The sequence below is a fragment of the endosymbiont of Riftia pachyptila (vent Ph05) genome (genome assembly GCF_000224455.1).
Taxonomy (GTDB): domain Bacteria; phylum Pseudomonadota; class Gammaproteobacteria; order Chromatiales; family Chromatiaceae; genus Endoriftia; species Endoriftia persephonae.
Genome location: NZ_AFOC01000015.1, coordinates 1 through 46,404, shown reverse-complemented (window position 1 = coordinate 46,404; position 46,404 = coordinate 1). Strand labels below are relative to the sequence as shown.

Here is a 46,404-nt window from a genome sequence, read left to right as displayed (position 1 = left end):
GGTGACGTGGCTGGCGAAGTCGGGGCCGCTTCGGCAGGGGCGCTCTGCGGGGTTGGCTCAGCAACCTCAACAGTCGTCTCCTCTGCCGGCTCTTCAGCTTCCGGTAGCTGATAGCGGCTGGCGGTGAACAGGATGCCGAGCAGTGGGTGATCAAGATAGTGCAGCTCGCCGCTGCGCATGCGGCGGTTTGCCCGCATCCGGTAGCTGCGAAAGTCGCCGCCTGCAGTGTCGGTGGCTCCATTTAAAGGCCATTTGCGCAGCAGCAGATCAGCCTCCAGATGGAGGTAGCGTTTGACCCCCACCCTGAGAGTGCCCTCCAGCCAGGTTGGCGCAGCGTTCTGTGCCTCCTGAACGCTGCCATCTCTATTATCAAAGTGGATAAGCAGAGTCTGTGCCTCAGCAGGTTTGACCACCTGCTGGCGCCAGGCGCCATGCAGCAGTGGCCGGTAGTTACGGGAGCGTTGTAGCCGTGCCACCTCAGCAGAGAGTTGCAGCTCACTGGCAGGCAGTGGCTGATAGGCGACAGGGCTGGCTTCATCTTCCACAGACGGCTCAGGCTGGGGGCCAAGATCGATCGGCAGGGCGTTCAACACGGATGGTCGCTCGCCATCGTTGGGCCAGTACTCTGTTGAACCTGCGCCTGCAGCGGTGCGCTCGAAGATGATGATCTCAAACTGGTACCAGGGCGGCGCTTCGCTTTGCGGCAGCTCTTCGGCCCAGGCCAGGTTGGTGGCGAGGCAGAGCCACGCCAGCAGAGATCGAATAAATGGGGCGGTCTTCACGCTGGATAGTGCCTCTCTCTGAATCGGTTCTGTTCTAGTAGATAGGAGCGCCGCGAGCGTCGTTCCTGCGGTTGCCGGCATTGTCTAACCCATCAGGGTATCGATCAACCGTCCGATGCGCTCGACCCGGCTGGCCGGGTCGCTTAGATCATCGAAGAAGCGCAGTTTGTCCGCCCCATCCAGTTTATACATCGAGGGTCGACTCTGGATCAGGCGGATCAACTGGGCCGGATCGATCTTCGGCTCGCGGTCGAACAGGATTCGGGCGCCCTGAGGTCCGCCCTCGATCTTACGGATGCCGAGTGTATGCACGCGCAGCTTCAGGGCGGTGATCTCGAACAGGTTCTTGGCCGCCTCCGGCAGCAGGCCAAAGCGGTCGATCATCTCCACCTGCAGCTCGCGCAGCTCATCCTGGTTGGCAGCGCTGGCGATGCGTTTGTAGAGCACCAGACGGCTGTGCACGTCGGGCAGGTAGTCGTCGGGCAGCAGCGCCGGGATCTGCAGTTCGATCTCGGTGCCGTGGTCGAGGGGGCGGTCGAGCTCCGGTTGCCTGCCGGCCTTGAGTGCCTGCACCGCCCGTTCCAGCAACTCGGTGTAGAGGGTGAAGCCGATCTCCTGGATCTGTCCGCTCTGCCCCTCCCCCAGCAGCTCGCCGGCGCCGCGGATCTCCAGGTCGTGGGTGGCAAGGGTGAAGCCCGCTCCCAGATCCTCCAGTGACTCGATCGCCTCCAGCCGCTTCCTGGCATCGGCGGTGAGGGTGCGGGGTGGCGGTGTTAGCAGATAGGCGTAGGCGCGGTGGTGGGAGCGCCCGACCCGACCGCGGATCTGGTGCAGCTGGGCCAGCCCCAGTTTGTCGGCACGGTTGATGATCATGGTGTTGGCGGTTGGCACGTCGATGCCACTCTCAACGATGGTGGTGCAGACCAGCAGGTTGAAGCGCTGATGGTAGAAGTCACGCATGATGCCTTCCAGCTCGCGCTCGCGCATCTGGCCGTGGGCCACCTGCAGGCGCACTCCGGGCAGCAGCTCTTCGAGACGCTGCGCTATGTTCTCGATGGTGCTGACCTCGTTATGCAGAAAGTAGATCTGCCCGCCGCGCTTCAGCTCACGCTGGCAGGCTTCCTGGATCAGCGCGTCGTTCCACTGGCTGATGAAGGTCTTGACCGGATGGCGCAGCGCCGGTGGGGTGGCGATCACAGATAGGTCGCGCATCCCCGACATCGCCATGTTGAGGGTGCGTGGGATCGGGGTGGCGGTGAGGGTGAGTAGGTCGACCTCGCTGCGCAGCGCCTTGAACCGCTCCTTGTGGCGTACCCCGAAGCGGTGTTCCTCGTCGATGATAACCAAGCCCAGATCCTTGAAGCTGATGCTATCCGAGAGCAGTTTGTGGGTGCCTATCACGATGTCGATGGTGCCGTCGGCTAGGCCGTCGATCACCTTCTGCTGCTGCTTGCCAGTGCGGAAGCGCGACAGGCTTTCGACCCGCACCGGCCAGTCGGCGAAACGGTCGGCGAAGTTCTGATAGTGCTGCTGGGCGAGCAGGGTAGTGGGGACCAGTACCGCGACCTGCTTGTTGCCCTGGGTCGCCATGAAGGTGGCGCGCATTGCCACCTCGGTCTTGCCGAAGCCGACATCGCCGCACACCACCCGGTCCATCGGCTGAGGTGATGCCATATCGGCCAGCACCGATTCGATGGTCTGCTGCTGGTCCGGGGTCTCCTCGAACTCGAAGGAGGCAGCAAAGGCCTGATACTCGGCATCGGGCTCGGGGAAAGCGACACCCTGACGAGCGGCGCGGCGAGCGTAGATCTCCAGCAGTTCCGCCGCCACGTCGCGCACCTGCTTGGCGGCGCGCTTTTTGACCTTCTCCCACTGGTCGCTGCCGAGCCGGTGCAGCGGTGCGTTCTCCGGTGAGGCGCCGGCGTAGCGACTGATCAGGTGCAGTGAGGCGACCGGCACGTAGAGCTTGTCCCCCTTGGCATACTCCAGGGTGAGAAACTCGGTGGTCATGCCGCCGACCTCCAGGGTCTGCAGACCGAGGTAGCGGCCGACGCCATGCTCTTCGTGGACCACCGGCGCGCCGACGTGCAGCTCGGTGAGGTTGCGCACGATCTGGTCCGGGTCTTGGCTGACCTTGCGCCGGCGCCGCTCCTGACGCACCCGTTCACCGTAGAGTTGGGCCTCGGTGATCAGGGCGATATCGTCTAGCAGCAGCCCCTGTTCGAGAGGCGCGACGGTTAGGCCGATCGGGATGTCGCTGGCGAGGAAGCTGTGCCAATTCTCGACCAGCTGGGCGCTGATGCCAAAGTCTTTCAGGGTCGACAGCAGGATCTCACGGCGGCCGGCGCTCTCGGCGATAAACAACACCCGGTGGTTGTGGTCGGCGAGAAACGCCTGCAGCGCTGCGGCGGGGTGCTGCGCCCGGGCCTGGATTGCCAGCGGCGGCAACAGTTGGCTGTCGAAGTTGATGGGCGCGCTATAGCCTTTGCTACGTTGGGCGATCTCGTTCGACTGGTAGCGGATAGAGGCACCCTGTTTGAGTGCGGTGGAGAGTTCGTCCGGGCTGAGGTAGAGCTGCTGAGGTGGTAGCAGAGGACGCTCGATGTCGTGGCGGCGCTCTGCGAAGCGTTCCTCTACCTGTTGGAAAAAGGCTTCGGCCTGCTCCCGCACCCCTGCATCGATCATCAGCAGGCGATTTTCTGGCAGATAGTCGAAGAGTGTGGCGGTCTGTTCGAAAAACAGCGGCAGGTAGTACTCCAGCCCGCCGGGCAACCGGCCTTCGCTGACCTCCTGGTAGATCAGGCTGCGCTGCAGGTCGCCCTCGAACTGATTGCGGTAGTTGCGGCGGAACAGGGTGGTGCCAGCCTCGTCGAGGGGGAACTCGCGGGCCGGCAGCATGTGGATCTTGTCGATCTTCTCCAGCGAGCGCTGGCTCTCCGGATCGAAGGTGCGGATGGTCTCCACCTCGTCATCGAACAGGTCGATGCGGAAGGGCTGTTCACTGCCCATCGGGAACACATCCAGCAGCGAGCCGCGCACCGCGAACTCGCCATGTCCCAGCACTTGGGAGACGCACTGGTAGCCGCTGCGCTCCAGACGCCTGCGGGTCTGGTCCAGATTGAGTTGCTGACCGATGTCGACAATCAAGGCGTGGTGTTCGAGGAAGGATGGCGGCGGCAGACGCTGCATCAGGGTGCTGACCGGCAGCACCAGAATCGCCCGCTGGGTGCGCGGCAGTTGGTAGAGCGTCAGCAGACGTTGTGAGATCAACTCCGGCAACGGCGAGAAGACGTCGTAGGGGAGGGTCTCCCAGTCGGGTAGGGCGATCACCGGCAGGCCCTGCTCTTCGAGGAAGAACCCCAGCGCGCTTTCCAGCCGGTTGGCGCTCTGGACCTCATCGGTGACCACCAGCGTCAATCCCTCAAAGGCCTCTGCGCTGCGGGCGATTGCGAGCGCTATGCTGCTGCCACGCAACCCGCCCCACTGCAGACGCTCTGCGTCACCTTCAGGAAATGGGGGCTGGAAGGGGGAGTGAGGTCTGAGCTGTGCTGAGGTCATCAGAATTCCGTGCGATAAACAGGCGACGGAATTGTCGCATAAAGCGGTGTTTAAGGTTAGGAGGGGTCGGGGTCGTATTAAGGTAAACCCCTATAAGCATTCTTGATTACGATCAAGGTGACTCCACGAACAGGATGTGAGCATTCGCCTCGCGAAAGCTGAAGAATAAGAAGGAAATTCGCGCAGTTTGCGAAGCCATGCTGTCCCTGTCTAGTTGTATCTGTAGGGTTGGTGGGAGAAAACACTCCCAGCCTTTATCACTTTTTCCTGTCCGGGTTAATGATGTATTCCGAGTCGACTATCGCTTGTAGAAGTGTGTCGATACTGGAAGGTTCAATCATTTTTTCTGCTTCTGGTTGGTAACACGGATTGGATTGCAACGCTTTCGCTTTCCCTGATCAGGTTGTCGGTACCCTTACCGGCGTTCAACATTGCTGAGGAGATGAAAGCGATGAGAAAATGGTGGCTACTGGGGATTGGTGCCGCACTGCTGCTTACCCACGGGTTTGCAGTCGCGTCGGTCAAAGCCCCTCCGAAAGAGATGTCTACTGAAACCAAGGCGTGCGTTAAGTGCCATAAAAAGAATAACCCTGGCCTGATTCAGGCATGGGGTGCCAGCAAACACTATGGTGCCAATGTAGGTTGTTACGAGTGTCATGCGGCGGATGCCAAAGACCCGGATGCCTATATCCATGACGACAAGAAGGTGAAGAAACATATCTCGATTATCGTTTCACCTAAAGACTGTGCGAACTGTCATGAGGCTGAAGCGGCAGAGATGAAGAAATCTCACCATGCGGATGCCGGTAAGATTATGGGTTCTCTGGATAACCTGCTCGCAGAGGTTATTGAAGGCGATAGTGGCTTCATTACCGAAGGATTCCCTGAGGGTAACTCGGCAGCGGCAGTTAATGGTTGCTGGCAGTGCCACGGATCTCAGGTGAAGGTACTGAAGGATGGTCAACTGGATCCAGCGACTTGGCCGAACACCGGTATTGGTCGAATCAATCCGGATGGCTCCAAGGGTAGCTGCGCAGCTTGTCACTCTCGCCACCAGTTTTCTGCAGCACAGGCGCGTCAGCCTGAGAACTGCGGCAAGTGTCACATGGGGCCAGATCATCCTCAGATCGAGATCTACAACGAGTCCAAACACGGTATCGCCTATCGCGCAGACCGCGAGAAGATGAACATGGACAACGCCAAGTGGGTCGTGGGTGAGGACTACTACGTAGCACCAACCTGTGCTACCTGCCACATGAGTGCAACCAGAAAGCAGGGCATTACCCATGATGTGGGCGATCGTCTGAGCTGGAACAACCGTCCTCCTGTCTCCAAGAAGCAGGGTTGGGTTAAAGGTACCGTGGGATGGGAAGATCGTCGCGACAAGATGAAAGATGTCTGTAACGCTTGCCATGAAGAGAGTTGGACAGAGAACTGGTACACCCAGTATGACGGTCTGGTCGATCTCTACAACCGCAAGTATGGCGAGCCTGGGTTGAAGCTGATGAAGGCTGCCAAGCCGCTGATCAAAGGGCCAAAGTTCTCGAACAAGATCGACTTTATCTGGTTTGAGCTATGGCATCATGAGGGACGTCGTGCACGTATGGCGGCTTCCATGCAGGGGCCGGATATCACTCACTGGGAAGGTACTTACGATCTGGGTAAGAACTTCTACACCGAGCTGGTTCCTGAGCTGAAAGAGCTAATCGAGCATGGCAAGCACGGTAGTGCAGCCGACAAGAAGGCAGCAGAAAATCTGGCGAAGGTTCTGGATGAGGTGCTGAATATGGAAGAGCACAAGTGGTTCCTTGGCAAGATGGATCCGGCCAAGGCCAAGGCTCGTAAGGCACGTCAGGAAGAGTTTAAAAACCGTTACAAGGAACACTAAGTAACGTTTTAAAACGACTGTCTTTCTAGATGGAAAACCCTCCACCCCTTGCGGGGCGGAGGGTTTTTTTCTGGGTTGTGATTCTGTACGTGTGCGATGAAGTCATGCGCAATGCCTGATAATCAGTCCGGCACCTCCCACCCAAGAACCTTGCCTTCATCAAACCATACATAGCTGTGTAACTTGGAGCTTGGATGGTAGTACCAGCTGGTGAATATCTGTTGTTCAATTCGAGCCGGCTTGCCTAGCAGTTTCTGGATATCGTCGCTGCTCATCTCTCTCTTGATTCGTCGCCAGAGAATGGGGTCCTTCCAGCGATCTTTGGCGTTTGTCTCCTCCAATAATCGCTCAAGCGCAGTCACTCGATTTTCCAGATCAGTGATTCGCTGCTCCAGGCGCATCTCATCTGCAAGCGCTGAGTTGCAGATCAACACAGAGGCAACGAGTGGTGTAAGCAGTATTCTCAATGACTTTATGCGCCAATCTCTCTCCTTGTCAGGAAGAGATGCGTTGCATGAGATTCTTGAGAAGTTACGAAAGTTCTTCATGGCAACCTTTGGAATTTAGAGTCAGTTAGATTGGGAAGGGAGCTTTAGAACCCACTGAATGAGGCCCTATAATCAATCGGTTATGGGGTGCGGATCGGGTGTAATAGCAGTCTCTCTAGCAAACAACGGAACCCTGCTGCAGGCAGGGTTCAGAGGGAGCGAAACAGTTCTCGTGGGTGTTGGATCTGTCCGTTATCATTTGGGATCAACGGGGGAATGTGTAGTATCTGCTGGTTTTCCGTGATTTGCCCCCATCAGCTTCTTTCCCTTGTGGAGCTGATCCATGTTCAGGGCGTCGATTTTTTGCTGAATGACGATTTTGTATTCTTTAGCAATCTTCTGGTTGGGATCTAGCGCCAATGCTTGGTTCAGCATTGCTTTTGCGTATTCGAAGGCGCCTGAATGCTCATAGAGGAAGGCCAGGGTAATAAACAGTTTTGGGTCTTCAGGGGAGAGGGTGATTGCACTCTGCATGGTGCGGATTCCATTACTGTAATCCTGTTTCAATAGATAGACCCCCATCAACTTACGGTGTGCCTCCAGTGATTCTGGATTGTTCTCGATGACCTTTTGCAGAATTGATGCGGACTGATCCAGTAGCTCTGCTCTCTTCGGGGAGTCGATATCCAAAGGCAGCGCTTGGGAATAGAGCTTCATCGCTGCATGAATGCCAGTGTTTTCCTTGGTGATATCAGCGGAAGCCGCTGCTGTTTGAGAGAGTGTCAGGGTCAGTGCAAATACTGTGTGTGCAATGATTCCGTAGACCGTTTTCATTACTTTCCTCCTCAGTTGGAAATTGGTTTTTTTAACTTTGTTTTAATATCAGAGCCGGGTTTATTCTAATTGCATGAACAGTGTCCGTACAGAAATAGTAACGTATTGATTATTATTGATAAATATAGATTTTAATGGGTGCTGGAGGGAGTCTGTCTGCGTCAGCAGCAGACGCTACTCAAGCCGCTCTTACGGCAGATAACAAGTACTGGAGTGAGAACAAGCTTCAGCTGTCGGGGCGTTTCAAGAAGCGACTCGAACTGGTGCTGGAATTCGCCAAGTTATTTCTGCCTGACCAACTCTTTTTGCAGGTTGGTGGGCACCGCCTCATAGTGGCTGAACTCTATATTGTAGCTACCCTCGCCGCCGGTCAGTGCCTTGAGTTCAGTACTGTAGCTACCGAGTTCAGCCAGTGGCACTGAGCCACTGATGATGATCTCACCGTTGTTGCCGCTGTCGGTGCCGTTGATCTGGCCCCGTTTGGCTGCCAGATCACCCGCCAGATCGCCCATGCTTGAGTCAGGGGCGGTGATGGCGATATTTACGATTGGCTCGAGGATCACCGTTGCCGCCTTCTCCGCTGCCTCAAGGAACGCCTTCTTGCCGGCGGTGGAAAAAGCGATCTCTTTTGAGTCCACTGAGTGGTGTTTGCCGTCGAGCAGGGTGACACGGATATCCTGCATCGGGAAGCCAGCGATGGCACCTTCCTCGATAGCCTGACGCACACCTTTCTCCACTGCCGGGATGAATTGGCCGGGAATCGCACCGCCGATGACCTTGTTGGCAAACTCAAAGCCGCTGCCGCGCTCGAGCGGTTCGATACGCAGTGAGACCTCGCCGAACTGGCCGGCACCGCCGGTCTGTTTCTTGTGCCGGTAGTGCCCCTCAGCCGGTTTGGTAATGGTCTCGCGGTAGGCGATGCTTGGTGGGTGGGTCTCCACATCCACGTTGTAGTGGCGTTTCAGCCGTTCCAGCAGCACCTCCAGGTGCAGATTGCCGAGACCCCGCATCACGGTCTCGTTGAGGCTGCGATTGTGCTCGATGTGAAAGCAGGGGTCTTCATCCTGCAGTTTGTGCAGCGCATCGCTCAGTTTCTGCTCGTCACCGCGGCGGCTCGCTTCGATTGCCAGACCGAACAGGGGTAATGGGCATTCGATGGAGCGCAGATGGTGGTGGTCCTCATCGTGGGAGTCGTGCAGTACCGCGTCGAAATGGAGATCGTCGATGCGTGCGATGGCGCAGATGTCACCTGGCACCGCCTGTTCCACCTCGGTCTGCTGGTTGCCCTGCAGGCGATAGAGGTGGGTCGCCTTGATCGGCTTGCGGGCGTCGCCGATGAACAGCTGACTGTTGGGCTTGAGTTTGCCCTGGTGGACCCGGAAGATGCCGAGTTTGCCCCGGTAGGGGTCGTTGAAGATCTTGAAGACATGGCAGAGTGTGTGGAGATCGGGGTCGGGCCTGACCTGGATTGGTTGCATCTCTGCCCCTTCACCCTTCATGAAGGGGGGCGGATTGCCCTCGGTGGGATCTGGCATCAGACGACTGAAGAGGTGTAACAGCTCTTCGATACCGGCGCCGCTTTGCCCGGAGGCAAAACAGACCGGTACCAGATGGCCTTCCCGCAGTGCCTTTTCGAAAGGTCCGTGGAGCTGTTCCGGGGAGAGTTCCTCGCCCTGCTCTAGATAGACCTCCATCAGTGCCTCGTCGACCTCGACTACCTGATCGATAATGGCGCTGTGCGCCTCGGCCACCGAGGAGAAATCGGTGCTATCGCCGCCGGGCTGGAAGAAGCAGTCGATGACCCGCTGGCCGCCATTGGCGGGCAGGTTGATCGGCAGGCAGGCGTCACCAAAATTTTCCCGGATCGCACCGAGCAGCGACTGATAATCGACATCTTCGGCATTGATCTTGTTGATCACGATCATTCGGCAGAGGTTGCGACGCTTGGCGGCCTCCATCATGCGCTGGGTGATCGGCTCCACACCGGTTTGGGCGTTGATCACAACCGCTGCAGTTTCCACCGCTGGGAGGATGCTGATGCTGCGACCGATGAGGTCGGCATAGCCGGGGGTGTCGATCAGATTGATCAGTGTGCCGTCGCTGTGCAGGTGAGTGATGGCGATATCGAGGGAGTGCTGCAGCAGCTTCTCCTGATCGTCTGAGTCGCAGATGGTAGTGCCGCGCTCGATACTGCCTGGGCTGTCGATCATGCCTGCCTTGTGCAGCAGTGCCTCGATCAGGGTGGTCTTGCCTGCGTTGGCATGTCCGACCAGTGCGATATTGCGGATGTCGTGTGTGGAGTGGCTGGGCATCCTGCTACCTCCTTTGTGTCTCAGATGCTCATTATTTATAGCAACAGCTGAGATAGCAGACATTGAGCGGGGACAGCTCTGGGGTGAATTGTTGCGGAGAAAGTAGAGGGTAGGGGAAGCGCCCGGGTTAGCCCCGGGCGCTTGGGTGCTGTGTTCAGGGGTGGACCCTATCGATGATGATCTGCACGGTGGTTCCGCCAGTGGTAGTCACCGGGCTGATCTCGCCCTCAAAGTCGCCGAACTTGGCAGTGGGGCCGCCGGAGCGTGCAATCCGCGCTCCCACCTTTACCTGGGTAAAGTTTGACAGCTTCAGCTGCGGCATCATCGCCATGCTGTCATCGAGGGTTAGCTTCAGCGGCAGATCTTTCACCTGTTTGCGCGCGGCGGCCAGTGGCATTGGTGGCCCTTGCAGCGCCTTGGCATAGATGAAGACGGTATCTTCCGGACGTGCCTGTTTGAGCAGTTCCGGGTCGATGGAGACTTCAACGATAATGCCCGTGCCAGCCGCTGCCATTTCAGGGGCGTTGGCCGGAGTGTCGGTGGACTGTTTGATCGAGGGTAGTTTAGCCCGGCCACCGAGCTGTTCACGGGCATCGGCGATCGCGCTATCGATGCTGGCGAGATCATCACTCTCGGCGCCCAGGGCCTGCTTTGCCGCCTGCCACTGGCTAATCGCCTCTTGGTACTGGCCACGTTGATAGGCGACTATGCCCATCATCCAGCGTGCGCTGGGGTCTCCTGGGCTTAGGCTGACGGCCTTTTCGATGCGTGCTGCGGCAGCACCAGTGAAGTTATTGCCGGTCGATGCACCGACCGCTTCGGCGCTGGCGAGCAGTACGGAGACATTATCGGGAGCCAGTGCCACCGCCCGATCGAGGGCGGCGATAGCGTCGGGGTAGCGCTTCATCGAGAGATAGCTGCGCCCCAGCATCAGCCAGCCCTCCAGATTCTCTGGCTGCTCCTGCATCTTTTGTGCGAGCCGCGCCACCAACTCTTCCATGGGTGGTAGGTCTTTGGTGCTGGGGGAGGCGGGTGCGGCACCCGTTTGATTGGCCGCGAGTTGTGGGATGATCTGCGGGCTGCCGACGTTCAGATAGAGCGCGATGCCAACAAGTGGCACCAGCAGCGCCGAGGCGAGCGCCCAGCGCCCGCGGCTATCGGCCTGCGGCGAAGCCTCAGCCTTGCTATTCACATCCTGCAGCAGCCCCTTCTCCAGATCTTTGCGCGCGGCATCGTAGCGCACCTGGTCGAGCAAGCCGGCGTTGAGGTCGTCGTCCAGCTCCTGCAGTTGCTGTTTGAATACCTCCAGGTTGAGTTCATCAGAGGTGATGGTCTGGCTGATGTGGCTGCGCAGCAGTGGCAGCACGACAAAGCCCATGGCGAGCAGCGTGAGCCCCGCCGCGATGGTCCAAAAGAGAGTCATTTATCGCTGTTCCCGGGTTCAGACGATTGTTTGAGTAGGCTTTGCAGTCGTGCCTGCTCCTCCGCATCCAGCTCGGTTTCACTGGCCTGCTTCTTGCGCAGCAGGGTGCGTGCCAGTAGTACCGCGCCGATCAGCAGCAGGATCAGCGGGCCGAACCAGAGCGGATAGGTGGAGGGTTTGACCGGTGGGTCGTAGAGTACGAAATCGCCGTAACGGGCCACCATGAAGCTGAGGATCTGCTCCTTGCTCTGGCCCTGCTGCATCATTTCGTAGATCTCCTGGCGTAGATCCTGGGCCAGTTCGGCGTTGGAGCCGGCGATCGACTCATTCTGGCAGACCAGGCAGCGCAGCTTTTCTGTCAGCTCACGGAAAGCCTGGGTCTGTTGCGGATCGTCGAAGGTGAACTCAGCCAGGGTTCCGGCGCTGGCGCTGGCCGCAACCAGCAGCAGACACAGGGCGAAAATGGTGGAACGGATCATACTCCACCTCCCTGTTTTAGCTTTTTGACCAGTGGCAGGATCTGCTCGCGTATCAGTTCGATGGAGAGTGGACCGGCATACTTGTAGCGGATAATGCCATTGGCATCGACCACAAAGGTCTCGGGGGCGCCGTAGACCCCTAGGTCGATGGCGGTGCGACCCTTCTTGTCGAAGATATTGGCCATGTAGGGGTCTCCCAGCTGTTGCAGCCAGGTCAAGGCGCCAGCGCGATCATCCTTCCAGTTGAGGCCATAGATCTCCACCTGGTCCATGCGGCTGAGCTGTACCAGGGTCTTGTGCTCGGCGCGGCAGGAGACACACCAGGTGGCCCAGACGTTGAGCAGATAAACCTTACCACGCAGATCCTTGTCACTGATCATGACCGCGGGATCGCGCAGGCTCGGCAGGGAGAATTCCGGCACCTGCTTGCCGATCAGCGGCGAGGGGATCTCCCGCGGGTTCATGTCGAGCCCTTTGAAGAGGAAGGCGGCGATCACAGCGAAGATCGCCAGAGGGATGAGGAATCTGAGATAGCGGCCCATCAATTTGCCTCCACGATAGTCTTGGTACTTGCCGCCGGGACGCGCTGGGCGGCGCGCTTGCGGGCGGTGCGGTAGCGTCGATCGGTGATCGCTAGAATGCCGCCCAGTGCCATCAGCAGGGCGCCTAGCCAGATCCAGCGCACATAGGGTTTGTAGTAGAGACGCAGGCTCCAGTCGCCGTTGCCAAGGGGTTCACCCAGGGAGACGTAGAGGTCGCGGGTCAGGCCCCATTCGATGGCCGCCTCGGTCATTGGCCGGGTCTGCACGAAGTAGGTGCGCTTCTCCGGCTCCAGCACGGCGATCAGCTGACCCTCCTGGCTTACCTCGAAGCGTCCGCGATGAGCATTGTAGTTGGGTCCGGGGTAGTCGCTGACACCGCCAAACTTGAAGGTGTAACCGGCGATCTTGGCGCTATCGCCGGGTGACATGCGGACGTCGCTCTCGATGCCGTAGTTGGAGACTAGGGTGACGCCGACCACGAACATTGCGACGCCAAGATGGGCCAGCACCATGCCATAGTAGCTACGTCCACCAGCGGCCAGATCCTTGAGAAAACCTGCCATGCCCTGCTTGTGCTTGAGGCGGTCTTTGACGCTGACCACATGGCTGGTGGCGATCCACATCGCCAGCCCCATGCCCAGTGCCACCCGCCACTCACCGCCGCTGAAGAACGGCAGCAGGGTGATCGCGCCGAAGGCGAGGCTGATCAGGAAAGCGGTGCGCAGCTGGCGTACCAGCTGTGTCGGCTCGCTGTGTTTCCAGCGCGCATGCGGGCCAATGCCGACGAACAGTGCGAGGAACGGGGTGAGCAGCACGAACATCTTGTTGAACCAGGGGAAGCCCACCGAGATCTTGCCCCACTGCATCGCATCATAGATCAGCGGTGCCAGAGTACCGAGCAGAACCAGCCCGGCGAACACCGACAGCAGTAGGTTGTTGGCGAGCAGGAACGACTCCCGCGAGACCATATCAAAACGTCCGCCGCCGGTGATGTAAGGCGCGCGCCAGGCGTAGAGCATCAGCGAACCGCCGATCACCACCAGCAGGAAGATCAAGATAAACAGGCCGCGGGCCGGATCGGCGGCGAAGGAGTGAACCGAGGTGAGTACCCCGGAGCGGACCAGGAAGGTGCCGAGCAGGCTCAGGGAGAAAGCGAACAGCGCCAGTAGCACGGTCCAGCTCTTGAAGGCGCCTCGTTTCTCGGTCACTGCCAGCGAGTGGATCAGTGCGGTGCCCACCAGCCAGGGCATGAAAGATGCGTTCTCTACCGGGTCCCAGAACCACCAGCCGCCCCAGCCAAGCTCGTAGTAGGCCCACCAGGAGCCCAACGCGATGCCGAGTGTGAGAAACACCCAGGCCACCGTGGTCCAGGGGCGCGACCAGCGTGCCCAGGCGGCGTCCAGCTTGCCACCAAGCAGTGCGGCGATGGCAAACGCAAAGGCCACCGAGAAACCGACATAACCCATGTAGAGTAGCGGCGGGTGGATCGCCAGCCCCGGATCCTGCAGCATCGGGTTGAGTTCGCGCCCTTCAAAAGGCACCGGAAACATTCGGTCGAAGGGGTTGGAGGTGAGCAGCATGAACAGCAGAAAGCCGATGCTGATCATGCCCATCACTGACAGTACCCGCGCCACCATCGGTAGTGGCAGGTTGCGGCTGAAAGTGGCGATGGCAGCGCTCCAGGCGGAGAGCAGGAAGGCCCACAGCAGCAGCGAGCCCTCGTGGGCACCCCACACCGCCGAGACCTTGTAGATATCGGGCAGTTTGGTGTTGCCGTGCTGAGCGACATAGAGCACCGAGAAGTCGTTCTGCAGAAAGGCGTTGGCCAGCACCACCAGGGCGATGCTGAGAAACAGCAGCTGCCCCCAGGCCAGCGGCCTCGACAGCGCCATCTGTGCTGAGGAGTTGGTGTAGGAGCCGGTAAGGGGAATGATTGCCTGGATGATCGCCAGGCTGAGCGCCAAGATCAGCGCATAGTGGCCGATTTCTGGTATCACTGGATCTGTACCTGCTGCTGCATCTTGTTCACACCCTCTTCGTGGCTGGTCTTCAGGGCGGCGGCCACCTCAGGCGGCATGTAGTTTTCGTCGTGTTTGGCCAGTACTTCACTGGCGATGAAAGTGCCTTCCGGGTTGAGTTGCCCCATTGCGACTATGCCCTGGCCCTCGCGGAACAGATCGGGCAGGATGCCGGTATATTCGACTGTTACAGTGGCCTTGTTGTCGGTGACGGTGAAGGCGGTGGTGAGCCCGTCCGGTTTGCGTTTGACGCTGCCTGTTGTCACCAGTCCGCCGACCCGGAATGGGTGGCCGGTGGGGGCCTCGCCGGCAACTACCTCACTGGGGGAGAAGAAGAACATCAGGTTCTCATCGAAGGCGTTGAGCGCCAGCCAGGCGGCAACGCCGATACCGGCGACCATCATGCCGATCAGGGTGAGGCGTTTCTTGCGGATCGGATTCATTGCTGTTTTCTCCTGTCCCGACGGATCTTGCGGGCAATGTCATTCAGGGTGCGCTTGCGCTGCAATAGCGGCGCGATAAAGTGCACGAGCAGGATGACGAAGGTCAGCCCGTAGGAGGGCCAGACATACATGGCGTAGCCGCCCATGTTGAAAAATTCGCTCATTTTACCTCAGCCTCCACCAGCTCCCGCACCCAGCGGGTGTTGCGCTCACGCTCGAGGATTTCGGCACGCGCGCGCATTAGGACCACGGCGCCGTAATAAAGTTTAAAAGAGATCGACATAATCAGCAGCGGGATCAGCATGCTGGTGCTCATGGCAGACTTGCCGCTCATGGTCACTGAAGAGGTCTGATGCAGGGTGTTCCACCACTCCACGGAGAAGTGGATGATCGGGATATTGACCACCCCTACCAGGGCCAGGATCGAGATCGCCCGGGCTGCCACCCGCTTGTCTTCGATGGCACTGTAGAGGGCGATGATGCCGAGATAGAGGAACAGCAGCAGCAGCTCAGATGTGAGTCGTGCGTCCCAGACCCACCAGGCACCCCACATCGGCTTGCCCCACAGGGAGCCCGTGACCAGCGCCAGAAAGGTGAAAGAGGCGCCTATCCCGGCGCTGCTGATGATGATGATCTCAGTCATCTTGATCCGCCAGACCAGGCTGATCAGTCCGCCAACCGCCATCACTATATAGATGAACATTGACATCCAGGCTGCCGGCACATGGATATACATGATGCGATAGCTCTCACCCTGCTGATAATCAGCGGGGGCGACAAACAACCCGTAGTAGAGGCCGGCAAGCAGAGTCAGCAGGAATGAGACGGCAAACCAAGGGATCATCTTGCCGGCGACATTATAAAAGTAACGGGGCGAGCCCATTTGGTGAAAGAATCGAACGATCATATCAACTCAGACTGATTCTCAGAGAAGCGGCGGTGGCCAGCGGGGCCAATGCCAGGGAGCCAACCAGCATGGCAGCCAGGATGGAGATCTGTGCAGTGGTGGGGATGCCAACGATCGCGGTCTGCACCGCATCGGTGGCAAAGATCAGCACTGGCACATAGAGGGGCAGCACCAACAGCGACAGGATCACCCCGCCGCGTCGTAGTCCCACGGTCAGCGCCACCCCGAAAGAGCCGATCAGGCTCAGCACCGGGGTGCCCAGCACTAGGGTCAGCATCAGCGTGCCGATCGCCTCAGTTGGGATGTTCAGCATGATCGCCAGCAGTGGTGCGACGATGAACAGCGGCAGCCCGGTGATCAGCCAGTGGGCGAGGATCTTTGCCAGCACCAGGATCGAGACCGGGTGGGCGCTGAGCATGAACTGCTCCAGCGAGCCGTCTTCGAAATCGGAGCGAAACATGCTGTCGAGTGAGAGCAGAGCGGCCAGCAGGGCGGCCACCCAGACCACCCCCGGCCCCACTGCCTGGATCAGTTTCGGATCGTTGCCGATGCCGAGGGGGAACATGGCGCTCACTAGAACGAAGAACAGCAGCGGATTGATCATCTCTGATCGCCGCCGGTAGGCGAGGGTTAGGTCGCGCTTCAGCAGTAGGCCAAAGGCGCTGGTAAGAGAGAGTGTGCTCATCGTTCGGAGAGGTTGATCCTGACCAGGTCGACCTTCTGGAAGCCGATGCGGTGGTGGGTGGTCATGGCAGCCATGCCTCCGTTGCGCAGATGGTTCTCGAATAGCCGTTCCATATGCTCTATGCCTTTGCGGTCGAGGGAGGTGAAGGGCTCGTCGAGGATCCACAGTTTCGCCTCGGTGACCAACAGCCGGGCGATGGCGAGACGGCGCTGTGGCCCGCCGACATGTTGCGGGTCGGTACATCTTCGAAGCCGTAGAGGCCAACCTGGTCCAGAGCGTCCTCCAGGGAGATGCCCTCTTTTGCCTTGCCCAGGCCGCGGGCGATGCGCAGATTTTCCAGCGGGGTGAGATCGAGTTTGCTGCCGTCTTTGTGCCCCAGATAGGAGATATGCTCATGGAACTCGGGGCCAAGTTTGAATATGTCCTCGCCCTGCCACAGCAGTTGTCCCGATTCCGGCAGCCGGATACCGCAGAGGATACGCAGCAGCGAAGTCTTGCCGCTGCCGTTGCGGCCCTCCAAAACCAGTGCCTGACCGGGATTGATGCAGAAGCTGAGGTCTTCAAATAGCACTCGGTCGTCACGGATGCACTCCAGTGATCTGGCCTCGAAGACAGGTGTTGCTGTGGGGTTGGGGGCGCTCGATGTCACGTCTGTGTGCCGATGTCTAGGGAACCTCTGAACGAATCTGCTTCGTTTAGGGATCCCCTAGCTTGCATCCGCTTTATTCTGTTGTGCTAAATGGTTGGTCGAACAGGCCGAAATCCGCTAGGCCGCAACCATACCCGATCGCTCTGGGCCACTCAACCGTACAAAACACCATTTTATTGGCTGGGGGAGTGCGAGGCGTGCCTGTCAACCAGGCGGTAGTGTGCGCTGTCCCTGTCGCAAGCTGTTTCTTGGGAGCTACTAATTAATGGGTATGTTGTTGTATTCATGGGTGGGTATCTCGCTGAAGTAGAATATAGAAATATTCAGCCTGCCTAATATGCCATTGACAATTGTCAACGTAAAAAGCACCCGCTTGGTGAAACATGGAAACCGTCAGTTCTCCAGTTGACCAGGGGTCCGTTCTGATTGAGACTCGTGCTCCTGGCTTGGAGCCTAGTTATTCAGAAGGAGCCGAGGTTTATGGATATTAGGGTCACAGTCCATCCTCATCAGACCTTTATCTCTAAGTGTGATCCGTTCAACGGGTTGGCGCAGGAGATTCTGGAGTTCTTGGAGGCCGGAGCCAGTGTGTTGGCATTCAAGCGCGGCCAGCTGGTCTATGACAGTGGGTCGACTTCAGCCGGATTTTATCTGGTGATGTCGGGCCAGGTGAAACAGAGCATTTTTTCTGCGGATGGCGCTGAGCGGGTGATTCGTATCATCTCGCGGGGGGGGGCTTTCGGTGCGTCGACACTCTTTACGGAGCAGCCGGCACGTGTCACTACCTATGCCATGTTAGATGGTGAGGCGTTGGTGTTGCGGCGGGCGTTGATACGAGAGGCGGTGCAAACCTGGCCTGAGTTTGCCGACAGAATGCTGCGTCATATGAGCGTTAAGTTGTATGGATTGGTTGGGGATCTGGAGACCTGCTGCCTCAAGTCCGCCACGCAGCGGGTCGCGAGTTATCTCGCCGGGATAGCGGCCGACAAATCGCCTCACGAACTGGTCATCGAGGTGACCCTTCCTGCCCCCAAGTCGGTTGTCGCCTCGACACTCGATCTGACGCCGGAGACTTTTTCTCGTGAACTGCATCGGCTCTCCGCTAACGGACTGATCCAGGTCAGCCGTAATCGGGTTGCAATCCATGACCTGGATCGATTGCGCTGCCTCGATTGTCGAGGGTGACTATCTCATAGGCAGGGCCAGTGGCTGGCGTAGGTGTTATTCTGAGCTGGCGAAATTGAGTGAGGCCTGATCTTTGAAACGGTCGCTTTTGCTGCGTCTCGGGATTGCAATGGCAACCATCTTTGCCCTTGCAGTCATAGGTATGCTCAGCTCGGTGTTCATCGCTGACACCAGTGAGGGATTTGCCGCGGCGATCAATCAGGCTGGCACCCTGCGCATGCAGTCCTACCGCATTGCCAGCAGTATGGCGAACGGCATTCCTGGTGATATGCCAAGGAGTGGCGAGGTGACCCGCAAGCTGGTTGCAGAGTTCGAGCGCCGCCTATTCAGCCCGCGTATCCATACCGTATTGACTAAAGGTCCTAGTGAGTCTGTGACCCAGGCCTACAACAGGGTGGAGAAGCGGTGGCAGTGGGAGATCCACCCCAACCTCAAGGTCTATCTTGAGCTGACCTCTGCGCCATTTGACGAGCGGGGCATCGCGCAGCAGATTGCCCAGCAACGTCACTACTATCTCTCCCATGTCGATAGTTTTGTTGACAATATCCACCATTTTGTCGAGGCGCTTGAGCTTGATGCCGAGGCGCAGAATCGTCAGCTCAGGCTGATCCAGCTGGTCGCTCTGATGCTGACCCTATTTGTGGCGCTAGTCAGTATCTATCTCACCAAACGTACCGTGCTCAATCCGCTCAAAGATCTATTGGTCTGTGCCCGGGCGGCGCGACGTGGAGATTTCTCAGTGCGCAGTCATCATTCGAGTGAGGATGAGTTGGGGCAACTGGGAGATGCCTTCAATGTGATGGCGGCGGATCTCTCGAAGCTCTATGAAGGACTTGAGGCGCGGGTCAGGGAGAAGACCCTCAATCTGGAGCGAAGCAATCCGCTCGCTGGAGCTGCTCTATATCACCGCCAAGCGCTTCAGCGACTCCTCCCTGAGCGACGAGGTGCTGAAGGCTCTGATCCACGATATCGAACAGGCGATGGGGGTGCGCAGTGGAACCATCTGCCTGGGGCAGGTGGGGGACAGGCAGGCCTTCCGCCTCGCCTCCACCAGTCCGGTCGATATCGAGCGGCAGATATCGGGAGGAGGGGACTGTTCGCGCTGTCTCGGTAACGGCGAAACCCATACTTTTAAAGTAGATTGTGAGGGGGGCGAGTGCGTCAACGTCTTCTCCACGGCGATCCGCGATCAGCAGCAGCAGTATGGGGTGCTGCTGGTGGAGTTTAATGTTGAGCAAGAGCTGGAGGAGTGGCAGCAACGGCTGTTGGAGACGGTCGCCAGCCATATCGCGATGGCGATCAATTTGTCGCAGCGGGTCTCGCAAAACCGTATGCTGTCGCTGCTGGAGGAGCGCAGCGTGATCGCCCGCGAATTGCATGACTCTCTGGCTCAATCGCTCTCCTATCTAAAGATCCAGGTGAGTCGGCTGGAGAAGGCGGTCTCGGAAGAGCAGGCGAAGGATGATCTGCTGTTGATCTCCGGTGTGTTGCGCTCCGCACTGAATGGCGCCTATCGCCAGCTGCGGGAGCTGCTGACCACCTTCCGTCTGCGGATGAGCGAGGCGGGGCTTGGGGCGGCTTTGGATGAGACAGTGCGCGAGTATCGTGAGAGGGGCGGCCTGGAGATTGAACTGATTGATCGCATCGCCAACTGCCGCTTCAGTCCGAATGCCGAGATCCATGTCATCCAGATCATCCGCGAGGCGTTGTCGAATGTGATCCGCCATGCCAATGCCACCCGTGCGCTGGTCAAGATCGAATGTGATATGGACGGCATTGTCACCATCCTGGTGGAGGATGACGGCGTCGGCATCGGCATTGATGAAGAGGGCGACATGATGCAGCACTATGGCCTGCCGATTATGCAGGAGCGTGCCAACTGGCTGGGGGCCGAGCTGATGATTAACGAGCCGGAGAGCGGCGGTACCCGCGTCCTGCTGAGCTTCTCCATCGCCGACAGTGACCATACGCTCTCCCACGAAAACCTAATCCAGAAAATAAGCTATGAATGAGCAGCAGACCTACTCCGTTCTCGCCATTGACGACCATCCACTGTTTCGCAAGGGGGTGGCAGATCTCATCGACATGGAGGCGTCGCTACAACTCATTGGTGAGGCTGCTAACGGCGAGAATGGACTGCGCCTAGCAGTTGAACTGAACCCCGATCTGATCCTGCTGGATATCAATATGAAGGGGATGAACGGGATCGAGACCCTCAAGGCGATCAAGCAGATGGAACTCGACTCACGCATCCTGATGTTGAGCGTGTCGGACAACGAAGAGGATGTGGTGGCCGCGCTACGACTTGGCGCCGATGGCTATTTGCTCAAGGACATGGAGCCGGAGGATATTCTCGAGTGTTTGCGCAGTGCGGTGCAGGGCAAGGTGGTGATCAGTGATCGCCTGACACAATTGCTGGCGCGAGCCCTGCGGGAGGAGGCGGAAGCCCCTAAGGCCCTGGCCGAGGTAGAACTGACCGCACGGGAGCAGGAGATTCTAGGGCTGATCTCCTGCGGCATGAGCAATCGCTTGATCTCCAAGGAGTTGGATATTAAAGAGGGAACGGTCAAGGTGCATGTCAAACATCTGCTGAAAAAGCTCAACCTCCATTCCCGGGTGGAGGCTGCAGTGTGGGCGCTGAAAAATCTGGAAAAGTAATTCAATCCGGATGGCATGATTGGGCGTGAGACTAAAAAATTGTGGTAAACCTCAATAATTGAATCGTTCCAGTGAGAAGTGGCTGTTCTGAATGGATCGTTCAATAAAATGATATATAAAAAGGACGGATATACCAAAAAATAGGTAATTGATATCAAAAACTGGGTATTTGCGCGCTACCAAATAATGGGCATCTCATTGATTGTTAAGTAAATTATTTATTTTTTATGAATGCATTATTGATTGATATCAAAGCTGCGCGTACTCATTAGTGACAGGATTTCCCTAATCCGTTGGGGGTATCTTTTGTGACAACATCAATCAACAGGATACAGCTGCTTCGAGGCGATCTTCGGGGCTCTCGTCAAATTGTTCGGCCACCCTGGGCGCCGGATGAGTTTCGCTTTGTTGATGCATGCGAACGCTGCGATGCGTGCATCGCAGCCTGTTCCGAAACCATTCTCAAGCGCGGCCAGGGCGGTTTTCCAGAAGTTGATTTCAGTCAGGGCGGCTGCACCTTTTGTGGCGATTGTGTGAAGGCCTGCACCCATGGGGTGCTGGCCTTTTTTGATGATCTCGAGCAGGCACCCTGGAACCTCATCGCGCAGATCCAGGACAACTGTCTTTCACTCAACGGGGTTGTCTGCCGCAGCTGTGGGGAGGCCTGCGATGACTCGGTGATCCGCTTCAAGCTGGAGATTGGTGGCAAGGCGCGCCCGCTGTTGGACGAAACTGAATGCACTGGCTGTGGCGAGTGCATCGCCATCTGCCCCACTCAATCCATTCAAATCCATAGGCTGCCGGAGACGGCGGTGACAGAAGCACAAGCATCCGTGGGAGGAGCTAAACAAGCATGAATATCTGTAGTCTGGTAGTCCATACCAAGCCGGAGAATGGAGCTGTTGTCTCTCAGCGATTGGCGGAGATGACAGGTGTCGAGGTCCACGGAGGTGAGGATGTCGGCAAGCTGATCGTGACGGTTGAGGATGAGGGGGAAGAGCTCTCACCTGTCTCCGACACGATGAACGCGCTTAGAGATGTAGAAGGGGTCGTTAGCACAGTTTTGATTTATCACTATGGTGGTGAAGAATCAATGGAGGAGATGAAACGTGAAATTAACTAGACGTGATTTTATTAAGAGCAATGCAGTCGCTGCAGCGGCTTCGGTGGCAGGTGTAACCCTGCCGGCGATTAAAACCGCTACGGCAGCCGAAGGTGATGATGGTATCCGTTGGGATAAAGCAGCCTGCCGCTACTGCGGTACCGGTTGTAGCGTTCTCATGGGTGTCAAAGACGGCAAGGTTGTGGCCAGTCAGGGTGACCCTGATGCGCCAGTCAACAAAGGCCTGAACTGCATCAAGGGTTATTTCCTGCCGAAGATTCTCTACGGAAAAGATCGCCTGACCACGCCGATGCTGCGCAAGAAAAACGGCAAGTACGATAAGAACGGCAAGTTCGAGGCGGTTTCCTGGGACGAGGCGTTCAAGACGATGGCCGAGAAGTGGGTGGCAGCCCGTAAGGCTAAGGGTCCGAAGGGTGTCGGTATGTTTGGCTCCGGACAGTGGACCGTTTGGGAAGGCTATGCCGCATCCAAGCTTATCAAGGCGGGCTTTCGTTCCAACAGCCTCGATCCCAATGCTCGCCACTGATGGCGTCTGCTGTAGGTGCTTTCATGCGCGGGTTCGGCATTGACGAGCCCATGGGCTGCTATGACGATCTGGAACACGCCGATGTATTCGTGCTCTGGGGTGCCAACATGGCAGAGATGCACCCGATCCTCTGGTCACGTCTTACCGACACGCGTCTGACCAAGCCGGGCTGTGAAGTGCATGTGCTCTCCACCTATAAGCATCGCTGCTTTGAGCTGGCTGATAATGGCATGGTGTTTACACCACAGACCGATCTGGCGATCGCCAACTACATCGCCAACTACATCATCCAGAACAAGGCCTATAACAAGGACTTCATTGGTAAACATGTCAACTTCAATATCACGACGACTGATATTGGTTATGGCCTGCGTCCCAGTGATCCCAGGCAGAAGGCGGCCAAGAACCCCAATAAGGGCAAGTTCAATAAGGTCAGCTTCGAAGAGTATGCAAAGGCTGTTTCGGAATACACCCTTGAAAAAGCCAGCAAGATGTCCGGCGTGCCGAAGAAGAACCTGGAACGTCTGGCCAAAGCCTATGCCGATCCCAACAAGAAGGTCTCTTCTTACTGGACCATGGGTATGAACCAGCACACACGTGGTGTGTGGATGAATGGCCTGGTCTACAACATCCATCTGCTGATGGGCAAGATCTCCGAGCCTGGCAATAGCCCCTTCTCACTGACCGGTCAGCCTTCTGCTTGTGGCACCGCCCGCGAGGTAGGCACCTTCACCCATCGTCTGCCGGCTGACCTCGTCGTCAAGAAGGACGCACATTGCAAATTCGCCGAGAAGATATGGAAGTTGCCGGAAGGCACTATTCCCCGTGCCAAGGATCCGGTCATGGGCAAGACTTTGATTCATGCGGTTGCCATGCATCGTGCGCTCAAAGACGGCAAGATGAACTGCTTCTGGGTGATGTGTAACAACAACATGCAAGCCGCTGCCAACATGAACGATGAGTCCTATCCTGGTTGGCGCAGACCCGAAAATTTCATCACCGTTTCTGATCCCTATCCGACGGTATCGGCCCAGGCTGCTGACCTGATCCTGCCGACCGCCATGTGGATTGAGAAGGAGGGCGCCTACGGTAACGCCGAACGTCGCACTCAGTTCTGGCGCCAGCAGGTTGCTGCTCCTGGCGAGTCCAAATCTGACCTGTGGCAGCTCATGGAATTCTCCAAGTATGTCAAAGTGGAAGATGTATGGCCGGAGGATCTTATCGCCAAGAAACCAGAATATGCCGGCAAGAGGCTTTACGACGTTCTCTACACCAATGGTCAAGTCGACAAGTTCCCGAAACAGAAGGTGACCGACTCTGATGGCAACGAGTATGCCAACGATGAGATGGACCACTTCGGTTTTTACGCACAGAAGGGTCTGTTCGAAGAGTACCGGCTGTTCAACTCCGCGCCCAACATTCTCAAGAAGGGCCATGAGATGGCCGAGTTTGATGCCTATCATAAAGCACGCGGTATCCGTTGGCCGGTAGTTAACGGCAAGGAGACACTGTGGCGTTTCCGCGAAGGTTACGATCCGCATGTGGCCAAAGGCAGCGGTGTACAGTTCTACGGCAGGAAGGACAAGAAGGCGAACATCATCTTCGGTCCCTACGAGCCAGCGGCAGAGAGTCCAGACAAGGAATACAATCTGTGGCTCTGCACCGGTCGTGTTCTGGAACACTGGCACTCAGGTTCCATGACCCGGCGTGTGCCCGAGCTCTATCGTGCCGTACCGGATGCCGTGGTTTTCATGAGCAAGAAGGACGCCAAGAAGCGCAAACTGCGTAATGGGCAAATGGCCAAGATCACTTCGCGTCGTGGCGAGATTGTCTGCCGGGTGGATACCAAAGGGCGCAACAAGGTGCCGGATGGGTTGGTCTTCATCCCCTGGTTCGACGCCGGTCGTCTGGTCAACAAACTGACCCTCGATGCCACTGATCCGCTCTCGAAAGAGACGGATTACAAGAAGTGTGCGGTGAAGATCAGTAAGGCCTAGGCGGACAGGATCCGGTCTGGTTCGCCAGACCGGAGATCGTCATAACTGAAAAAACGCGTAATCGATAGCAACCCAACAAGTCAGTAATGTCAGATACAGACAAAAAACATGAGATGAACCGACGGCAGTTCCTGGGCAACATGCTCAAGACAGCCTGTGGGGTCGGATTGGTCGGCATGGGTCTGGGGATCTACTCCAATAGAGCCTCAGCCCTGCCTGCCCACTATATCCGGCCACCGGGTGCGCTGCCGGAAGAGGACTTTCTGGGTGCCTGTATCCGTTGCGGGTTGTGCGTACGGGACTGTCCGTACGACATCCTGTTCCTTGGTGAGGTTGGTGACGACGTGGCAACGGGGACTCCTTATTTCGTAGCCCGCACCGGGCCTTGCGAGATGTGTGAGGACATCCCCTGTATCGTCGCCTGTCCGACCAATGCCTTGGATCATGGTCTCACCAATATCGAGGACTCCCGTATGGGGCTTGCGGTGGTGGTGGATCAGGAGACCTGCATTGCCTTTCACGGTCTTCGCTGTGAGGTCTGTTTCAATGTCTGCCCAATTCGGGGTAAAGCCATAACGCTGAATATGCAGCACAACGTCAGGTCAGGAAAGCACGCGCTGTTCATACCAGTGGTGCACTCCGACGCCTGTACCGGCTGCGGTCTCTGCGAACGGGCCTGCATTCTGGATGAGGCGGCAATCAAGGTGTTTCCGACCGATCTAGCGAAGGGCGAACTGGGTAAACATTACCGGCTTGGCTGGAAGGAGAAAGAGAAAGCGGGTGAGGCCTTGGTCACGCCGGACGTAGAGCATCAGTACAACCTCCCCGAGGGGGTACGCTACGACCTGCAGGGCGAAGGGCTGATCATCGAAGAGAAACCGGAGGAGACGCCGTTCTCTTCCAATCCTCTGGACACACTCAATAGCGGTTTTATGGATGACAAGTAATGGTTGATCTGACGACATTAGGTGACGATTCCATTGCGGCCAAGGGTTGGATCAAGGCCCATAAATGGCTGATCCTGCGCCGTTTGAGTCAACTGGGGATACTCGCCCTGTTCCTCGCCGGCCCCATCTTCGGGGTGTGGATTGTGAAAGGTAATCTGGCCTCAAGTCTGACGCTGGACATATTGCCACTGACCGATCCGCATGTGCTGCTGCAAGCGGTACTTTCCGGTGTGGTACCCGAGACTGCCGCCATCATAGGTGTGGTGCTCGTGCTGCTCTTCTACTTCGTAGTTGGCGGACGGGTCTACTGTTCCTGGGTTTGCCCGGTGAATATGATCACCGATCTGGCTAGCTGGCTGCGTCGAAAACTGGGTATCAGGACGACCTCTCAGATCTCCCGTAATGCCCGTTACTGGATGCTTGCCTTGACTCTGATTCTGCCGTTGGTGGTATCCGGGGGCATCGTCTGGGAACTGATCAACCCGGTCTCCATGATGTTTCGAGGTATCGTCTTCGGAATGGGGGCGGCCTGGATGGTGATATTGGGGGTCTTTCTCTTTGATTTGCTGGTGGCCAAGGAAGGGTGGTGTGGGCGTCTCTGTCCGGTCGGTGCTTTCTACAATTTGATTGGAAAGCGAAGCCTGTTGCGGGTCAACGCCAGCAACAGGGCGGAGTGCAATGACTGCATGGAATGTTTCGTTGTCTGCCCCGAACCGCAGGTGATCAAACCGGCATTGAAAGGGGCAAGCAAGGGCATAAGCCCGGTGATCCTCTTTTCCGATTGCACCAATTGTGGACGTTGTATCGATATTTGCGCGAAAGATGTTTTTAGTTATGGCGGTCGTTCTGTCTCCGAGGTCAAAAGGTTGAACCCCGAGGTGATTGAGAAACAGGGGGCCCGTGCCTGATGGGTCTGCTTATGAATTCGCAACTCACATATAGAGTGATGATGGAGAATGAAATGAAGAAAACTATTCTGGTCATGATGGTGGCACTGCTGACTCTGTTCTTTACAGCATCAGCCATGTCGGAAGTAATGTCTCTGCGTGGTAATGACGATCTTGAGGCAATGGCCGTAACGCCCGCGAAGAAGAAGGTTCAGTCTGTCAAGGGAGGTATTGCCCGCAGCTATAAACAGCAGCCGCCGATGGTCCCGCACAAGATTGACAAATATAAGATCAATCTGAAGAACAATGGCTGCCTGAAGTGCCATAGTGAGAAAACCTATAAGAAAGAGAAGGCGCCAAAAGTGGGTGACAGCCATTATGTGACCCGTGATGGCAAGACCTTGAGCACAATCTCTAGTCGTCGCTACTTCTGCAACCAATGCCATGCCCCACAGGTGGGTGCAGAGCCTTTGGTACAGAATATGTTCGAGGGTGCGAAGTAAGGTATATTTCCGCAGTTGATGCGTTCCCATCCGACGGATGGGAACGCATTTTTTCTATCGCTTTTTACAGAAATCCAGGTAATAAAACATGAGTAATGGCAAGAAAATGGGGGGGTTCACCCTGATTCTGATTGGAATCGTAGCGGGTGTTGTTCTCTGGGGTGGTTTTAATACTGCTATGGAGGCGACAAATACTGAAGAATTCTGCATCTCTTGCCATGAGATGGAACAGGCTGTTTACCAGGAATTGCAAGAGACCATTCACTTCAGCAATCGTACCGGTGTGCGCGCTACCTGCCCGGACTGTCATGTGCCTAAGGAGTGGATCCATAAAGTTATCCGCAAGATCAAGGCCAGTAATGAGCTCTATCACAAGATGCTGGGTACCATTGATACAGTGGAGAAGTTTGAAGAGAAGCGTCTAGAATTGGCTAAGAATGTCTGGCGCACCATGAAGGAGACCGACTCCCGTGAGTGTCGCAACTGCCACAATTTCGACTCCATGGACTTTGATCGCCAGGAGGAGCGTAGTGCTAGTCGGCACGACGAAGCGATTGAGGCAGGGTACACTTGTATTGACTGCCACAAGGGTATTGCCCATTCTCTGCCGGAAGGTTACGACCCAGCCGAGGATCTGCCGGGTGGGGAAGAATAGACGGAGAGCATAAGAAGAGAGGCCGCCACTTGGCGGCCTTCTTTTTTTGGCACCTTTTTTGCCTTTTTATTGCCAATACAGAAGTAATGTAGGGCAATCTCCAGTAATCAAAGGCGTTTACAGAACCTGCTGACAGCTTGGTGGTGATGTGGATTGAACGAACTGTTCACATCTGTTCAATGACCAGTGGCATTCTGCAGGAATTGTTCAGAAAGGATGATTGCTTTAAAAATTATTGACTTATAGAGACAACATTTGACCCTGAACAAGTTGCTCGCAGGTCGCTTCAGGTAGAAAATGAATAAATAATCATTCCAACAAGAGACGCACCGATGCCCATGCTAAGAGACCCGTTTGGACGAAACATCGAGTACCTCCGTCTTTCGGTTACCGATCGGTGCGACTTTCGTTGTTTCTACTGTCTGCCCAAGGGCTTCAAGGATTTCACCCCACCCAATACTTGGCTGACGCTGGATGAGATTGAGCGCCTGATTCGGGTCTTTTCCGAGATGGGCGTCAGCAAGGTGCGATTGACCGGCGGTGAGCCACTGGTGCGCAAAGACCTGCCAGAGCTGGTGCAGCGTTTGGGTGCGTTGCCACAGATCGAAGATCTCTCCCTCAGCACCAACGCTTCCCAGTTGGAAAAGTATGCTGACTCGCTCAAACAGAGCGGGGTCAGCCGGATCAACGTGAGTCTCGACTCTCTCGATCGGGAGCTTTTTCGGCACATCACCCAAGGGGATCTGGATAAGGTTCTGGCTGGCTTGAAGGCTGCCAAGCGGGCCGGCATGAATCCAATCAAGATTAACATGGTGGTGATGAAGGGAGTGAACGACCATGAGATAGGTGACATGGTCGACTTCTGTTTGCAACACGATTTCACTCTGCGCTTTATCGAGACCATGCCGGTGGGTGAGACCGGTAAAAACGCCACTGATCGATACGTCGATCTGCGCGAGGTCCGTAAAGAGCTGGAGCGGCGTTTCGTGCTGGAGCCGGCCGCCATGCGCGGTGCCGGGCCCGCTTCCTACGTCAGGGTCGCCGATACCGATCTGCGTATCGGTTTCATCACTCCGATGTCCCAGCATTTCTGTGAGACCTGCAATCGGGTGCGTCTCTCTATAGAAGGTACGCTCTATCTCTGCCTGGGCAAACATGACAACGCTGAACTGCGTCCGCTGTTGCGGCAGGGGATTAGCGATGAGGGTCTGAAGGAGGCGATCTTCGAGGCGATCTCACGCAAGCCGGAGCGGCATGAGTTCAATGAAAATCCGGGGGAGGTTATGCGGGTAATGTCCCTCACCGGCGGCTGAATCGGAAGCCGCCAGCGAGGCAGGAGTTGCTTAGAGACGGATGCCAGTGGGAGCAGTGGTTTTCCCCGAATTTTTCACTGTTCCGTTGTGAGCGATGTCCTTAATCTCGAAACTGCGGTCCGCTTGGCTCGATGTCTGCCAGACAAGTGTTGCCGAAAAAGCAACGGCAAATGCGAGCAGATATTTCATATAACCCTCCGGAAAGCCTTTTTGGCGTTTTATTCGGTTCTTTTCGACCGATGCTTTTTATGCGCATATCCTGCGCAACCGGAATATACGATAAATCGTTCCTAAATTCCACCCCTTGTTCCTAAGTATTTTGTGACCAGATTCCGGAAAATGAACTCGCTGTGCGAGTTTAATCCAGGATGATGTAAATCTTGCCTGCCTCCTCCTTGACCGGATAGGTCGCAATCGGGTCAGTTGCGGGCTCCTCCATCGGTTCTCCTGTTTTCAGGCTGAAGCGGCTGCCATGCAGCGAGCATTTAATCATGTCTTCCTGGATACACCCCAGATAGAGTGGGACCTCTTCGTGGCTGCAGAGATCATCCACTGCATAGTGGGTTCCGGCCAGATTCGCTATCAAGTAGCGCATGCCATCAATCTCCACCCGTTTCATCTTGCCTGGGGCAATCTCACCCAGATCGGCAACAAGGATCTTGTTGGACATCGCGATCATCTCAAACGGTTCAAAGTATTGCCGGAGTCGAGCACCGTGCGCAGTCGATTGGCTGCCGCTTCAAGGCTGGTCTCCCGGCCGGTATGCCAGAGAATCAGACTGCCGGCATAGAGCAGTGAGTCATAGGTCGGCCCAGGCTCACCCTTGAGTGCCGCAATGCCGGCTTTGGCGGCTGCCGCTGCGGTGGCCTTGACATCCACCATAATCGCTACCTCATCACCACGGCGCGGCTGTTTGGGGAGATCCTCGGGCAGGGGGACGGCACGAACCTCCTGATGTATCCCGAGTGCATGCGGATTGATCTCCTGGGAGACCTCTTCACCAAAATTATCGTAACGAAAAACCATGCCCTGCTGCCGCAAGGAGGGGATCACGCCGCCTTCGGTGCCGCGCACCAGCAGGGCGCCCTGAAAGCCGGCATGACGTGCCAGAGTGGCGTATTTGGGAGGGTAGGGCTTGTGTACATAGCCGGTGACAAGGTGGGTCTTTTTCTGCCCGGAGATCGGTTTGGCAATCACTTCGACGGTGGTCAACACTTGGCGTTTGATGATGCGCTGACGCAGCGGAATCAGGTCGTGGAGTTCGGGGCAGAAGCTGCTCTGATCAAGGTAGGCCCAGCCGACCGCGGGGTCAGCGAGGCGTTCAGCCGCTTGTTCAACAGTGAGATCCACACTCATTCCTGCCGCCTGAAGCACATGTCGATGGGTGACGCCATATTTCGGTCCGACCTTGTCGAGTCCGTGGCTGATGGCGGGCAGACCACACTCTGCAAGCAGCATTGGTAGAAAGGGTGCGACCAGCAGATTGCGGTTGAAGCCGTCGTAGGGATCAGCGATGGAGATCACTTCATCGACCTCGGCAGTAACCGATTGGCTTGTCTGCAGGATTGCATCCAGGATGCCGAGATTCTCCTCATTGGTCTCCCGCTTCATGCGTAGTGCGATGAGAAAAATGGCGGCCTGCACATCGTCCACATGGCCCTTGAGGATCGCCTGCATGCCCAGCCTCGCCTCCTCTTGGGAGATATCCTTGCTGAGCTCAGGGCCAGTGGCAATTCGCTGGATAATTGAGTGCATAACTGCACGGGAGGTGGCGATATCGGTCATCGTTCAGGTCATCCAAGCTGGAAAAAGAAGGGGTGGAGTATAAAAAGTTGACTAAAGTTGTCAAGAATTCTGCGGATCATTGAAGAGTTGCAGCAGTGGTGCGTAGCTATCGATGCGTCGGTCCCGCAAAAAGGGCCAGATACGACGTACTTTCTCGCTGTGCTGCAGGTCGATCTTCGCGAGCACAACCTGGGTTTCATTCTGCTTGGCCTGGGCTAGCATTTCACCCTGAGGGCCACAGATAAATGAGCCTCCCCAGAACTGAATGCCAGAGGTAACGCCGCTGGGATCGGTTTCAAACCCGGTGCGGTTGCAGGCAACCAGGGGCAGTCCGTTGGCGATAGCGTGACCACGCTGCACCGTCTGCCAGGCATCGAACTGGCGCTGCTGCTCGGCTGCGCCATCGCCCGGATCCCAGCCAATCGCGGTGGGATAGAGCAGGATCTCTGCACCGGATAGTGCCATCAGGCGTGCTGCCTCCGGGAACCACTGATCCCAGCAGATTAGCACTCCGAGCCTGCCGATGCTGGTCTGGATGGGGCTGAAGGGGCCATCGCCCGGTGCGAAGTAGAACTTCTCGTAGAAGCCAGGGTCGTCCGGGATATGTTTTTTTCGGTAGATCCCCGCCAGCGTGCCGTCACTCTCCAGGACCACTGCGGTATTGTGATAGAGGCCGGCAGCCCGTCGCTCGAACAGTGAGGCGACGATCACCACCTCCAGCTCTGCAGCCAGTACGGCGAGCTGCTCGGTCGTGGGGCCGGGCACTGGTTCCGCCAGGTCGAACAGCTCCGGGTCTTCGTGTTGGCAGAAGTAACGGCTGTTGTGCAACTCTTGGAGCAGGATCAGCCGGGCACCCCTGCCACAGGCTTCACGGACTCCCTGGATGCAGTTCTCTAGATTCTGTTCACGACTGCCGTAATCTTTCTGTTGAACCAGGCCAATGCTTAATGATTTCTGAAGCATGATGTTTACTCTGGGGCAGCGGGAGCAACCGCAGCGGGTAGTTGCATGGTGGCGCAGTGCAGGCTGCCGTTTTGCCGGATCAACGTGCGGCAGTCGACCCCCACTACTTTCCGGTCGGGAAAGCAGCACGCTAGCTGCTGCATTGCCAGGCTGTCCGCTGCAACCTTATAGATGGGTAGCAGGACGGCGCCGTTGAGCAGCAGGAAGTTGGCGTAGCTGGCGGGTAGACGCCGGCCGCTTTGTGGGTCGTAGACTGGCCCAGGGTGTGGCAGAGGGATCAACTCGTAGGGGGCGCCGTCTAGTTGGCGCAAATTATGAAGTTCCGCCTCCATCGCCTGCAGTGCTAGGAAATCCGGGTCGTTCGGATCCAAGCACTGTTGGTAGCAGATCCGGTCTGGAGTGCAGAAACGTGCCAGGGTGTCGATGTGACCATCGGTGTCGTCGCCGCTCAGCCCACCCTGTTCGAGCCAGAGAAATCGGCGGGCCCCCAGGCTGCGGCGCAGCTGCTCCTCGATCGCCTGTTTGGAACGCCCTGGATTGCGCGCCGGGTCGAGCAGGGTTCGCTCTACCATCATCAGGGTGCCCTGGCCATCGCACTCGATGGCGCCGCCTTCGAGTGTTAGGCTGCTCGACTGCATGGGCAGTCCAGCGAACAGGCCTTGTGTTGCGAGGTTTTGGTTACAGGCATCGTCCAGCTCGGCTGCAAATTTGCCGCCCCAGGCGTTGAAGTGGAAATCGAGCAGCAACGATTGATCGTTGTGCAGGATGGTGATCGGCCCATAGTCCCGTACCCAGGTGTCGTTGGTCTTGGTGATCACCAGGCTGGCATGGGTCAGATCGACCCCCTGTGCGTTCAGCCGTCGTTGAATCTGCTGTCGGTGCGATTGGTCAAAACAGACCAGTATCACCGGCTGAAAACGCAGGATGGTGGCGACGATCTCTGTGTAGGCTGCATCAGCCTCTTGCAGAATGTCAGACCAGTCGCTGGCGGTGTGGGGCCAAGTTAGGAGCGTAGCGGACTGTGGTTCCCACTCCGCGGGCAATCGGCGCATAGGGTAAAAGGGATGGCTGATCAGCGGTGAACGACTGAGATCAGAACCATTTCGAACTCAAAGAAGACGGAGTAGTCGGGGTAGTCCCAGCGAGTGATGGGGGGTGAGCCGACCCAGGGGTGCTCATAGTCGGGTTCACCAAACTGCATGCGGACTTGATTCATGGTCAAACCGCGAGTTGGGCGTTGTAGACCTTCGGGGCTGTTGACAGGCTCTTCCGCGATCGCGTCGAGTAGCAATACTTCTGCCTGAACGACTTGGGTTGCCGGAATCAGGGTGGTGGCGAGTAGCAGCGGAATCCAGAATTTCATCAATGACAGCTCCAGGGGACGGCTTCTAAAGGGAAATATAGCACCCCTGCCTAACTATAGAAAATTCGGGATCTTTTGCAGTCGGATATGGTTTAATGCGCTCGCTATGTACAAGCCGTTTGAACTCTTTATCGGTCTGAGATACACCCGTGCCAAGCGGCGTAACCACTTCATCTCATTCATCTCACTGATCTCCACGCTCGGCATCATGCTGGGGGTGGTGGCGTTGATTGTGGTGCTGTCTGTGATGAACGGTTTCCACAAAGAGGTGCGCGAGCGCATCCTCGGCATGGCCTCCCACGCCACTATCTCGGCGGTCAAGGGCGGCCTTTCCGACTGGCGCGATGTGATGGCTCAGGCTGGCAAAAATCCCCATGTGATAGGTCGTGCTCCCTATGTTGAGGGGCAGGGCATGTTCATCAATGGGCAGAAGGTCAGCGGTGCGATCCTGCGCGGCATTGATCCGGCGGAAGAGGGTAAGGTCTCAGTGGTGGTTGAGGCGATGAAGGTTGGTAGCGTCACCGACCTGCAGCCGGGCGGCTACGGGGTGATCCTTGGTCAGGAACTGGCCTATCTGCTCGGGGTCGGCATGGGTGACAAGGTGACCCTGGTGACGCCGCAGATCAATGTCACCCCGGCCGGGATCATGCCGCGTCTGAAGCGCTTCAAAGTGACCGGCATCTTTGAGGTCGGCATGGGCGACTACGACCGTGGCGTGGCGCTGTTGCATATCCAGGATGCCGCTAAACTGATGCGCCTGGGCGGCGATGTGACGGGGGTGCGGCTGAAGCTTGATGATCTCTATAAGGCCCCCGAGGTGTCACGCCAGCTGGCGTTGAAGATGGGTGGCTACTATCGGATCAGCGACTGGACCATGCAGCATCGCAACTTCTTCTCTGCGCTACAGATTGAAAAGCGCATGATGTGGATCATTCTCTCGCTGATCGTTGCGGTGGCTGCCTTCAATATCGTCTCCACGATGGTGATGGTGGTGACCGACAAGCAGTCAGACATCGCCATCCTGCGCACCCTGGGCGCCTCGCCCCGCTCGATCATGGGGATCTTCGTCATCCAGGGGGCCACCATCGGCGTGGTTGGTAATCTGCTTGGCATGCTCGGCGGTGTGGCGTTGGCCTACAATGTGGATGGTATCGTGAAGTGGATCGAGCAGCTCTTCAGCATCCACTTTCTCGACCCTAACATCTACTATATTAGCGAGCTGCCCTCCGACCCACACCTCTCCGATATCCTTTCCATCGGTGGCTTCGCCTTCCTGATCACGCTGGGAGCCACCCTCTATCCGGCCCTCAAGGCCTCACGTACCCAGCCGGCCGAGGCACTGCGCTATGAGTGATCCGGCGGTACTCGAGGCGTGTGGTCTGCAACGTACCTTTGCCCAAGGCAAACTGCGGGTGGAGGTGTTGCGGGGTGTTGATCTGCGGCTGGCCAAAGGTGAGCGGATCGCCGTCATCGGCAGCTCTGGCTCCGGCAAGAGTACCCTGCTGCACTGCCTAGGTGGGCTCGACCGACCCAACGCGGGCAGTGTCCGCTTCGCCGGTGCCGATCTGTTTGCGCTCGGTGAGGCGGAGCGGGGACGGCTGCGAAACCGCAGCATGGGTTTTGTCTACCAGTTCCATCATCTACTGCCCGAGTTCAGCGCCCTGGAAAATGTGGCGATGCCACTGCTGATCGGCGGTCAGACAGCCCAGGCGGCTGTTACTGCTGCTGCCGAGATGCTGGAACGGGTCGGCTTGGCAAATCGCAGCCACCACAAACCCTCAGAGATGTCGGGGGGGGAGCGCCAACGGGCGGCGCTGGCGCGGGCGCTGGTGGGTAACCCCACCTGTGTGCTGGCGGATGAGCCTACTGGCAATCTGGACCGGCGCACCGCCGGGCAGGTCTATGAACTGATGCTGGAACTCAATCGGGAGCGCCGCACCAGTTTCGTGGTAGTAACCCATGACCCGGATCTGGCTGCACGCATGGACCGCATCGTGCATTTGGTGGATGGCAAGTTGACTGAAGAGCCTTAAAAGTTTGCTAGTGTAAAGTTCAGTCCGCAAACAACCGCTTTAGAAGTGGCCTGTCAGGCGCTTTTACGCCGCTGACGACGGCGCTTTATGTGGTTGATGATGTGCAGTCGCCACAGCCCGCGGATCCCAAAGTAACCCACTAGGGCGGAGACCGTGCCGCAGATCAGACAGCCCAGCAGGAAGGGCTCCCAGACTCCGTTCAACCCGCCGTTTTCGATCCACTCCATGCTCAGCTCGAAGGATTCCATCTCGGGCGGTGCGCCGATCACCCAAGTGCCGACCAGATAGGCGAAAAAGAAGATGGGAGGGATGGTGATCGGGTTGGTGACCCAGACCAGTGCCACAGAGAGCGGCAGATTGACCCGGAACAGGATCGCCGCACCGGCAGCGAGGATCATCTGAAACGGCACCGGTATAAAGGCCATGAAGAGCCCCACCGCAAATGCACCGGCAGCGGAACGCCGATTGAGATGCCACAGGTTGGCATCGTGTAGCAGTTTGCCAAAACACTGCAGATGTCGGTGATTGCGGATCATCTCGTGATCCGGTGTGAGGCGCTTTATTAGGTGCTTTGGCATGGCTTCCGCGGTACGGTCTGCTGCTTCTTTGCGGTGGCTTATTGAAGCATGCAGGCCTGTGAACTGCTACCGTTATTCAAACAATTATGCAGGATGATTTCACTGTGACAGGGAGTGTCCATGAATCTCAATCTGATTCTGTTTGTGGCCGGTGCGGCGGTCTTTCAGGCCCTGCCAGCACTGCCCAACAGCAGCTGGTTTTATAGCGCTCTGTTGTTGCCACCGCTGCTGGGGCTGCGCCAGCTGCGACCGTTTGCCGCGCTGCTGCTGGGGGTGTTGTCGGCCTTTGGTCACGCTTGGATCTACCAGGCATCGCTGTTACCACAGGAGCTGGAAGGGAAAGATCTCAGTGTGGTGGGGCGGATCGCCGATTTTCCCCGGCGCCAGGGTGGTGCACAACGCTTCGAGTTTGATATTGAGCAGAGCGAGTGGCCACAATTGATTGGCGCACGGCTGCGAATCAATTGGTATCGCAGTGCGATTGCTGTCGAGCCGGGTGAGCTGTGGCGTCTCAGGCTGAGGCTCAAAAGGCCCAGAGGGCTGGCCAATCCAGGTGGTTTCGACTACGAGCGCTGGCTGATGAGTCGGCGCATCGCCGCCACCGGCTATGTGAGGGGCAGGGATGCCAACCACAAACTCGGTGAGGCTGACTGGCGCTACGGGCTGTTGCGGCTGCGCTATCGGATTGCCAGACAGATTGCGCAGCTGACGCCAGATAGTGCGGCTGCTGGCCTGCTGCGAGCCTTGGCGGTGGGAGATCGCACCGGCATTGGGGAAGCTCAGTGGGAGCGCTTCCGGCGCACCGGCACCAACCATCTGATTGCGATCTCAGGGTTGCACGTGGGACTGGTGGCCGCTGCCATCTTCTGGCTGCTGCAGGCTTTGTGGCGGCGCAGCTTTTTTCTGACACGACAGCTCGCTGCCCCCCGTGCCGCTGCGCTGGGAGCACTCACTGCAGCGGCGGGCTATGCGGCGCTGGCCGGCTTCTCCCTGCCGACCCAGCGGGCCCTGATCATGCTGAGTCTGTTGATGGGAGCGTTATTTTTCAGCCGCTCCCTGTCGTTGATACGCTCGCTGCTACTGGCGCTGGCAGCGGTCACTCTGCTCGACCCATTTTCGTTACTGAGTCCAGGGCTGTGGCTCTCATTTGGTGCGGTGGCGGTGATTGTGCTGGCGCTGGCCGGCCGGCTGAGCCGCCCGGCCAACTGGCGGCAATGGTCGCAGGTGCAGTTCGCTGTGGCCCTTGGATTGCTGCCCTTACTGATTGGATTTTTCGCCCAGGCATCGCTGATTGCGCCGCTGATCAATCTGCTGCTGGTACCCTGGTTCAGCTTCGTGCTGGTGCCGGGGCTCCTGCTCGGCGTGTTGTTGTTGCTCTATCCGGCAGCAGCGGTGGTCTGGTTTGAGCTGCTCGCAGAGGCGGCCCGTCTTACTTTGTGGCTGCTGGCAAGAGTTGCAGAGTTGCCATTCGCCGCGATCAGCTTTCCCCAGCCTGGGGTGATGCTGATTGTCGTCTCGTTGTTGGCGTGTGCGTTGCTGATGCTGCCGAGAGGCGTGCCCGGCAGTTTGCCTGCGGTTGTGATACTGGCTGGATTGCTGCTGAATCAGCCCGAACGGCCGGCCACCGGGCGGTTTTGGTTTACTCTGCTCGATGTGGGCCAGGGATTGGCCGCTGTGGTAGAAACCAGCCACCACCTGATGATCTATGATACCGGTGCCGCCTATCGCTCCGGTTTCAATATGGCTGACTCGGCACTGCTGCCCTATCTGCGTAGCCGTGGCTGGCAGCGGGTGGATCTGCTGATCGCCAGCAATAACGATAATGATCATGCTGGGGGCGTGCCGATGGTGTTGAAGGCACTGACGGTGGCGCGTCTGTTAGGCGGTGAAGTTATGCGTTTTCCCGAGGCGGAACTCTGCAGCGCCGGCATGGAGTGGCAGTGGGACGGGGTGAGCTTCCGAGTGCTGCATCCGCCAGTCGAAGGACGGGATGTATTTCATGGCAACGACAGCTCCTGCGTCCTGCAGGTAAGCGATGACCAGGCCAGTCTGCTGCTGCCGGGGGATCTGGAACAGAAGGGTGAGGCGAGTCTGGTGGCTGAGTATGGTCAGACGCTGGGATCGAATATCCTGGTGGCGTCGCATCACGGCTCCAAAACCTCCTCCAGCCAGGCTTTGGTGGAGGTGGTATCGCCTAAGTATGTGCTATTTTCCAGAGGCGCGCGCAATCGCTACGGTTTTCCCCATCCTGAGGTTGTGGCGCGCTGGCAGCAGGTGGGCAGTCAGCTCTTCGATACGGCGATCAGCGGGGCGATCCTGTTTCGTCCGGAGCGGGAAGGTGTTGGGTTGACGCCAATCGGATTCCGGCAGATGGAACCGCACTACTGGTCGCAAGCGCCGCGTTCTGGAGAATGAGTGTGCCACTTTCGGTATGCTGCTGAGTTACAGTAAGATGTGTGCCGTTTCTCGGCATCTGATACGACGAGGGCCTACTCCCAGTGTTTGAATTCGTAAAAGCGGGCGGCTGGCTGATGCTGCCAATCATCACCTGTTCAGTGGTCGCCAGTGCGATCGTTCTGGAACGCTTCTGGTCTTTGCAGCGTAAACGGGTGATGCCGGAGTTTCTGATGCAGCAGATACTGCGGCTGCACCGGGACAAAAAACTCGACAAGGCGGATCTGAAAACGCTGCGGGAGAGCTCACCGCTGGGGCGGATTCTCGCCGCCGGCCTGCTCAATCACCGCCACTCCAAAGAGGTGATGAAGGAGTCGATCGAAGAGGTCGGGCGCCAGGTGGTGTTGGAGCTTGAACGTTATCTCAATACCCTCGGTACCATCGCCTCGATCACCCCACTGCTGGGTCTGCTGGGCACCGTAATCGGCATGATCAAGGTATTTGGCGCCATCGTTACAGCTGGTGTGGGCAACCCCGGCATCCTAGCCGGTGGCATCTCCGAGGCGTTGATCACCACCGCGACGGGGCTCTCGGTGGCGATTCCCAGCCTGATGTTTCACCGCTACTTCATGGGGCTGGTGGAGAAGCTGGTGGTGGCGATGGAGGAGCAGGCGCTGAAGCTGATCGAAGTGATCCACGGTGAACGAGAAGTGACTTCGGAGTAGGCCCGTGAATCTTCGCCCCCATCGCAAACAATCCCCAGAGCTGGATGTCACGCCGCTGATCGACGTGGTGTTTCTGCTGCTGATCTTCTTTATGGTCTCAACCACCTTTGATAAGGAGACCGAGATCAAGGTGGAACTGCCGGAGGCCGCCGGCGAGGATGCGGAGAACGCCGCTGAGATGATCGAGATCACCATCGACGAGCGGGGTAATTTCTACATCAATCAGCGTGAGGTGGTGAGCACTGAGATCGACATTCTAAAACGCGCCATCGCCAAGGTGGCGGGAGACCGGACCGATCTGCCAGTGCTGATCAATGCGGATGGCAAGGCGCCCCACCAGGCAGTGATGACGGCAATGGATGCGGCCAGCCAGCTTGGTCTGGTAAAGATGACCTTCGCCGCCCGGCGACCACGTTGATCAGGGAGCCTATGAATGAATTTGGGCCGCAAGGATGCCGTCCATGATTCATTCAGAGGCTCCCTAGGGCTCCTGCGCTTGCAGCGGATCGACCACTACTGGCAGAGTCGCAATCTGGTGAGCCTGGCGCTTGTGCCTCTCTCCTGGCTGTTCTGTCTGATCGTCTGGCTGCGACGCCTCGCCTATCGAAACGGGCTGCTGCGACAGCAGCGGTTGGCGGTGCCGGTGATCGTGATCGGCAACATCAGTGTCGGCGGCACTGGCAAGACTCCGCTGATCGTCTGGTTGGCCCGTTATCTCATGCGGAAGGGCTACTCACCGGGTATCATCACCCGAGGTTATGGCGGTGCCGCAGAAAGTTGGCCCCAGGCGGTGGAGCCTGACACCCCAGCGGTAGAGGTGGGCGATGAGGCGGTGCTGTTGCGACGCCGCACCGGTTGCCCGTTATTTGCCGGCCCTGAGCGAGTAGAGGCGGGCAGGGCACTGCTGGCGCAGCATGATTGTGATCTGCTGCTCTCCGACGATGGTCTGCAACACTATGCCCTGGCCCGTGATCTAGAGATCGTCGTGGTCGACGGGGTGCGACGATTTGGCAATGGCTGGTGCCTGCCGGCGGGACCGTTGCGCGAGCGTCCGGCTCGTTTGCAAAGCGTCGACCTGGTGGTCAGCAACGGCGCGCCGCTGAGCGGTGCGTCGCAAATCCGGGTGAGCGGGTCCAGCGCCATCAATCTGAGCGGCAGACGGCGGGAGCGCCCGCTGGAGAGCTTTCGGGGCGAACCCATTGCGGCGGTGGCCGGAATCGGCAACCCGGAGCGTTTTTTTCAAACGCTTGAGTCCCGGGGACTGGAGATCAGTCGCCATCCGTTTGCCGATCACCATCCCTTCAGCCGTGAAGATTTTTGCGACTTCGAGGGGCAAACGGTTCTCATGACCGAGAAAGATGCGGTAAAGTGCGAATCCTTTGCTGGCGATACATTCTGGTATGTGCCGGCTGATACCGAAGTGGATGCGAGCCTTCAGCGCCGCATCGACGCACTGATCGACAGGTTATTTGATGGACAAAAAACTGCTTGAAATCCTTGCCTGCCCCCTCTGCAAAGGCAAACTCTACTACGATAAAAAGGCGGCGGAGCTGATCTGCCGAGCCGACCGTCTGGCCTTCCCAGTGCGCGATGGCATCCCGGTGATGTTACAGGAGGAGGCGCGAGAACTAGGCAGCGGATGAAGAGGTGCCTGAGGGCTAGACAATCCAAATGGAATTCAAGGTCGTAATCCCCGCCCGCTACGCCTCAGTGCGGCTGCCGGGTAAACCCCTGCTCGATATCGCCGGCCGGCCGATGATCGAGCATGTTCACCAGCGTGCCCTGGAGAGCGGCGCCACGGAGGTGGTGATCGCCACCGATGATGCGCGTATCGCCGATGCGGCAAAGGCCTTTGGCGCCGATGCCTGCATGACCTCCGCGCACCATCGCAGTGGCTCAGACCGGATCGCCGAGGTGGCGGAGTCCCGCGGCTGGAGCGACCAGACCATCGTAGTCAATCTGCAGGGTGACGAACCCTGCATGCCGGCGGCGCTGATCGATCAGGTGGCTCAGGATATGGCAAGCCATAAAAAGGCCGGGGTCACTACGCTCTCTGCGCCGATCAGCGAAAAACCGATGCTGTTTGATTCCCACGTGGTCAAGGTGGTGACGGATAGCGAAGGCTATGCCCTCTACTTCAGCAGGGCGCCGATCCCCTGGCACCGGGATGAGTTCATCAACGACAGCGGACCGCTGCCCCAGAATGTGAGCTTTGCCCGTCACATCGGTCTCTACGCCTACCGTGTTGGCTATCTGAAGCAGTTTGTTGCCTGGCCGCCGGCGCCGATTGAACTGGCTGAGTCGCTGGAGCAGCTACGTGTGCTGTGGCATGGCGGCAGGATTCATGTCAGTCAGGCGTCGCAAGAGCCGGGCCATGGCGTGGATACCCAAGGGGATTTGAAGCGGGTGACCGAGCAGTTGCGGCGTAATGTTTAGATGGAAGTCTGGATCTATTAATCCAGCAATGAAAGATGGCACGTATAGGCCGGACTGTGCCCGACATTATCCTTGATATCAATCGATGACACGCGGCGGCCACGGGTCGCCCTACCGATAAATCCTCGCATAAAAAAACGGCCTCCGAAGAGGCCGTCAGGCTGCTGACCCAGGTTGGTTTGTGTCACTCCGTGGGTTGGGCGGGTGGCTTCTCAGACGCTGCGGCAGTGGACTGCAGCAGTTTCGCCCGGGTCGTTTCCAACAGTGGCTTCATGCTGAACTCGGCAAGCTTGAGGTAGTGGTTCAGATCGGAGCGTTTCAGCACATAGTAATCAGCTCCCTCTGGCTGGGAGAAGCGATAGTGCAGCGGGTCACCCCCCTTGCGGGTCAGATCGATCTCCAATACCGGCTTCTCCTGCCCATACTCCGGTTTGTTCTCCTGCCCGAGCAGGGCGCCGATGGTCAGGTTCGCCAGCTTGTTGAGTAGGGAGCGAGCCGCGGCAGAGTTGGTCTGCTCCCCGGCTTTCAGGTTGGCTAGTTCGACCTTATCCCCATCCTGTAGCAGGGTGAAACCCGGCATCTGGAGCTGTTCGATCTGCTGGGCATCGAGTTTGAGGCGCCCCTTGTCGATCCAGTCATCGGCCTTGGCGCTGGCCTCCCAGGTGTCGAATTCGATAGCAAACACCGCATCCTCCCCGTCAGGCCGCACATCAACCTTACGGTAGCCTGGGGAGCTCCCCAGGTAGAGCCGGGCCAGGGTTCGCTCATCAGCAAGCAGGGTGATGCGGCGCTCGAAGCCATCCTCCGCCACCTTGAAACGCGCCGCAGCGGCGCTGCTGGTAGCCACCGGCCAGCCTTTCTGCAGGCCTGCGAGTTTGTTTAGCAACGACTTGACCATCTCCGGATCGGCGGGAAATCCATCACTCGCCATGACCACCCAGTGATCCGCCTCACGACGCAGTTCCAGGGGTTGACCCTCACCCTCGGTGATACGCAGAGTATCTACGGCTTGGGGGTCGAAGGCCAACAGTCTCTCCTTGGGCTGGAAGGCCGTGTAGTCGTTGCCCGACAGTTGAACGGCCAGGACTAGCCCCAGTTGTGCCACCAACAGGGCGCCAAGCCATTTGATCCAATGCTTCATCATACTCTCCTCCCCTTAACTCATTTGACCCAGCAAGGCCGTATAACGCCCTTGTGACCGCTGCTTGATCTGGTGGCGAATCAGCCCAACCAACAGCAGCCCAAACAGCGCCAGGCCGTAGTTGAGGTACTCCCAGAATACCCGCTGATCCCGGTCCATCGGGTCGAGGGTACGGGAGAAGTGGCCTCGTCCACGTAGGACGAGCAGGCCGCGATCCTCCAGTGCCCAGTCGATGGCGTTCTCCACCAGTTGCACCGGTTTGAGATAGCGGGTGCCCAGGCCGGAGGTAGCTAGGTCCAGCATGGTATCGGTGAGGAAGCTGTTGGAGGCGAAAAGGATAATCCGCGCCGACGCCGGCGAGTGATCGATCACCCGGCCAATCACCGGGGCCTGGTCGACCTTGCTATTGTCATCGGCACCCTTCTTCTCATCCCTCTTTTGCTTGCTACTCTCGTCCTGCTTCAACAGCGGTGATGATTTGCCCTTGAAGAAGGAGTCGAAACGCCCCTCCACCGCCACTGCCAATAGTTGCCGGCCTGGCTTGCCGTTTTCCGCGAAGCCCTGTTGGCCGTGGGCCTTGAAATCGGGCTGGATCTCCAGACTGTCGGAGTTCCAGGCCCGGTCGGAGCTTTGCAGCAGCCGGGTCACCTTGCGCCCCTGGTTCTTCTGCCCGTCGAGCCGGATCGGCGATGGCCAGGTGAGGGTCACCTGGTTGACGCCGCTGGCGATGCCGCTCTTGCTGTCGATGCCATCACCCCGCACATCGACAAAGTAGGGGTAGTCCACCAGCTGGGTCTCCCGCACCACGAAGCCACCAATGCGCCGGTTGACCGGGATCGGAAAGGCCGTGTTTTGCGGATCGAGCACCATCTTCTGCTCCAGTTCGATGCCGTTGTGGGCCAGCCACTTGTCCAGACCCGATTTGTGGGACTTGGCGGAGAGCGCCCCTTTGGTGTCGATATCGAAGGGTGAGGTTGCCACCACCAGGGTGCCGCCGCGCATCAGAAACTGGTCCACGGCAAACAGCTGCTTCTCATCCAGCTGGTCGGGGGCGGCGAGCAGCAACAGGTCGGCCTGATCGGGGATCTGACCGTTTTTTAGATCTGCGTCGGCCAGATTGTGCTCCTCCGCTAGGGTCTGGCGCAGCCAGTCGAAACGCTTGCCGCCGCCCATGCCAAACTGGCCGAGGGCCGGGGCAGCCTTGGGGGTGTGCAGAGCGATGGTCTTCTGGAAGCCCTTGGCGAAGCGCTTGATGCCCGCCTGCATGGCGCGCTCCAGTCCCGCCTTGTCGAACTTCTCCGGCAGCGGGATCTGCACGATCCGCTCGCCGCTCTCTAGGGTCATGTAGAACCAGAAGGGCTGGGTGTCGAGCAGGCTGGCGACCATCGGGCGGAAACCATAGTCGCCCTCCAGCCGTTTCGCCAGGGCGCCGCCGTTGGCCTCCGGATCCTCGATGGCGACGCTCAGCTTCTCCCCAGCGCGCTTCCGCCAGTCGGCCAGCAACTCATCGAGCCCTTTCCGCAGCGGTTTCAGCAGCTCGGGCAGCTGCGCTTCGGGGGAGATGTAGCCCTTGAAGGCGACCGGCTGGCTCAGGCCGGCGAAGATATCGCCGCCGCCCTGGTAGGCGTAGAGCACCTTCTTCAGCGCCTGGGTCAGGTCATACTCTGGATTGCGCAGCTCCACATCCAGATCGGTCTCGCTCTGCACCTTCACGTCGATCAGATCGCGGAAGCCGAGCACCTCGTACTGGTCCCCATACTGCACCAGGATGTTGAAGTAGGAGTTGACCACCGAGGCCTGGTACTTGCTGGCGAACTGGAACGGCACCGGCTTGATGTCGTACTTCTCGTTGGCTTCGCGCTCCAGCTCGGGATGCTCCAGGGGGTCGATGAACTCTACCCGCACCCGGCCCTCGCCGGCCACCGCGTACTCCGCCAACAGATCCCGCAGCCGCGGCACCAGGGGCGCCAGCAGGGGGTGGGTCTGGGCGCTGAAGTAGCCGCGGATCAGCAGTGGCTCCTGCAACTGGGCGAGGTAGCTACGGGTAGCGTCGGAGATCGAATAGAGCTGGCCATCGGTCAGATCGGTGCGCACTGCCGAGACCGGCGCCAGCCAGAAGTTGGCAGCCAGGAAGTTGGCCGCCAGCAGGCCGGTCAGCCAGCCCCAGCGGCGGTGGTTGGGGTTGCTCCGGTTACCGGACCAGCGCAGCCACTCCAAGCTGAAGACATTGAGGGCGAGGAAGACCCCCACCAGGCTCAGGTAGTAGTAGAGATCCCGTAGGTCGATCACCCCCCGGGTGATGGAGGCGAAGCGGGAGCCGGAGCCGAGCAGTTTGAGCCACTCCGAAGCCTGATTGCCGAACAGCCCGGTGAGAGCGTCGGAACCGAGCAGATAGAAGAAGCCACAGACTGCCGCAGTGAGGATAAGGCTGACGATCTGGTTGGCGGAGCGGGCGCTGATGAACAGCCCGATGGCCACGTAGGCCGCCGCCAGAAAGAGGGAGGCGAGGTAGCCGCCGATCACCGGCCCCCAGTCCAGCGGTCCCATCAGGCTGACAGTCACCGACAGGGGCAGGGTCAGCAGCAGTGCCACCCCCACCAGCCCCAGGCAAGCAAGAAACTTGCCCAGCACCAGTTGGTAATCGGCAACCGGTGCGGTAAGTAGAAACTCCAGGGTGCCGGCGCGGCGCTCCTCCGACCACATCCGCATGGTGATGGCCGCCACCAGGAAGATCAGCAGCAACGGCATCCAGTCGAACAGGGGCCGCACGTCGGCGATATTACGGGCGAAGAAGGTCTCCACCCAGAAGAAGATGAACAGACTCACCGCCAGGAAGGCGCCGAGGAAGATGAAGGCGATGGGCGAGGAGAAAAAACCAGCGAACTCCTTGCGTGCGATACGGATAATGGAATTCATGGTGCCCCTCCTACTGTGCCGAGATCTCGCCGAAGACCGTCTCTAGGTCGCGGCGCTCGGGTTGCAGGCTGTAGAGTTTCATCCCCTGTTCCGCTACCCGGCTGGCCACCTGGGGGGCGGTCTCGAACAACTCACCACCGGCGGCCAGATTGAGGGCGTAGCCATAGCCGGCCTCCTGCCCCTCCAAGGCCTCCACCGCGGACACCCCGTCCACCCCCTGCAACAGGGGCAGGGCCTGCTCTGGAGCAGCGTCCAGCGCTACCAGCAGCCGCTTGCCGGCGCGCAGTTCATTCATGCTGGCGTCCAGGGCGATCTGGCCGTTGCGGATGATGATCACCCGGTCGCAGATCGCCTGCACCTCCTGCAACACATGGGTAGAGAGGATCACCGTTGCATGCTCCGCCAGGGCGCGGATCAGGCTGCGCATCTGCTGCACTTGGGTTGGGTCAAGGCCGTTGGTGGGTTCGTCGAGGATCAGCAGTCGTGGCAGGTGGAGGATCGCTTGGGCGACTCCCACCCGCTGCCGGTAGCCTCGGGAAAGATTGGCGATAGGATCGGTCGCCTTGGCAGCCAGGTCGGTGCGCTCGATGGCCTCGCGGATACGCGCATTACGCTCGGCTTCGGCGACCCCATGCAGAGAGGCGGCGTAGTCGAGGTAGTCGATCACCGTCATCTCGGGGTAGAGGGGGTCATTCTCCGGTAGATAACCGATGCGGGCCTGCACCGCCTCGCGCGTTTGGGCAATGTCGTGACCGTCGATCTCGATGGTCCCGGCGCTGGGTTCCAGGTAGCCGGTGAGCATCTTCATGATGGTGGTCTTGCCGGCGCCGTTGTGGCCCAGCAGGCCGACGATCTCGCCCTGGCCGATCTCGAAAGAGACCCTATCCACCGCCGTAAAATCACCGTAGACGCGGCTCAAAGCTTCAACTCGAATCATTCGTAAAGCTCCCGTTTGTTATTGATTGACAGATTCCCTAAAGAATCAAACGATTTTAGTGACCACGGTTTTTACGGAGAGTTCAACTGGTGAGCAACAACAGAATTAGGAGGGAACGACTATCGATTTGAGGGTTGAATGGGTCGGAGTCAAATCGCTTAACCACGCCGCTTTTATCGCCAAAAGAACTGGCTCAGCGAGCCGGTTTTTTTGTGAGTTGGCAGAGGGGGAGGGGTTCGAACATTGTCCGCGAGATCTCAAGCCTCATGGAATCCACGTGCCTCGGCGAAGGTTTGACGACGCACGTCTGGATACTCTGTTCCTTTCCTTG

At 58.1% G+C, this 46,404-nt stretch carries 42 protein-coding genes and 3 pseudogenes; 21 read left to right on the top strand and 24 right to left on the bottom strand.

Annotation, left to right across the window (positions count from 1 at the left end; genetic code table 11):
* A partial coding sequence (locus RIFP1SYM_RS03950; RefSeq protein ID WP_039959689.1) for a CsiV family protein occupies window positions 1-782 on the bottom strand: 782 nt, incomplete at its 3' end.
* Window positions 783-866: 84 nt separating this feature from the next.
* Window positions 867-4,340 carry a transcription-repair coupling factor gene (mfd, locus tag RIFP1SYM_RS03945; RefSeq protein WP_005959831.1) on the bottom strand — a complete coding sequence of 1,158 codons (3,474 nt, stop codon included), beginning with the start codon at window positions 4,338-4,340 and terminating at the stop codon, window positions 867-869.
* A gap of 442 nt (window positions 4,341-4,782) precedes the next feature.
* Here mfd and RIFP1SYM_RS03940 point away from each other — a divergent pair, with 442 nt between their 5' ends.
* Window positions 4,783-6,228, top strand: a complete 1,446-nt coding sequence (locus tag RIFP1SYM_RS03940) for a multiheme c-type cytochrome (RefSeq protein WP_039959688.1) — start codon at window positions 4,783-4,785, stop codon at window positions 6,226-6,228.
* A 122-nt stretch (window positions 6,229-6,350) separates the two neighbouring features.
* On the opposite strand, the gene RIFP1SYM_RS03935 is transcribed toward RIFP1SYM_RS03940, so the two are convergent.
* The 12 genes and pseudogenes from RIFP1SYM_RS03935 to RIFP1SYM_RS18720 all read right to left on the bottom strand — a co-directional run.
* The gene (locus tag RIFP1SYM_RS03935) at window positions 6,351-6,629 is read right to left on the bottom strand and encodes a hypothetical protein (protein WP_006474121.1); all 279 of its coding nucleotides are present in this window, start codon (window positions 6,627-6,629) and stop codon (window positions 6,351-6,353) included.
* 342 nt (window positions 6,630-6,971) lie between these two features.
* Window positions 6,972-7,550, bottom strand: coding sequence for a tetratricopeptide repeat protein (locus RIFP1SYM_RS03930; RefSeq protein WP_005959829.1), 579 nt, complete (start codon window positions 7,548-7,550; stop codon window positions 6,972-6,974).
* Window positions 7,551-7,831: 281 nt separating this feature from the next.
* On the bottom strand, window positions 7,832-9,862 hold the full coding sequence (gene fusA / locus RIFP1SYM_RS03925; RefSeq protein ID WP_006474122.1) for an elongation factor G: 2,031 nt from the start codon (window positions 9,860-9,862) through the stop codon (window positions 7,832-7,834).
* Between the two features lie 154 nt (window positions 9,863-10,016).
* A complete protein-coding gene (gene ccmI, locus RIFP1SYM_RS03920) occupies window positions 10,017-11,285 on the bottom strand; it encodes a c-type cytochrome biogenesis protein CcmI (protein WP_005959827.1) in 1,269 nt (422 codons plus the stop codon).
* Window positions 11,282-11,764, bottom strand: a complete 483-nt coding sequence (locus RIFP1SYM_RS03915; protein WP_005959826.1) for a cytochrome c-type biogenesis protein — start codon at window positions 11,762-11,764, stop codon at window positions 11,282-11,284. Before RIFP1SYM_RS03915 ends, ccmI begins: the two co-directional genes overlap by 4 nt.
* Window positions 11,761-12,306: a DsbE family thiol:disulfide interchange protein gene (locus tag RIFP1SYM_RS03910; protein ID WP_006474123.1), complete on the bottom strand. Its 546-nt coding sequence runs from the start codon at window positions 12,304-12,306 to the stop codon at window positions 11,761-11,763. The genes RIFP1SYM_RS03915 and RIFP1SYM_RS03910 overlap by 4 nt, the downstream gene beginning before the upstream one ends.
* Window positions 12,306-14,303 carry a heme lyase CcmF/NrfE family subunit gene (locus RIFP1SYM_RS03905; RefSeq protein ID WP_005959824.1) on the bottom strand — a complete coding sequence of 666 codons (1,998 nt, stop codon included), beginning with the start codon at window positions 14,301-14,303 and terminating at the stop codon, window positions 12,306-12,308. Before RIFP1SYM_RS03905 ends, RIFP1SYM_RS03910 begins: the two co-directional genes overlap by 1 nt.
* Window positions 14,300-14,767 (bottom strand): cytochrome c maturation protein CcmE, encoded by a 468-nt coding sequence (gene ccmE / locus RIFP1SYM_RS03900; protein ID WP_005959823.1) that lies wholly within the window; start codon window positions 14,765-14,767, stop codon window positions 14,300-14,302. The genes RIFP1SYM_RS03905 and ccmE overlap by 4 nt, the downstream gene beginning before the upstream one ends.
* Entirely contained in the window at window positions 14,764-14,931 is a 168-nt protein-coding gene (gene ccmD / locus RIFP1SYM_RS03895; RefSeq protein ID WP_005959822.1) for a heme exporter protein CcmD, read from the bottom strand. Before ccmD ends, ccmE begins: the two co-directional genes overlap by 4 nt.
* The gene (locus RIFP1SYM_RS03890; RefSeq protein ID WP_005959821.1) at window positions 14,928-15,674 is read right to left on the bottom strand and encodes a heme ABC transporter permease; all 747 of its coding nucleotides are present in this window, start codon (window positions 15,672-15,674) and stop codon (window positions 14,928-14,930) included. The genes ccmD and RIFP1SYM_RS03890 overlap by 4 nt, the downstream gene beginning before the upstream one ends.
* Before the next feature lies 1 nt (window position 15,675).
* Window positions 15,676-16,359: a heme exporter protein CcmB gene (ccmB, locus tag RIFP1SYM_RS03885; RefSeq protein ID WP_005959820.1), complete on the bottom strand. Its 684-nt coding sequence runs from the start codon at window positions 16,357-16,359 to the stop codon at window positions 15,676-15,678.
* Window positions 16,360-16,562: 203 nt separating this feature from the next.
* Window positions 16,563-16,930 (bottom strand): annotated as a pseudogene (locus RIFP1SYM_RS18720) (ABC transporter ATP-binding protein); the annotation flags it as partial.
* A 558-nt stretch (window positions 16,931-17,488) separates the two neighbouring features.
* On the opposite strand from RIFP1SYM_RS18720, the gene RIFP1SYM_RS03875 reads away from it, so the two are divergent.
* The 12 genes and pseudogenes from RIFP1SYM_RS03875 to moaA all read left to right on the top strand — a co-directional run bounded on the left by RIFP1SYM_RS03875 (window position 17,489) and on the right by moaA (window position 28,802).
* On the top strand, window positions 17,489-18,193 hold the full coding sequence (locus tag RIFP1SYM_RS03875) for a Crp/Fnr family transcriptional regulator (RefSeq protein WP_139042056.1): 705 nt from the start codon (window positions 17,489-17,491) through the stop codon (window positions 18,191-18,193).
* Window positions 18,194-18,302: 109 nt separating this feature from the next.
* A pseudogene (locus RIFP1SYM_RS17845) lies at window positions 18,303-18,998 on the top strand (type IV pili methyl-accepting chemotaxis transducer N-terminal domain-containing protein); the annotation flags it as partial.
* Between the two features lie 139 nt (window positions 18,999-19,137).
* Complete coding sequence (locus RIFP1SYM_RS16255) at window positions 19,138-20,205, top strand: histidine kinase (protein WP_240992009.1); 1,068 nt, start codon at window positions 19,138-19,140, stop codon at window positions 20,203-20,205.
* A complete protein-coding gene (gene narL, locus RIFP1SYM_RS03865; protein WP_005959814.1) occupies window positions 20,198-20,851 on the top strand; it encodes a two-component system response regulator NarL in 654 nt (217 codons plus the stop codon). The genes RIFP1SYM_RS16255 and narL overlap by 8 nt, the downstream gene beginning before the upstream one ends.
* A gap of 308 nt (window positions 20,852-21,159) precedes the next feature.
* Complete coding sequence (napF, locus tag RIFP1SYM_RS03860; RefSeq protein ID WP_138921830.1) at window positions 21,160-21,708, top strand: ferredoxin-type protein NapF; 549 nt, start codon at window positions 21,160-21,162, stop codon at window positions 21,706-21,708.
* Window positions 21,705-21,974, top strand: coding sequence for a chaperone NapD (locus tag RIFP1SYM_RS03855; protein WP_005959812.1), 270 nt, complete (start codon window positions 21,705-21,707; stop codon window positions 21,972-21,974). Before napF ends, RIFP1SYM_RS03855 begins: the two co-directional genes overlap by 4 nt.
* A pseudogene (gene napA / locus RIFP1SYM_RS03850) lies at window positions 21,961-24,497 on the top strand (nitrate reductase catalytic subunit NapA). Before RIFP1SYM_RS03855 ends, napA begins: the two are co-directional and overlap by 14 nt.
* An 86-nt stretch (window positions 24,498-24,583) precedes the next feature.
* The gene (gene napG / locus RIFP1SYM_RS03845) at window positions 24,584-25,444 is read left to right on the top strand and encodes a ferredoxin-type protein NapG (RefSeq protein WP_005959809.1); all 861 of its coding nucleotides are present in this window, start codon (window positions 24,584-24,586) and stop codon (window positions 25,442-25,444) included.
* Window positions 25,444-26,352 (top strand): quinol dehydrogenase ferredoxin subunit NapH, encoded by a 909-nt coding sequence (gene napH / locus RIFP1SYM_RS03840; RefSeq protein WP_005959808.1) that lies wholly within the window; start codon window positions 25,444-25,446, stop codon window positions 26,350-26,352. The genes napG and napH overlap by 1 nt, the downstream gene beginning before the upstream one ends.
* A gap of 53 nt (window positions 26,353-26,405) precedes the next feature.
* A complete protein-coding gene (locus RIFP1SYM_RS03835) occupies window positions 26,406-26,834 on the top strand; it encodes a nitrate reductase cytochrome c-type subunit (protein WP_006474728.1) in 429 nt (142 codons plus the stop codon).
* 88 nt (window positions 26,835-26,922) lie between these two features.
* A complete protein-coding gene (locus RIFP1SYM_RS03830; RefSeq protein WP_005959806.1) occupies window positions 26,923-27,489 on the top strand; it encodes a NapC/NirT family cytochrome c in 567 nt (188 codons plus the stop codon).
* 332 nt (window positions 27,490-27,821) lie between these two features.
* On the top strand, window positions 27,822-28,802 hold the full coding sequence (gene moaA, locus RIFP1SYM_RS03825) for a GTP 3',8-cyclase MoaA (RefSeq protein ID WP_005959805.1): 981 nt from the start codon (window positions 27,822-27,824) through the stop codon (window positions 28,800-28,802).
* 30 nt (window positions 28,803-28,832) lie between these two features.
* Here moaA and RIFP1SYM_RS17840 read toward each other — a convergent pair whose 3' ends face one another.
* The 6 genes from RIFP1SYM_RS17840 to RIFP1SYM_RS03800 form a co-directional block, all read right to left on the bottom strand.
* Entirely contained in the window at window positions 28,833-28,991 is a 159-nt protein-coding gene (locus RIFP1SYM_RS17840; RefSeq protein WP_006474725.1) for a hypothetical protein, read from the bottom strand.
* A 169-nt stretch (window positions 28,992-29,160) separates the two neighbouring features.
* The gene (locus tag RIFP1SYM_RS03820) at window positions 29,161-29,472 is read right to left on the bottom strand and encodes a non-heme iron oxygenase ferredoxin subunit (RefSeq protein WP_006474724.1); all 312 of its coding nucleotides are present in this window, start codon (window positions 29,470-29,472) and stop codon (window positions 29,161-29,163) included.
* A 5-nt stretch (window positions 29,473-29,477) separates the two neighbouring features.
* Window positions 29,478-30,587, bottom strand: coding sequence for an anthranilate phosphoribosyltransferase (locus tag RIFP1SYM_RS03815; RefSeq protein ID WP_005959803.1), 1,110 nt, complete (start codon window positions 30,585-30,587; stop codon window positions 29,478-29,480).
* Between the two features lie 60 nt (window positions 30,588-30,647).
* Complete coding sequence (locus RIFP1SYM_RS03810) at window positions 30,648-31,550, bottom strand: carbon-nitrogen hydrolase (RefSeq protein ID WP_005959802.1); 903 nt, start codon at window positions 31,548-31,550, stop codon at window positions 30,648-30,650.
* 5 nt (window positions 31,551-31,555) lie between these two features.
* Window positions 31,556-32,602 carry an agmatine deiminase family protein gene (locus RIFP1SYM_RS03805; protein WP_005959801.1) on the bottom strand — a complete coding sequence of 349 codons (1,047 nt, stop codon included), beginning with the start codon at window positions 32,600-32,602 and terminating at the stop codon, window positions 31,556-31,558.
* A 20-nt stretch (window positions 32,603-32,622) separates the two neighbouring features.
* Window positions 32,623-32,913 carry a hypothetical protein gene (locus tag RIFP1SYM_RS03800; RefSeq protein WP_006474720.1) on the bottom strand — a complete coding sequence of 97 codons (291 nt, stop codon included), beginning with the start codon at window positions 32,911-32,913 and terminating at the stop codon, window positions 32,623-32,625.
* A 106-nt stretch (window positions 32,914-33,019) separates the two neighbouring features.
* On the opposite strand from RIFP1SYM_RS03800, the gene RIFP1SYM_RS03795 reads away from it, so the two are divergent.
* Both RIFP1SYM_RS03795 and lolD read left to right on the top strand, forming a co-directional pair.
* On the top strand, window positions 33,020-34,267 hold the full coding sequence (locus RIFP1SYM_RS03795; protein ID WP_006474719.1) for a lipoprotein-releasing ABC transporter permease subunit: 1,248 nt from the start codon (window positions 33,020-33,022) through the stop codon (window positions 34,265-34,267).
* Entirely contained in the window at window positions 34,260-34,946 is a 687-nt protein-coding gene (lolD, locus tag RIFP1SYM_RS03790) for a lipoprotein-releasing ABC transporter ATP-binding protein LolD (protein WP_005959798.1), read from the top strand. Before RIFP1SYM_RS03795 ends, lolD begins: the two co-directional genes overlap by 8 nt.
* 53 nt (window positions 34,947-34,999) lie before the next feature.
* Here lolD and RIFP1SYM_RS03785 read toward each other — a convergent pair whose 3' ends face one another.
* The gene (locus tag RIFP1SYM_RS03785; RefSeq protein WP_005959797.1) at window positions 35,000-35,524 is read right to left on the bottom strand and encodes a DUF2062 domain-containing protein; all 525 of its coding nucleotides are present in this window, start codon (window positions 35,522-35,524) and stop codon (window positions 35,000-35,002) included.
* A gap of 120 nt (window positions 35,525-35,644) precedes the next feature.
* Here RIFP1SYM_RS03785 and RIFP1SYM_RS03780 point away from each other — a divergent pair, with 120 nt between their 5' ends.
* The 6 genes from RIFP1SYM_RS03780 to kdsB all read left to right on the top strand — a co-directional run bounded on the left by RIFP1SYM_RS03780 (window position 35,645) and on the right by kdsB (window position 41,079).
* The gene (locus tag RIFP1SYM_RS03780) at window positions 35,645-37,939 is read left to right on the top strand and encodes a DNA internalization-related competence protein ComEC/Rec2 (RefSeq protein ID WP_006474717.1); all 2,295 of its coding nucleotides are present in this window, start codon (window positions 35,645-35,647) and stop codon (window positions 37,937-37,939) included.
* Window positions 37,940-38,022: 83 nt separating this feature from the next.
* Window positions 38,023-38,643 (top strand): MotA/TolQ/ExbB proton channel family protein, encoded by a 621-nt coding sequence (locus RIFP1SYM_RS03775; RefSeq protein WP_005959795.1) that lies wholly within the window; start codon window positions 38,023-38,025, stop codon window positions 38,641-38,643.
* A gap of 4 nt (window positions 38,644-38,647) precedes the next feature.
* Window positions 38,648-39,061, top strand: a complete 414-nt coding sequence (locus RIFP1SYM_RS03770) for an ExbD/TolR family protein (protein WP_005959794.1) — start codon at window positions 38,648-38,650, stop codon at window positions 39,059-39,061.
* 15 nt (window positions 39,062-39,076) lie between these two features.
* Window positions 39,077-40,135, top strand: a complete 1,059-nt coding sequence (gene lpxK, locus RIFP1SYM_RS03765; protein ID WP_005959793.1) for a tetraacyldisaccharide 4'-kinase — start codon at window positions 39,077-39,079, stop codon at window positions 40,133-40,135.
* Window positions 40,116-40,286: a Trm112 family protein gene (locus RIFP1SYM_RS03760; RefSeq protein WP_039959686.1), complete on the top strand. Its 171-nt coding sequence runs from the start codon at window positions 40,116-40,118 to the stop codon at window positions 40,284-40,286. Before lpxK ends, RIFP1SYM_RS03760 begins: the two co-directional genes overlap by 20 nt.
* A gap of 28 nt (window positions 40,287-40,314) precedes the next feature.
* Entirely contained in the window at window positions 40,315-41,079 is a 765-nt protein-coding gene (gene kdsB, locus RIFP1SYM_RS03755; RefSeq protein WP_005959791.1) for a 3-deoxy-manno-octulosonate cytidylyltransferase, read from the top strand.
* A gap of 184 nt (window positions 41,080-41,263) precedes the next feature.
* Here kdsB and RIFP1SYM_RS03750 read toward each other — a convergent pair whose 3' ends face one another.
* The 3 genes from RIFP1SYM_RS03750 to RIFP1SYM_RS03740 are packed head-to-tail and all read right to left on the bottom strand — an operon-like array spanning window position 41,264 to window position 46,073.
* Window positions 41,264-42,223, bottom strand: a complete 960-nt coding sequence (locus RIFP1SYM_RS03750; protein WP_005959790.1) for a DUF4340 domain-containing protein — start codon at window positions 42,221-42,223, stop codon at window positions 41,264-41,266.
* A 12-nt stretch (window positions 42,224-42,235) separates the two neighbouring features.
* Window positions 42,236-45,136, bottom strand: a complete 2,901-nt coding sequence (locus tag RIFP1SYM_RS03745) for a Gldg family protein (RefSeq protein WP_005959789.1) — start codon at window positions 45,134-45,136, stop codon at window positions 42,236-42,238.
* A 10-nt stretch (window positions 45,137-45,146) separates the two neighbouring features.
* Window positions 45,147-46,073, bottom strand: a complete 927-nt coding sequence (locus RIFP1SYM_RS03740; protein ID WP_005959788.1) for an ABC transporter ATP-binding protein — start codon at window positions 46,071-46,073, stop codon at window positions 45,147-45,149.
* Between the last annotated feature and the right edge of the window lie 331 nt (window positions 46,074-46,404).

What these genes read in the sequence shown, in the direction of transcription:
- RIFP1SYM_RS03820 (WP_006474724.1), bottom strand. Translation starts at nt 29,472, where the DNA reads ATGTCCAACAAGATCCTTGTTGCCGATCTGGGTGAGATTGCCCCAGGC.
- ccmB (WP_005959820.1), bottom strand. Translation starts at nt 16,359, where the DNA reads ATGAGCACACTCTCTCTTACCAGCGCCTTTGGCCTACTGCTGAAGCGC.
- RIFP1SYM_RS03740 (WP_005959788.1), bottom strand. Translation starts at nt 46,073, where the DNA reads ATGATTCGAGTTGAAGCTTTGAGCCGCGTCTACGGTGATTTTACGGCG.
- RIFP1SYM_RS03760 (WP_039959686.1), top strand. Translation starts at nt 40,116, where the DNA reads ATGGACAAAAAACTGCTTGAAATCCTTGCCTGCCCCCTCTGCAAAGGC.
- RIFP1SYM_RS03830 (WP_005959806.1), top strand. Translation starts at nt 26,923, where the DNA reads ATGAGTAATGGCAAGAAAATGGGGGGGTTCACCCTGATTCTGATTGGA.
- lolD (WP_005959798.1), top strand. Translation starts at nt 34,260, where the DNA reads ATGAGTGATCCGGCGGTACTCGAGGCGTGTGGTCTGCAACGTACCTTT.
- RIFP1SYM_RS17840 (WP_006474725.1), bottom strand. Translation starts at nt 28,991, where the DNA reads ATGAAATATCTGCTCGCATTTGCCGTTGCTTTTTCGGCAACACTTGTC.
- fusA (WP_006474122.1), bottom strand. Translation starts at nt 9,862, where the DNA reads ATGCCCAGCCACTCCACACACGACATCCGCAATATCGCACTGGTCGGA.
- ccmI (WP_005959827.1), bottom strand. Translation starts at nt 11,285, where the DNA reads ATGACTCTCTTTTGGACCATCGCGGCGGGGCTCACGCTGCTCGCCATG.
- RIFP1SYM_RS03940 (WP_039959688.1), top strand. Translation starts at nt 4,783, where the DNA reads ATGAAAGCGATGAGAAAATGGTGGCTACTGGGGATTGGTGCCGCACTG.
- RIFP1SYM_RS03890 (WP_005959821.1), bottom strand. Translation starts at nt 15,674, where the DNA reads ATGATCGTTCGATTCTTTCACCAAATGGGCTCGCCCCGTTACTTTTAT.
- RIFP1SYM_RS03805 (WP_005959801.1), bottom strand. Translation starts at nt 32,602, where the DNA reads ATGCGCCGATTGCCCGCGGAGTGGGAACCACAGTCCGCTACGCTCCTA.
- RIFP1SYM_RS03750 (WP_005959790.1), bottom strand. Translation starts at nt 42,223, where the DNA reads ATGATGAAGCATTGGATCAAATGGCTTGGCGCCCTGTTGGTGGCACAA.
- RIFP1SYM_RS03915 (WP_005959826.1), bottom strand. Translation starts at nt 11,764, where the DNA reads ATGATCCGTTCCACCATTTTCGCCCTGTGTCTGCTGCTGGTTGCGGCC.
- RIFP1SYM_RS03800 (WP_006474720.1), bottom strand. Translation starts at nt 32,913, where the DNA reads ATGAAATTCTGGATTCCGCTGCTACTCGCCACCACCCTGATTCCGGCA.
- RIFP1SYM_RS03810 (WP_005959802.1), bottom strand. Translation starts at nt 31,550, where the DNA reads ATGCTTCAGAAATCATTAAGCATTGGCCTGGTTCAACAGAAAGATTAC.
- RIFP1SYM_RS03875 (WP_139042056.1), top strand. Translation starts at nt 17,489, where the DNA reads ATGGATATTAGGGTCACAGTCCATCCTCATCAGACCTTTATCTCTAAG.
- RIFP1SYM_RS03780 (WP_006474717.1), top strand. Translation starts at nt 35,645, where the DNA reads ATGAATCTCAATCTGATTCTGTTTGTGGCCGGTGCGGCGGTCTTTCAG.
- RIFP1SYM_RS03815 (WP_005959803.1), bottom strand. Translation starts at nt 30,587, where the DNA reads ATGACCGATATCGCCACCTCCCGTGCAGTTATGCACTCAATTATCCAG.
- lpxK (WP_005959793.1), top strand. Translation starts at nt 39,077, where the DNA reads ATGAATTTGGGCCGCAAGGATGCCGTCCATGATTCATTCAGAGGCTCC.
- napH (WP_005959808.1), top strand. Translation starts at nt 25,444, where the DNA reads ATGGTTGATCTGACGACATTAGGTGACGATTCCATTGCGGCCAAGGGT.
- moaA (WP_005959805.1), top strand. Translation starts at nt 27,822, where the DNA reads ATGCCCATGCTAAGAGACCCGTTTGGACGAAACATCGAGTACCTCCGT.
- RIFP1SYM_RS03785 (WP_005959797.1), bottom strand. Translation starts at nt 35,524, where the DNA reads ATGCCAAAGCACCTAATAAAGCGCCTCACACCGGATCACGAGATGATC.
- kdsB (WP_005959791.1), top strand. Translation starts at nt 40,315, where the DNA reads ATGGAATTCAAGGTCGTAATCCCCGCCCGCTACGCCTCAGTGCGGCTG.
- napG (WP_005959809.1), top strand. Translation starts at nt 24,584, where the DNA reads ATGTCAGATACAGACAAAAAACATGAGATGAACCGACGGCAGTTCCTG.
- RIFP1SYM_RS03910 (WP_006474123.1), bottom strand. Translation starts at nt 12,306, where the DNA reads ATGGGCCGCTATCTCAGATTCCTCATCCCTCTGGCGATCTTCGCTGTG.
- RIFP1SYM_RS03795 (WP_006474719.1), top strand. Translation starts at nt 33,020, where the DNA reads ATGTACAAGCCGTTTGAACTCTTTATCGGTCTGAGATACACCCGTGCC.
- RIFP1SYM_RS03835 (WP_006474728.1), top strand. Translation starts at nt 26,406, where the DNA reads ATGAAGAAAACTATTCTGGTCATGATGGTGGCACTGCTGACTCTGTTC.
- RIFP1SYM_RS03745 (WP_005959789.1), bottom strand. Translation starts at nt 45,136, where the DNA reads ATGAATTCCATTATCCGTATCGCACGCAAGGAGTTCGCTGGTTTTTTC.
- ccmE (WP_005959823.1), bottom strand. Translation starts at nt 14,767, where the DNA reads ATGAATCCGATCCGCAAGAAACGCCTCACCCTGATCGGCATGATGGTC.
- RIFP1SYM_RS03930 (WP_005959829.1), bottom strand. Translation starts at nt 7,550, where the DNA reads ATGAAAACGGTCTACGGAATCATTGCACACACAGTATTTGCACTGACC.
- mfd (WP_005959831.1), bottom strand. Translation starts at nt 4,340, where the DNA reads ATGACCTCAGCACAGCTCAGACCTCACTCCCCCTTCCAGCCCCCATTT.
- RIFP1SYM_RS03855 (WP_005959812.1), top strand. Translation starts at nt 21,705, where the DNA reads ATGAATATCTGTAGTCTGGTAGTCCATACCAAGCCGGAGAATGGAGCT.
- ccmD (WP_005959822.1), bottom strand. Translation starts at nt 14,931, where the DNA reads ATGAGCGAATTTTTCAACATGGGCGGCTACGCCATGTATGTCTGGCCC.
- RIFP1SYM_RS03935 (WP_006474121.1), bottom strand. Translation starts at nt 6,629, where the DNA reads ATGCGCCTGGAGCAGCGAATCACTGATCTGGAAAATCGAGTGACTGCG.
- narL (WP_005959814.1), top strand. Translation starts at nt 20,198, where the DNA reads ATGAATGAGCAGCAGACCTACTCCGTTCTCGCCATTGACGACCATCCA.